Annotated in this window: 57 protein-coding genes (1 of these 57 running past the window's edge); 38 read left to right on the top strand and 19 right to left on the bottom strand. The window is 40.2% G+C overall.

All coding sequences use genetic code 11. From position 1 onward, the window contains the following. The coding region (locus MMU05_RS13500) for an IS1595 family transposase (protein ID WP_272493293.1) at nt 1-401 on the bottom strand (401 nt) is incomplete at its 3' end. An 85-nt stretch (nt 402-486) separates the two neighbouring features. On the opposite strand from MMU05_RS13500, the gene MMU05_RS13505 reads away from it, so the two are divergent. Both MMU05_RS13505 and MMU05_RS13510 read left to right on the top strand, forming a co-directional pair. Next, on the top strand, nt 487-633 hold the full coding sequence (locus MMU05_RS13505) for a hypothetical protein (protein WP_241142208.1): 147 nt from the start codon (nt 487-489) through the stop codon (nt 631-633). Then, on the top strand, nt 612-1,007 hold the full coding sequence (locus tag MMU05_RS13510) for a type II toxin-antitoxin system VapC family toxin (RefSeq protein WP_241142209.1): 396 nt from the start codon (nt 612-614) through the stop codon (nt 1,005-1,007). The genes MMU05_RS13505 and MMU05_RS13510 overlap by 22 nt, the downstream gene beginning before the upstream one ends. Nucleotides 1,008-1,087: 80 nt before the next feature. On the opposite strand, the gene MMU05_RS13515 is transcribed toward MMU05_RS13510, so the two are convergent. Further along, entirely contained in the window at nt 1,088-2,209 is a 1,122-nt protein-coding gene (locus tag MMU05_RS13515) for a Gfo/Idh/MocA family protein (RefSeq protein WP_241142210.1), read from the bottom strand. A gap of 462 nt (nt 2,210-2,671) precedes the next feature. Here MMU05_RS13515 and MMU05_RS23220 point away from each other — a divergent pair, with 462 nt between their 5' ends. The 8 genes from MMU05_RS23220 to MMU05_RS13550 all read left to right on the top strand — a co-directional run bounded on the left by MMU05_RS23220 (nt 2,672) and on the right by MMU05_RS13550 (nt 7,434). After that, a complete protein-coding gene (locus MMU05_RS23220) occupies nt 2,672-3,067 on the top strand; it encodes an efflux RND transporter permease subunit (protein ID WP_472843687.1) in 396 nt (131 codons plus the stop codon). Nucleotides 3,068-3,280: 213 nt separating this feature from the next. Next, nucleotides 3,281-3,538, top strand: a complete 258-nt coding sequence (locus tag MMU05_RS23225) for an efflux RND transporter permease subunit (RefSeq protein ID WP_472843688.1) — start codon at nt 3,281-3,283, stop codon at nt 3,536-3,538. Nucleotides 3,539-3,697: 159 nt separating this feature from the next. Then, nucleotides 3,698-3,931: an acyl carrier protein gene (locus MMU05_RS13525; RefSeq protein ID WP_113922561.1), complete on the top strand. Its 234-nt coding sequence runs from the start codon at nt 3,698-3,700 to the stop codon at nt 3,929-3,931. A gap of 114 nt (nt 3,932-4,045) precedes the next feature. Next, the gene (locus MMU05_RS13530) at nt 4,046-5,044 is read left to right on the top strand and encodes an MBL fold metallo-hydrolase (protein ID WP_241142211.1); all 999 of its coding nucleotides are present in this window, start codon (nt 4,046-4,048) and stop codon (nt 5,042-5,044) included. 107 nt (nt 5,045-5,151) lie between these two features. Continuing rightward, complete coding sequence (locus MMU05_RS13535; RefSeq protein WP_241142212.1) at nt 5,152-5,553, top strand: DUF6855 family protein; 402 nt, start codon at nt 5,152-5,154, stop codon at nt 5,551-5,553. A 131-nt stretch (nt 5,554-5,684) separates the two neighbouring features. Beyond that, the gene (locus tag MMU05_RS13540) at nt 5,685-6,161 is read left to right on the top strand and encodes a DUF4199 domain-containing protein (protein ID WP_241142213.1); all 477 of its coding nucleotides are present in this window, start codon (nt 5,685-5,687) and stop codon (nt 6,159-6,161) included. Nucleotides 6,162-6,177: 16 nt separating this feature from the next. Then, nucleotides 6,178-6,726 carry a DUF5655 domain-containing protein gene (locus MMU05_RS13545; protein WP_241142214.1) on the top strand — a complete coding sequence of 183 codons (549 nt, stop codon included), beginning with the start codon at nt 6,178-6,180 and terminating at the stop codon, nt 6,724-6,726. A gap of 24 nt (nt 6,727-6,750) precedes the next feature. Next, nucleotides 6,751-7,434, top strand: a complete 684-nt coding sequence (locus tag MMU05_RS13550) for a VOC family protein (protein ID WP_241142215.1) — start codon at nt 6,751-6,753, stop codon at nt 7,432-7,434. On the opposite strand, the gene MMU05_RS13555 is transcribed toward MMU05_RS13550, so the two are convergent. Next, a complete protein-coding gene (locus MMU05_RS13555; protein ID WP_241142216.1) occupies nt 7,431-9,323 on the bottom strand; it encodes an SLC13 family permease in 1,893 nt (630 codons plus the stop codon). The two genes, MMU05_RS13550 and MMU05_RS13555, sit on opposite strands and share 4 nt — an antisense overlap. 820 nt (nt 9,324-10,143) lie before the next feature. Here MMU05_RS13555 and MMU05_RS13560 point away from each other — a divergent pair. Further along, nucleotides 10,144-10,560 (top strand): response regulator, encoded by a 417-nt coding sequence (locus tag MMU05_RS13560; RefSeq protein ID WP_241142217.1) that lies wholly within the window; start codon nt 10,144-10,146, stop codon nt 10,558-10,560. Nucleotides 10,561-10,676: 116 nt separating this feature from the next. Here MMU05_RS13560 and MMU05_RS13565 read toward each other — a convergent pair whose 3' ends face one another. Both MMU05_RS13565 and MMU05_RS13570 read right to left on the bottom strand, forming a co-directional pair. After that, nucleotides 10,677-11,117 carry a nuclear transport factor 2 family protein gene (locus MMU05_RS13565; RefSeq protein WP_241142218.1) on the bottom strand — a complete coding sequence of 147 codons (441 nt, stop codon included), beginning with the start codon at nt 11,115-11,117 and terminating at the stop codon, nt 10,677-10,679. A 269-nt stretch (nt 11,118-11,386) separates the two neighbouring features. Then, nucleotides 11,387-13,138: an ABC transporter ATP-binding protein gene (locus tag MMU05_RS13570; RefSeq protein WP_241142219.1), complete on the bottom strand. Its 1,752-nt coding sequence runs from the start codon at nt 13,136-13,138 to the stop codon at nt 11,387-11,389. 96 nt (nt 13,139-13,234) lie between these two features. Between MMU05_RS13570 and MMU05_RS13575 the strand changes: the two genes are divergently transcribed. The 6 genes from MMU05_RS13575 to MMU05_RS13600 all read left to right on the top strand — a co-directional run bounded on the left by MMU05_RS13575 (nt 13,235) and on the right by MMU05_RS13600 (nt 18,628). Beyond that, the gene (locus tag MMU05_RS13575; RefSeq protein ID WP_241142220.1) at nt 13,235-13,438 is read left to right on the top strand and encodes a hypothetical protein; all 204 of its coding nucleotides are present in this window, start codon (nt 13,235-13,237) and stop codon (nt 13,436-13,438) included. Next, entirely contained in the window at nt 13,435-13,878 is a 444-nt protein-coding gene (locus tag MMU05_RS13580) for a PIN domain-containing protein (protein ID WP_241142221.1), read from the top strand. The genes MMU05_RS13575 and MMU05_RS13580 overlap by 4 nt, the downstream gene beginning before the upstream one ends. Then, nucleotides 13,879-15,150 (top strand): neutral/alkaline non-lysosomal ceramidase N-terminal domain-containing protein, encoded by a 1,272-nt coding sequence (locus MMU05_RS13585; protein WP_241142222.1) that lies wholly within the window; start codon nt 13,879-13,881, stop codon nt 15,148-15,150. Nucleotide 15,151: 1 nt separating this feature from the next. Further along, entirely contained in the window at nt 15,152-15,688 is a 537-nt protein-coding gene (locus tag MMU05_RS13590) for a DinB family protein (protein ID WP_241142223.1), read from the top strand. Between the two features lie 275 nt (nt 15,689-15,963). Further along, nucleotides 15,964-16,530 carry a sugar O-acetyltransferase gene (locus MMU05_RS13595; RefSeq protein WP_241142224.1) on the top strand — a complete coding sequence of 189 codons (567 nt, stop codon included), beginning with the start codon at nt 15,964-15,966 and terminating at the stop codon, nt 16,528-16,530. Between the two features lie 319 nt (nt 16,531-16,849). Beyond that, nucleotides 16,850-18,628, top strand: a complete 1,779-nt coding sequence (locus tag MMU05_RS13600) for an acyl-CoA dehydrogenase (RefSeq protein WP_241142225.1) — start codon at nt 16,850-16,852, stop codon at nt 18,626-18,628. Nucleotides 18,629-18,766: 138 nt separating this feature from the next. On the opposite strand, the gene MMU05_RS13605 is transcribed toward MMU05_RS13600, so the two are convergent. The 9 genes from MMU05_RS13605 to MMU05_RS13645 all read right to left on the bottom strand — a co-directional run bounded on the left by MMU05_RS13605 (nt 18,767) and on the right by MMU05_RS13645 (nt 29,126). Then, nucleotides 18,767-19,585, bottom strand: coding sequence for a KilA-N domain-containing protein (locus MMU05_RS13605; protein ID WP_241142226.1), 819 nt, complete (start codon nt 19,583-19,585; stop codon nt 18,767-18,769). 399 nt (nt 19,586-19,984) lie between these two features. Next, a complete protein-coding gene (locus MMU05_RS13610; protein ID WP_241142227.1) occupies nt 19,985-20,521 on the bottom strand; it encodes an outer membrane beta-barrel protein in 537 nt (178 codons plus the stop codon). Between the two features lie 225 nt (nt 20,522-20,746). Next, entirely contained in the window at nt 20,747-21,838 is a 1,092-nt protein-coding gene (locus MMU05_RS13615) for a glycerate kinase family protein (protein WP_241142228.1), read from the bottom strand. A gap of 344 nt (nt 21,839-22,182) precedes the next feature. Beyond that, on the bottom strand, nt 22,183-23,532 hold the full coding sequence (locus MMU05_RS13620; RefSeq protein WP_241142229.1) for an alanine/glycine:cation symporter family protein: 1,350 nt from the start codon (nt 23,530-23,532) through the stop codon (nt 22,183-22,185). A 336-nt stretch (nt 23,533-23,868) separates the two neighbouring features. Continuing rightward, on the bottom strand, nt 23,869-24,372 hold the full coding sequence (locus tag MMU05_RS13625; protein WP_241142230.1) for a nuclear transport factor 2-like protein: 504 nt from the start codon (nt 24,370-24,372) through the stop codon (nt 23,869-23,871). 14 nt (nt 24,373-24,386) lie between these two features. After that, a complete protein-coding gene (locus MMU05_RS13630) occupies nt 24,387-24,944 on the bottom strand; it encodes a glycine zipper family protein (RefSeq protein ID WP_241142231.1) in 558 nt (185 codons plus the stop codon). A gap of 92 nt (nt 24,945-25,036) precedes the next feature. Further along, on the bottom strand, nt 25,037-27,424 hold the full coding sequence (locus MMU05_RS13635; RefSeq protein ID WP_241142232.1) for an arylsulfatase: 2,388 nt from the start codon (nt 27,422-27,424) through the stop codon (nt 25,037-25,039). A 231-nt stretch (nt 27,425-27,655) separates the two neighbouring features. Next, nucleotides 27,656-28,222 carry a TetR/AcrR family transcriptional regulator gene (locus tag MMU05_RS13640; RefSeq protein WP_241142233.1) on the bottom strand — a complete coding sequence of 189 codons (567 nt, stop codon included), beginning with the start codon at nt 28,220-28,222 and terminating at the stop codon, nt 27,656-27,658. A 337-nt stretch (nt 28,223-28,559) separates the two neighbouring features. Beyond that, a complete protein-coding gene (locus MMU05_RS13645; RefSeq protein WP_241142234.1) occupies nt 28,560-29,126 on the bottom strand; it encodes a TetR/AcrR family transcriptional regulator in 567 nt (188 codons plus the stop codon). Nucleotides 29,127-29,648: 522 nt separating this feature from the next. Here MMU05_RS13645 and MMU05_RS13650 point away from each other — a divergent pair. The 3 genes from MMU05_RS13650 (at nt 29,649) to MMU05_RS13660 (ending at nt 33,523) form a co-directional block, all read left to right on the top strand. Beyond that, nucleotides 29,649-30,590 (top strand): transporter, encoded by a 942-nt coding sequence (locus MMU05_RS13650; protein ID WP_241142235.1) that lies wholly within the window; start codon nt 29,649-29,651, stop codon nt 30,588-30,590. 130 nt (nt 30,591-30,720) lie between these two features. Beyond that, entirely contained in the window at nt 30,721-32,520 is a 1,800-nt protein-coding gene (locus tag MMU05_RS13655) for an arylsulfatase (protein WP_241142236.1), read from the top strand. Between the two features lie 4 nt (nt 32,521-32,524). After that, nucleotides 32,525-33,523: a transporter gene (locus MMU05_RS13660; protein ID WP_241142237.1), complete on the top strand. Its 999-nt coding sequence runs from the start codon at nt 32,525-32,527 to the stop codon at nt 33,521-33,523. A gap of 194 nt (nt 33,524-33,717) precedes the next feature. Here the strand turns inward: MMU05_RS13660 and MMU05_RS13665 are convergent, their stop codons facing one another. From MMU05_RS13665 to MMU05_RS13680, 4 genes are all read right to left on the bottom strand, one after another. After that, nucleotides 33,718-35,877 (bottom strand): xanthine dehydrogenase family protein molybdopterin-binding subunit, encoded by a 2,160-nt coding sequence (locus MMU05_RS13665; RefSeq protein ID WP_241142238.1) that lies wholly within the window; start codon nt 35,875-35,877, stop codon nt 33,718-33,720. A 2-nt stretch (nt 35,878-35,879) separates the two neighbouring features. Next, entirely contained in the window at nt 35,880-36,335 is a 456-nt protein-coding gene (locus MMU05_RS13670; RefSeq protein WP_241142239.1) for a (2Fe-2S)-binding protein, read from the bottom strand. Between the two features lie 292 nt (nt 36,336-36,627). Then, entirely contained in the window at nt 36,628-37,221 is a 594-nt protein-coding gene (locus tag MMU05_RS13675; RefSeq protein ID WP_241142240.1) for a hypothetical protein, read from the bottom strand. Next, complete coding sequence (locus tag MMU05_RS13680) at nt 37,211-37,714, bottom strand: RNA polymerase sigma factor (protein ID WP_241142241.1); 504 nt, start codon at nt 37,712-37,714, stop codon at nt 37,211-37,213. Before MMU05_RS13680 ends, MMU05_RS13675 begins: the two co-directional genes overlap by 11 nt. Before the next feature lie 242 nt (nt 37,715-37,956). Here MMU05_RS13680 and MMU05_RS13685 point away from each other — a divergent pair, with 242 nt between their 5' ends. The 9 genes from MMU05_RS13685 (at nt 37,957) to MMU05_RS13725 (ending at nt 49,250) form a co-directional block, all read left to right on the top strand. Next, complete coding sequence (locus MMU05_RS13685) at nt 37,957-38,820, top strand: fumarylacetoacetate hydrolase family protein (protein ID WP_241142242.1); 864 nt, start codon at nt 37,957-37,959, stop codon at nt 38,818-38,820. Nucleotides 38,821-38,955: 135 nt separating this feature from the next. Beyond that, nucleotides 38,956-39,735 carry an L-fucose dehydrogenase gene (locus MMU05_RS13690; RefSeq protein ID WP_241142243.1) on the top strand — a complete coding sequence of 260 codons (780 nt, stop codon included), beginning with the start codon at nt 38,956-38,958 and terminating at the stop codon, nt 39,733-39,735. A gap of 279 nt (nt 39,736-40,014) precedes the next feature. After that, nucleotides 40,015-41,310: an L-fucose:H+ symporter permease gene (fucP, locus tag MMU05_RS13695; RefSeq protein ID WP_241142244.1), complete on the top strand. Its 1,296-nt coding sequence runs from the start codon at nt 40,015-40,017 to the stop codon at nt 41,308-41,310. Nucleotides 41,311-41,784: 474 nt separating this feature from the next. Further along, nucleotides 41,785-43,089, top strand: a complete 1,305-nt coding sequence (locus MMU05_RS13700; RefSeq protein ID WP_241142245.1) for a hypothetical protein — start codon at nt 41,785-41,787, stop codon at nt 43,087-43,089. A gap of 81 nt (nt 43,090-43,170) precedes the next feature. Further along, nucleotides 43,171-43,776, top strand: a complete 606-nt coding sequence (locus tag MMU05_RS13705) for an RNA polymerase sigma-70 factor (RefSeq protein WP_336246929.1) — start codon at nt 43,171-43,173, stop codon at nt 43,774-43,776. Beyond that, nucleotides 43,773-44,750, top strand: coding sequence for a FecR family protein (locus MMU05_RS13710; protein ID WP_241142246.1), 978 nt, complete (start codon nt 43,773-43,775; stop codon nt 44,748-44,750). The genes MMU05_RS13705 and MMU05_RS13710 overlap by 4 nt, the downstream gene beginning before the upstream one ends. Beyond that, nucleotides 44,737-46,443 (top strand): carboxypeptidase-like regulatory domain-containing protein, encoded by a 1,707-nt coding sequence (locus tag MMU05_RS13715; RefSeq protein ID WP_241142247.1) that lies wholly within the window; start codon nt 44,737-44,739, stop codon nt 46,441-46,443. Before MMU05_RS13710 ends, MMU05_RS13715 begins: the two co-directional genes overlap by 14 nt. A gap of 807 nt (nt 46,444-47,250) precedes the next feature. Next, on the top strand, nt 47,251-48,486 hold the full coding sequence (locus MMU05_RS13720) for a hypothetical protein (protein ID WP_241142248.1): 1,236 nt from the start codon (nt 47,251-47,253) through the stop codon (nt 48,484-48,486). 158 nt (nt 48,487-48,644) lie between these two features. Next, the gene (locus MMU05_RS13725; protein ID WP_241142249.1) at nt 48,645-49,250 is read left to right on the top strand and encodes a hypothetical protein; all 606 of its coding nucleotides are present in this window, start codon (nt 48,645-48,647) and stop codon (nt 49,248-49,250) included. A 520-nt stretch (nt 49,251-49,770) separates the two neighbouring features. On the opposite strand, the gene MMU05_RS13730 is transcribed toward MMU05_RS13725, so the two are convergent. Continuing rightward, nucleotides 49,771-50,076: a Fic family protein gene (locus tag MMU05_RS13730; RefSeq protein ID WP_241142250.1), complete on the bottom strand. Its 306-nt coding sequence runs from the start codon at nt 50,074-50,076 to the stop codon at nt 49,771-49,773. Between the two features lie 337 nt (nt 50,077-50,413). Here MMU05_RS13730 and MMU05_RS13735 point away from each other — a divergent pair, with 337 nt between their 5' ends. The 9 genes from MMU05_RS13735 to MMU05_RS13775 form a co-directional block, all read left to right on the top strand. After that, entirely contained in the window at nt 50,414-51,280 is an 867-nt protein-coding gene (locus MMU05_RS13735; protein ID WP_241142251.1) for a hypothetical protein, read from the top strand. 149 nt (nt 51,281-51,429) lie between these two features. Further along, nucleotides 51,430-51,639, top strand: a complete 210-nt coding sequence (locus MMU05_RS13740) for a helix-turn-helix domain-containing protein (RefSeq protein ID WP_241142252.1) — start codon at nt 51,430-51,432, stop codon at nt 51,637-51,639. A 4-nt stretch (nt 51,640-51,643) separates the two neighbouring features. Beyond that, nucleotides 51,644-51,973, top strand: a complete 330-nt coding sequence (locus tag MMU05_RS13745; protein WP_241142253.1) for a HipA N-terminal domain-containing protein — start codon at nt 51,644-51,646, stop codon at nt 51,971-51,973. Then, nucleotides 51,970-53,001: a HipA domain-containing protein gene (locus MMU05_RS13750; RefSeq protein ID WP_241142254.1), complete on the top strand. Its 1,032-nt coding sequence runs from the start codon at nt 51,970-51,972 to the stop codon at nt 52,999-53,001. Before MMU05_RS13745 ends, MMU05_RS13750 begins: the two co-directional genes overlap by 4 nt. A gap of 161 nt (nt 53,002-53,162) precedes the next feature. Then, the gene (locus MMU05_RS13755) at nt 53,163-53,477 is read left to right on the top strand and encodes a type II toxin-antitoxin system RelE/ParE family toxin (protein WP_241142255.1); all 315 of its coding nucleotides are present in this window, start codon (nt 53,163-53,165) and stop codon (nt 53,475-53,477) included. A gap of 3 nt (nt 53,478-53,480) precedes the next feature. Next, a complete protein-coding gene (locus MMU05_RS13760; protein ID WP_241142256.1) occupies nt 53,481-53,765 on the top strand; it encodes an addiction module antidote protein in 285 nt (94 codons plus the stop codon). A gap of 261 nt (nt 53,766-54,026) precedes the next feature. Then, on the top strand, nt 54,027-56,318 hold the full coding sequence (locus MMU05_RS13765; protein ID WP_241142257.1) for an AAA family ATPase: 2,292 nt from the start codon (nt 54,027-54,029) through the stop codon (nt 56,316-56,318). Between the two features lie 213 nt (nt 56,319-56,531). Then, nucleotides 56,532-57,209 (top strand): hypothetical protein, encoded by a 678-nt coding sequence (locus MMU05_RS13770; protein ID WP_241142258.1) that lies wholly within the window; start codon nt 56,532-56,534, stop codon nt 57,207-57,209. A gap of 119 nt (nt 57,210-57,328) precedes the next feature. After that, a protein-coding gene (locus tag MMU05_RS13775) for an ABC-F family ATP-binding cassette domain-containing protein (RefSeq protein WP_241142259.1) crosses the window boundary here: on the top strand, nt 57,329-57,671 show its 5' portion. Its footprint extends 1,271 nt past the window's final position; 343 of the gene's 1,614 nt are visible here — the first part of the coding sequence; it begins with the start codon at nt 57,329-57,331; its stop codon lies off the right edge, out of view.

Raw genomic sequence — 57,671 nt, forward strand, 5'->3', positions numbered from 1 at the left:
TCATACTCTACCATTCCTTTGAGGAGATACAAACCGTCTCTTTTCCCCATTACAGTTCTAATCTTATGCATAAGGTTGAATGCTGTTTCATATCTCTTCAAACCTAACTGACGCTGAAATTCAAGACAGGAAAAGCCCTTCTTGGTTGCAGACATCAAAAGAAACGCTGTAAACCAAGTATGTAGAGACAGGTTGCTTGATTCCATGACTGTACCGGCTTTGAGTGATGTCCTTCTCCTGCATTTACTACATTCAAAGAATTTCTTTCCTGAAAACCAGTAATGTTTTGATATTATCTGACAGGTCTTACAAAAGATACCGGTCCTTTCCCTGTGGAGTTTCAGATAATATTCACAGCTCTCTTCATTTGGAAAATGTGTGATAAACTCGAAGATGTTCATGGCTTTATGTATTTTTATCCAAGAAACATCATCGAATCCACTCACAAAAACCTTTGACACCAGTTGACAAACTATATTTGGTTACGTGGAGGATTCCGAAGAGTCAGATTCTTTTAATTCTATTTCCTATAAAGCAAATCTTTTAAAAGTTTCAACTTGGAGTGAAGAAGAAATCAAAGATTTGGAACAAAATTTAGAAAAATTTGGAAAATGGCAGATAGAAAACTGGTAATTGATACATCTATCTTTATTGAATTTTTGCGATCCAAAAAGAAGGAAGAAACTATTCTGTTTAATATTTCAAAAGATATAGATATCCTGACTTCTTCAATTACCCAATATGAACTTTTGATGGGAGCATCAAACCAAGTTAAAATCCAGGATGTAGAAATGCTGTTGAAAGGTTTAGAAATATTGCCCTTTAACGAAAAAGCAGCCATAAAATCAGCACAGATTTATCATGAATTGAAAAAACGAAATAAACTTATTGAGTTTCGAGATATTTTTATTGCATCAATTTGTATGATTAATAATTCAGAGATATTGAGTTTAAACAAAAAACATTTTCAGGGAATAGAAGGGTTAGAACTATTTCATCACCTGTAACCTTCTTTTAAATTATTTAAATTGAAAAAGCACCCCAATTTCAAATTTAGGGTGCTTTTTAAATTCAGTATGATTTTTTCTCAAAGTTTCAACGCTACTTTCTTTCCTGTTTTAGCTGCCTCAAAAATCGCATCAATGATCTTCATATCCTTGACTCCTTCCTCGCCATCTACAGGTATAATCGGTTTCTTTCCATCCAAAATAATCATTGCCATCTGATCCATTTGGGTAGTTTGGTGGGTGACATGCGGCAAATCAAGGCGTCCCTTATGAGTCCAACTTTTGATTGGACCATAACCGGTGGAAGGCTGCATTTCGGCAAATCCTTTTTCTCCGACCAGGAAAAACTTATCAAGATAGCTTACCGCATAAGTAGAAAGGCAGGAAGCAATTACCCCGCTTGGAAAACCCATTTGAAAAGTAATTGTCTCATCTACCCCTTCCTTAAATTTGACAGGATCTGTTTTCTCTTCTTGGGCGGTGACCCAGACAGGTTCCTCCCCTATCATATACCTTGAGCCATTGATGGCATAAATACCGATATCCATCATTGCACCGCCTCCTGCTAAAGCTTTGTTAAGCCTCCATTGTGTCGGGTCACCTATTTTGAATCCACTCAATCCCTGAAAAAATTTGATAGTACCAAACTCACCTTCACCCCGCAACTTGACAACTTCAAGCGTGTTGGCTTCAAAATGCATCCTATAACCAATCAGAAGTTTTACCCCTGCTTTCTTGCAGGCATCGACCATTTCCTGACCTTCTTTGGCATTGATGGCCATGGGTTTTTCACAGATAACATGCTTGCCTGCCGCTGCTACACGAAGGCACTGTCCATGATGTAGGCCATTTGGAGTAATGATGTAAACGGCATCAATGTCAGGGTTATTCTTGATCGCATCGAAGTTTTCGTAATTGTAACAATTCTTGTCAGGGATGTTGTACTTGGATTGCCATTCCTTTATTTTGGAAGGAGTCCCGCTGATGACTCCTGTGATTTTGGCGCGCTTGCAGTCCTTCATCGCTTCGGCAACACGGTTGCCATAGCTTCCAAGTCCCATGATCGCTACTTTGAGCACAGGACCATCTTGGACATCGTCAAAGAAATACTGAGGCTCTAGTTTGGGAGTAAAACTGAAAGCGAGAGGCAACATCCCAGCACCAACTGTCAATTTTTGTAAAAAGTCTCTTCTTGATTTCATGGTTATTTAAGTTATTTTGGTTTGTGAGTTTGATTAAAGTAATCGATATTGAATTAATAGGGAAGGAAAAGTAGTTTTAGAAAATCTAATTAAAGTTGGTTTTCCTACCAATTTCAATTTAGAGTAAAAAACAGTAAATTGAAAATCACGGGGTGTTTTTAATGGAAAAGGTCAAATCCATCAAATTTGGGCAAACATGGTATTACCCTTTCCTATAATTCGAAGGATCAAATAATGATAGCCTGCTAAGATTTTATTTTACAGAAAATTTTTTGGAAAGCAATGTATAAATCACCAAAATGGCTTGTTGTAAAGATCTCAAAAAAAATTGCCTTGATGTCCTCCCACGTGCACTTTTAAATGCCTTCTTGACACAAATGTAATGATCAAAGCTTTGCCCATGATTAATTGTTTTTCATACGAATCCAATTGAACTGTTTTTGATATTCTAAATTCTTGGGATTGGATAGAACCGTCAGACTTGCTGTTGCAGGTTTGAAAATGGGTTCTTATTCGGATGACAACGGAGACCAAAAAGAGATCGTCGTCACTAATCCCAAAGAGGAAAGAGCCTCATTAATAAGTTTTAACAAACTTTTTGTAGACAACAATCATGGCGCAGCCGTTCCCATTGAGCAGATTGCGGATTTGGAATTGGAAAGTTCGCCCTTATATATAGACCACTTCAACAAAACGCGAACAGTATCCGTCACGGCTTTTGTGCAGGAGGGATTTTTGGCAGACAGGATCATCAATGAAGTTGGCACCAAAGTTGAATATCTCCAATTACCGGAGGGATATGATTTCAAGATGGCGGGTGAGGCGGAAACAAGAGAAGAATCCTTTGGTGGATTTTAGACAGTCATAATCGTAACCGTTTTCCTCTTTATCGCTGTTTTAATTTTGTTATTTAAAACCTTTAAGAGTACAATCATCGTATTATCCGTGATTCCATTGGGAATGGTAGGTGCCTTGACAGCTTTATGGATTACAGGGAATTCGTTGTCCTTCGTAGCTATTATTGGATTGATCGCTTTGGCCTGAATCGAAGTGAAAAATCCAATCTTGCTCGTGGACTTCACAAACCAACTCAGGGCTGAAGGAAAGCCACTCGACGCAGCCATAAGGGAAGCTGGAGAAATCAGATTCTTACCCATTGTATTGACTACGCTGACAGCCATCGGAGGCCTGATGCCAATCGCTTGGTCAACAAACCCATTGATATCACCCCTTGCGATTGTATTGATCGGAGGTTTGATCAGCTCGACCATACTGTCAAGAATCGTCACTCCGGTCGTTTATAAGTTATTGCCGCCTAGGGTTGAGTAGACAGCGGGAAGTAAAAACTAGGCGAAGGGCATTGAAAAGGGTTCAGAATTCGTTAAAACAAAAATTTGTAGGAATTCAGAAGCTTATAAAGTTCAAAAGGCTTTCAATTGATTAAAATATAAGAATTAAACCAATTATTATTTAAACCCACTACTTGTTATGAACAGAATTACAAATATGAAAAAAGCAATCGGCGTATTCCGTAGCTATGGCATTCCATTATCAGGAAAGCAAAAATCCGCCAATTTTTACAAAGAACTCCACATGGACAAAGTGTATGTGGATGGTCTGATTTTTGAACTTGAACTTGAACTCAACAAAATACTCGAAGAAGAAAAAATCGCTTTACTGGAAACCCCTTCAGAACTTCTTCAGGAATTACTGGCTGCATAAACTTTCTTTCTGAATGGTGGTTAGGATTAGGTTAAAATGAAAAAGAAACCCTATTTCCTTGTTTTGTTAATACCCCTTCTTTTCATTTTATTCCAAAATGAAAAGGTTGATCCCATGAAATCAAAGTTCACTTCCAATCCACAACTTACTACCATCCTTCCCAATGAAAATTGGAAAGGCAACCCTGTGGATGAAAAAGGCAGATTCGTCAACTTGTACCATCCTTTCGAGTCAAGTTTTGGGGATTTGATCAAATGGCAAACCAGCAAAAACCCACAGGCAGAAGAAAAGAAATCTGAAACAAGGTATCTCACTGTTGATTTCGATTCTACGGTTTTCCATGGACAGGATGATTACCTGATATGGCTCGGGCATGCCACTTATCTCATGAGGATCCAAGGAACAGTATTCTTGACTGATCCGCTGCTGATAGACAATACATTTCTGAAAAGAGAAAGTCCATTGCCTTTTCCTCTGGAAAAAATGCCCAAACTGGACTTCCTACTTTTGTCCCATAATCATCGGGATCATTGCGATGAGAATTCGCTGAAATACCTATCCAAAGCCCATCCCAATATGAAAATCCTAACCGGATTGGGATTGGAAAGTGTCATCAAGAAGTGGACAAATGGACAAACCATCCAAGAAGCAGGTTGGTATCAGCAATATTCGCTTTTGGATAGTGGAATTGCCATCACCTATGTTCCAAGCAGACATTGGTCAAAACGGTGGCTAAGTGATGATAATAAAAGCCTCTGGGGTGGTTTTTTCATTCAAAATGGTGATCAATCCATCTATTTTATGGGAGACAGCGGAAAGGGTGAACATTTCGCAGACATCAAAAACACACTCGGAACACCGGATTATTGCCTGATGGGAGTTGGCGCCTACAAACCTGAGTGGTTTATGCACCAAGCCCACATTAGTCCCAAGGATGCCATAGCTGCGTTCAATACTTTGGAAGGAAAATATTTTATCCCAATGCATTTCGGAACTTTTAACCTCTCGGACGAACCACGGATGGAACCTTGGGATGTGTTGGTTGAAAACAAAGGAACCATAATGGGGAATTTGGTAAAACCGGTGATAGGAAAGAATCTCCTGATTTTTTAACAAGAAGGATTCCAAATAGCATTTTAAAAAAAGCAATCAAAACCGTGGAATTCCTATGGTTAATCCTTTAAATTAAAGGATTGAATTTTTCATTTAGCCAAAATACCATGAAAGAAGGAACAAAAGAGAATCCTTGGAAATTGAAAACTCCGCCGCTAACCTCAGACTACGAGATGTACAGGGATACCAAAGAGGGCAAAGAAGTAATTGTTTGTGTCGTCGGTAAAACAACCCTGCTTTATGATTACCGATGTTTAAATGACCTTCATCAAATGTTGAAAAACCATAGCGACTGGATGGAACTGGGAAGTGCGGATGAGCAAAAACCTGCAAAAGAGGGAACTGTTGAAGCCTGGGGCCGATCTGAATCCAATCCGATTGGCGGTTGGTATGGATTAAAAAAAGGAATCAGGGGAAGGTTTGGGATGTATGTTCCACCATTGATGGAAGAACTAGGCTTGGCCGAAGTTACCCACGAACCAAAAGGAAATAAAATGAAGGCCAAATAATTTTAAAGAGTTCTGCATTTTTTAGCAAAATAATCTACCTTATATTTTTTATTGCAAAATTAAATATTGTAAATTTTTGAAGGAAGTGTTTTAAAACCGAACATTGATCCAATACTCTGCCTCAAAAAATTATGAAAAACATCAAATTTGAGACCAAATGGGCAATAATATTTGCCTTTATGACATTGCTTTGGATGGTACTTGAAAGATCCGTCGGGCTACATGATACCCATATTGACAAACACGCAATATATACCAATTTCATTGCGATACCGGCCATTTCCGTCTACGTTTTTGCATTATTGGACAAAAGAAAAAACTTTTATCATGGCAAAATGACCTACTCACAAGGATTTATTTGTGGTTTGATAATCACCTTATTCGTGACCGTTCTGAGCCCTTTGACACAGTATATCACCTCCACATTCATTACTCCCTATTATTTTGAAAACGCCATTGCCTATGGCGTTTCCACTGGAAAAATTACGCCGGAGGCTGCTGAAGATTATTTCAATCTGGAAAATTATATCATTCAGGGTTTGATCGGCGCACCATTCATGGGTCTGATTACGACAGCTTTGGTAGCAATTTTCATCAGGAAAAAATGAACAAAAACCCTAAACCATGGATAAAGCAGAACAGACGATGCAGGACAACCTGTTGAAAAACACAGGAAAAAGTCTGTCGGAATGGACTGAAGCAGTGAAGGCCTTGAAATTTGAAAAACACGGTCAGATCATGAAATTCCTAAAGGAAGAAAAAGGGCTTACACATGGCTTCGCCAATTTCATTGCACTGAAAACCCTTGCTACTGATGCGGGTTCTTTTGAAAATAAGGATGACCTGATCGACAGCCAATACAAAGGGAAAGAGCACTTTAGACCTATTTATGACCAATTGATTGCCGATATCTCAAAATTCGGAAATGACATCGAAATTGCACCAAAAATGGCCAACGTCAGCTTGAGAAGAAAAAAACAGTTCGCATTGCTTTCCCCGGTCACAAAAACCCGTTTTGAAATCGGCATCAACCTCAAAGGACAAGAACCAAGCGGAAAGTTGCTACCAAGCGGCAATGCCATGTGTACACACAAAATCAATTTGACGGCCATCGGGGATATCGATCAGGAAGTCATGGATTGGATTCATAAAGCATATCAAAACGCAGGTTGAATTTTTAAAAAAATCAGTATTTAAATGCAAGCATTGATCCAAACTCCTACCCCGTATTTAGAGGCAAGTATTGATTTTTATTCCAAACTTGGATTCAAACAGATTTCAGAAACCCCCCTCATTTTCTCAGATGGAAAAGCCAGCCTTGAAATCAACCCAAATAGGTATGCAAGGGCAGGATTGAGATTCTTTAAGGACTCTTGGTCTCTTGAAATCTCCAAATTGAAACCAATAGCGGAAATCCATCCCACAAAAGATGGCCACCTACTAGCAGACCCAAGCGGAGTATGGATTTTTTTGGTGGATGGAAAACCTGGTTTTGATCTACATGAAGAAGAACTTTCTTTCAGTACTTTGGGCAATTATATGGGAATCAGCCTAGAATCCACCGATGCAAAAAAGTCCTTTGAAATCTACCAAATCCTCGGATTTCAACTTGCTTTCGGTTCAGTTGACAGTGGCTATTTCTCAATGACTGCCAATGGCTTTTCAATTTCCATCATGAAGCCCAATTCATGTCCGCATTTATTTTTCAACCCCTCCCTTACCTATTTCAATGGCAAAAACAACATGAACATCATTGCCAAAATTCGATCTTTAGAAATCCCAATAACAGAAGAAATCACCTATTTTAACAAAGAAGGTATCGTTGACAATATCATCATCAAAGACCCAGGTGGATTGGGTTTCTTTATTTTTAACGACTAAAAAGGTAAGATTAAAGGGATAAGAAAAACAGCAATGATCATCACGATGATAGAGAATGGGACGCCGATTTTGACAAAATCCCCAAACTTATAATTCCCCGGACCTACTACCAAAGTATTGACCGGAGAGGATACGGGCGTCATAAAAGCAGAAGAAGCAGCCAAGATCACCGCCATCGCAAACGGATAAGGGGAAAGTCCCAAATCATAGGCCATAGCAATCGCAATAGGTGCCATAAGGACAGCGGTAGCAGTATTGGATATAAATAAACCCAACACAGCTGTGATAAAAAACAGGGAAGCGATAGCTACCCATGGAGCACTCTCTCCAACCAAATTAATCAGGCCATCAGCGGCCAATTCAACACCTCCGGTACGTTGAAGCGCAATCGAAAATGGCATCATCCCCACGATCAAAACAAGGCTTTTCCAAGAAATAGAATTATAGGCGCTGTTCATATCAATAATCCTGAAAAATCCCATGGCAAGGCAACCCAGTATTACAGCGTGAACATTGGGCAAAACCCCTGTAACCATCGTCAACACGACCAAACCTAAAATCACCATTGCGTGTCTTGCTTTGTCAGCAGCAGGCAAGACTTCCTCGAATTCTATTGGAAGGTTCAATAGGACCAATTCATCGGTAACCTGACCCATTCTTTTGATATCTTCCCAAAATCCTGCAATCAAAATTGTATCGCCCACTTTGAATTCTTTTTCTAAAAATTCATCCAAAACCACTTTGTTTCCTCTCCAAAGCCCGATTACGGTAAGCCCGGATTCAGACCTCAGCCTGGCGTCTTTTACTGATTTCCCAACCAAACCTGATTCAGCAGGAATGATGGCCTCTACCATTCCCAATTCTTGGGAAAGTGAGGTAAGGTAGCCTTTGCCACCTGAAAGACTGATTTTTTCAATCCCGTATTTTTCAGCTAGGCTTTTGAGATCAATTTCATGTTCGCGGACATCCAAAAACAAAATATCATCCACCTGAAAATCCATGATTTTGGAGGGCCTGATAAAAACCTTTTTGTTACCGTCTTTCCTTTCTACAGCCAGCAATTTCAAGCCATCATATTTGAGATCTAATTCGTTGATCTTCAGCCCGAGGAGACTGGATTCAGGCAAGATTTTCACCCTGTATTCCCTATCAATCAGCTCATACTTCTTAATCCAATCCTTAAAAGTCGGTTTCCTTTTCTTCCTCACCGACTTGTCTGAATTATTGGGAAGCCATTTTCTGGCAAAAAGCATGTAAACCACACCCAAAGCCAAAATGGCCAGACCAAATGGTGTAATAGTAAAAAACCCAAGTCCTTTTTCCCCTTGTCGGATAAGTTCAGAATTCACCACCAGGTTTGGCGCGGTAGATATCAATGTAAGCATCCCGCTAATCAATGCCGCAAAACTCATCGGCATCATCAGATGACTGGGAGGTATGCCGGTATTGCTGCAGATCCTAAAAACCACCGGAATAAATATGGCAACAATGGCGGTAGAACTCATCACTGAACCCAATCCTGCCACCGATAGCATCAACAAAACAAGTAGCTTGGTTTCATTTCCCCCCGCCTTTTCATTAATCCAATCTCCTACATTTCTCGCCACCCCTGTCCGCACCAATCCTTCTCCCATCACAAAAAGTACCGCAATGAGTACAATATTTGGGTCACTGAATCCTATCAAGGTTTCTTCGACAGAGATGATACCTGTAAGTGGTAAGGCCGCAATCATCACCACTCCCACCGCATCCATTCTGGGCTTGTTCTTCACAAACATCACAATAGCTGCGGCCAACAATCCCAATACCCACAACAACTTGAAATTAAAACCAGAATCTGAAATATCACTGCTCAATACGGTTAACTCCACTTGGCTGAGGAGGAACATATAAATTCCAAATTGCAAATGAAAAAATAAAATCCAGGCTGCTAAAATCATCCGTTATGATACTTGGTAAGTAAGATTTTCAATAGCCAAATGTAAGTCCATATTTAAAAAAAATAAATCCTATTCTCATTCCCATACTATTTTAAAAAATTCAATTGATGAAAAATATTCGAATATTTATATTTTTGAATTCTTCGCTTGTTGCTTTCATATAAAAAAATGGCTTATACCTAATATCGAAAAAATAAATTCCATAATTTGCAGATAGAGAACAGAGATCTAAAATTGACCTAGAATTAAAGAAAAATTAAAACTAAAGCAATTTACAATTTAACTCAAAGTGACTGAAATAGAATTACTTAAACCCTCGGTATCACACATTCATCTCTTTGCTTGTAAGTTATATTTTTAACTTTGTAAATTCATTTCCCAAGAAAATTGATTGGAAATCAGAAAAAAGGAGAAAGAAAGTTTTACAAAGACAAATATCATCTTTAGATAATTCTCCCTTTTTCTAAAACTCTTATTTTAACTTGAAAATTTTCAATTTTTCTTGGAATAATAGAAGACAGGTGGTACAAAAAGTGAAATTGAAAATCCGAGATACGTTTTTATTGCCATAAAACGCAAAATAAAATATCGATGCGGGTTTAAATCCATTATTTTATTTTATTAAAAATCAGCCACTTATAAAAAAATTGTACTTTTATCATATAAATGTCAAAACAAAATTTCATTTTTTAAAAAGTATTTTATTAGATTTAAAAATCAAATTAATAAATGCAAACAGATCACCCGCATTTCAATAGTTCACCCTACTATGAATTACACAAACAAATGGAACAAAATCATTTTGGTCGATGATGATGTTGTCACAAATCATGTTCACAAAAAACTTATTAACCATTTAGGTTTTGAAGGTGAAATTGTATCCTTGCCCGACGGAGGTCAGGCTATGAACTATATCAGTTCTAGTATTGAAAAACCTCAGCCAAGGAAACGGGGAGAAAAGGAGCTTGTGCTTCTTGATCTTCATATGCCAAAAACCAATGGATGGAACTTCCTGCAGCAATTCATGAAGTTTGATAAGAGAACCAAAAACAAATTTAGGATCGTCATGATCAGCAGCTCCATCCACCCTGATGACATCGATCCGATTACGAAAATACCTGAAATTCAAGAATACATCATCAAACCGATCTCAGTGGATCACATGAAAAAACTGATTTACGGATAAAACACCAAACCAATCTTACCATTTTTTCAATAAATAGCCTCCAAAAATAAAATCCTTGATCTGTGCCAACATGGTTTCGATCAAGGATTTTTGCTTTATACGCAAATTGCACTTCCCTACAATTTATAAGCTTGCCTTGCCAATAACTTCCATCCCGATTTTTCCTTTTCCCATACCATCATGTTGCCTATTCTAAGATTTACCGGATCTCCCGCGGGATTTTTGCCCTTGATTACCAATATATGGCTCACTGTGGCTGTTTTTTTGGATAATTTGATCACTTCCTTTTCTCTTTCGATTGATTGGTAGACGAGTGGTGCTTTGCTGACTACTTCATTGACAAAACCTGATTTATCCTGGATAAGCCCACTTGAATGTCCGTATTGAAGGGCATCAGAAAGCTGAGCGTTAAGCATGTCTTTGTCAGCAGCAATCATTGCCACAACCAATCCATCAATAGCTTTGGAAACATTCTTTTCCTCAGAAGATTGAGCGGATACTTCCATCCTTGAACCAAGGAGAAGTAGAAAGAAATAAAGTATTATCTGTTTTTTCATAATCCTAAAGTAAATGATTATCCGTTCGGAATCAATCTCGGCGCATGTCTCATTTTGAAGGAATTATTTAATCGGTTATTTATAAATTTGGTGAATACAAAAAGATTTTTCTCAGGGTCTTAGGACCATTGACACCTAAAAGATATTCTTCAATTAGGTAAAAAGAATCAATGTGGGATTTTAATACCAAGACCTAGGACAAATCAAAAAAAGCATTTGAAAGTTGGTTTTTCAACCATCTCCCAAATGCCCTAAAAACATTTAAATGATTATATTCTAGCCTGATAGGTATATAGCTGGTAATACCTGCCTTGCTTTGCAATCAACTCCTCGTGCTGACCCCTTTCTGCGATTTTGCCATGCTCAATCACTAAAATCTGATCTGCCTGCCGGATGGTGCTCAGCCTATGTGCAATGACAAAAGTCGTCCTGCCATGCATCAATTCCTTCAAACTCGCCTGAATCAGTGATTCACTTTCGGTATCCAGATTGGAAGTAGCCTCATCCAAAATCAATACCCGTGGATCCGCCAAAATTGCTCTAGCGATAGCGATTCTCTGCCTTTGTCCGCCAGAAAGTTTGACACCCCGCTCTCCTATCAAAGTGTCCAAACCATCTTCAAACCTATCAGTAAACTCGTGCACATGGGCGGCTTTGACTGCCTGCATTAATTTTTCTACTGTTGCATCTGGTCTTGGGAAAAGAATATTTTCCTTGATGGTTCCTTCAAAAAGGAAATCATCCTGTAGAACAACACCTAACTGAGACCTGAAGCTCTCCAGGGTGATCTTTTGCATATCGACGCCATCCACAGTAATCAACCCAGATTCCGGATTGAGAAATGAGGCTGCCAAGCCTGCTATGGTGGTTTTTCCAGAACCTGAAGTTCCCACCAGAGCTGTTACTGAGCCGGCAGGTGCATTGAATGAAACTCCTTTCAAAACCTCTTTACCCTCATCGTAAGCAAATGAAACATCCTCAAATCTGATATCTCCCTTGATATGTGGAATCGCAACGATTCTTTGGCCGCCGGCACTTTCCAAAGGCCTGTTCATGATTTCTTCTGTTCTATCCAACCCAGCAAAAGCCTCTGTAAACTGACTGCCAATATTGCTCATCTGCACAATCGGGGCTATCATAAAACCCAAATACAGTGTGAAAGCCAAGAAATCACCAAAGGTCATCTGTCCATCCATGATCATATAACCTCCTATCCCCATTATACCTGCAGAGGCCAAACCCAGCAAAAAAGTAGCTGCAGAAGTTACAAAACTCGTTGCTGTCAAACTCGCCTTCACATTCAAAAACAAGCGCTCGACTCCTGCTTCAAAACTTTTAATTTCTTGGGCTTCTGCATTGAAACCCTTGATTACCCGGATTCCTCCCAAGGTTTCGGTCAATCTACCTGTGACTTCAGCATTGATCTTTCCCCGTTCTCTGAAAATCGGCCTGATTTTACTGAAGGCTTTCAGTGAAATAAACCCGAAAATAATCACCGGCACCAATACATAAAGCGTCATCAGTGGGCTGATGTAAATCAACAATCCCAAAGAAATCGCAGCGGTCAAAACCCCTCCGATCATTTGTGCAAACCCTGTTCCCACAAGATTTCGGACACCCTCTACATCAGTCATGATCCTCGATACCAACTCTCCTGTTTTTGTATTGTCAAAAAAGCGGATGGGCAGTTGGATGATGTGTTTTTGGACCTTGGATCTCAGTTGTGAAATCAAATGCTGCGCCTCCACGCTCAGAATTTGGGTGAGGGCATAAGAAGTTACTGCCTGCACCGTGATGGCTGCAACTACTATGATCACCAGCCATTTGAGCATATCAAGGTTATTGGACGGGATGACATCATCAATCAGGTATTTGCTCGCGCCGGGCAAAATCAAACCCGAAAGCCTGCTGATAATGATCAGAAAAAGCCCTAGGAAAAGTTGATTCTTGCGGGGCCAAATGATGGTTTTGAATACATGGGCCATGGTGACCCTGTTCTCTTTTGGTTTGGTTTTCGTCATGATTATGGGTTAAAAATCAGGTTACAACAACAATGAAGGGTCGATAAGTTCTTTGGGGAGTTGAATCATTTTATCCAATTTTAAGTATATTTGATTATGATAGTTGAAAGATCTGAAAATGAAATAGTATTAAGGATTTCCAGTGATTTGGAAATCTCTGAGCTTCAAAGGCTTTTTAGTTTCCTGAAATATAGAGAAGCCACTAATGATTCAAAGGCCACTGATGATATTGCAAATGAATTGGCTAACGAGTCGAAGAAAAATTGGTGGGCAGAAAACAAACACCGGTTTGTTAAATGAAGGTTGTTGTTGACACCAATATAATTTTTAGCGCACTAATGCGCACTAATTCCAAAATGGGTGAAATATTTTTTAACCAAAATCGTAAAGTTGAATTTTTCGCACCTGAGCTTTTGAAAATTGAAATCGACAGGTATTTTGTTAAGCTGTGTAATTCTTCGAAACTTTCACCTAGTCAGATTCAAGAATCAAGGAACCGTATTTTTGAACAGATCACATTTATTTCTGAAGAATTGATAAAATCCGCAAGTTGGTTGCAAGCGATTGATTTGGTCTTGGATATTGATGAGGATGACGCGCCCTTTGTGGCGCTTACCTTAGAATTAAATGCCTTCCTATGGACAGGAGATAAAAAGCTTATAGATGGATTGGCTTCTAAAAATACATTTTTCGCAAAAAGTACTGCCGAAATTGAAAATCTAATTTTACCATCACTGTAAATGAAAAATCTGGGAATCATATTGTTCTTCATTTCACTTAGCCTTGGGTGTTCAAATAAAATCTCAAACACCCCTCTCCAACTCCAAGTCGGTGTTTCCAAGGCAGTCATCAACCCTCCTATTGGTTCTTTCATCGCCGGAGACAAACAAAACAGAACCTTTACCGGCGTTTTGGATAGCCTTTATGCCAAAGCTGTTGTGCTTCATGACGGTGAAAAATCAATGGCATTGGTCACCTTGGATTGCATCGGATTGCTGTATCAGGACTTACAAAAAATCAGAGAACGAACTGCCTTAATGGAATTCGACATTCCTTTTTCTCCTGAAAATATTGTCATCAGTTCCACACATACCCATTCAGGGCCTGATGTCGTCGGGCTTTGGGGAAAAGATTTCTCAGAAAGCGGTGTAAACAAGCAATACATGGACTTTTTGGTACAGACAGTTGCGGAACAGATTCAAAAAGCTTCCAAAAACCTACAGGAAAGCACCATCAGGTACGGCCAAAATGAATCAGGAGAAGATTGGGTTGCCAATATCTGTCAGGAGGAAATCGACAGGTCCGTCACGGTGTTACAGTTTCTGAACAAGAACCAAAAAAACATAGTCACCCTGACCAATTTTGCCTGTCACCCAACTTATATGGACGCTGTTCATTCCGAGGTTTCGGCTGATTACTTAGCAGGATTTTACAAAGAAATGGAAAAAGAATGGGGCGGAGAACATCTTTTTCTCCAAGGTGCGATCGGAGGATGGATACAGCCTACTGACAAAGATGGTGGTTATCAAAAAGCCTTGCAAAGAGGGCAAGAATTGGCATTATCAGCGACTGCTTCCCTATTGGAACCAAAAACTTTATCCAAATCCAAACTCAATTTCCAAAGAAAAACCGTGTTTTTTCCTGTTATGAATGAAGCTTGGCAGCAACTTTCTGCAGCAGGAATCATCGTTGATAGAAAAGTCACTGATGTGATCGAATCCGAAGTTGTTTGGTTTTCTATTGGAGAGGCCACTTTTGCAAGCCATCCGGGAGAAACCGCTCCGATCTATGGGATGAAAACAAAAGAACTTATGCCTAAGGGCCCAAAATTTATCCTTGGATTAAGTCAGGATGCTTTGGGATATATTATTAAACCAAGGTATTTTGAAAATCCAAACCTTCCGCATGCCCCCTATTTGACAAGAATGTCTTTGGGAAAGGAAACAAGTAATGTATTGATGGAAGAACTTACCAAGCTTTCTAAGCAAAATAACACCCAACTACCCAATTGATATGACAGCGCAGATTGAAAAATGGATTGATTCTATAGATAACATAACCCGTGAAACTATCGATGTCTTCATTACACTTTCGGTAGAGAAAATGCACCTCAAACCCAATGCAGAAACCTGGAGCATAGCCGAAAACTTTGAACACCTCATTACCATTAATCGAACCTATTTTCCAATTTTTGAAAAACTTAAACACGGGAGTTTTCAAGGCGCTTTCATTTCAAAATTTCCCTATTTTTCTAATCTCTTTGGCAACTTGATTTTTAAATCAGTTTCTGACGGAGGAAAGAAAAAAGCCAAAACTTTCCCGCTTTGGGAACCAAAAGTGACAAAGGGCGATGCGACCTTATTGGAAAGGTTTCAAAACCACCAAGAAGAACTCAAAAAATGGATAATTGAATTAGAACCGTTTTTTGAAAAAAAGACCATCATCCATTCTCCTGCCAACAAACTGATAGTCTATTCCCTTGAAAAAGCGATTGACATCATCGTGGCCCATGAACAAAGACATCTCGATCAGGCAAAAAAATTATTATAGGGACGGATTTATGGGGGATATAGGCTTGGCGAAATATGGTTTAAGCTTATTAAAAAAGATGGATATAAAGTTGATATATGCTTTGCGAAATACGCTTTCAGCGAAATATTTATTTATGATATAAGCGCACAATTCGAAATCCTACTCGAATCCAATATCCATTAATATCAAATATCAATAAATATCCTTTTCTACCCTATTTCCTCCGTATTTCAATTAATTTCTACCATATTTCAATCTGTTTCCACTCTATTTCATCTCATTTCTCATATCTCATGTCTTCTTTAAAATCCGAAAAAGAAAAAATGCTTGCCGGCGAATTGTATTTTGCTTCAGATCCGGAATTGGTTGCGGAAAGACTACATGCAAGGCAACTGACCAAGCAACTCAACGATTCGAATCCTGACGAAACGGAATTGCGGGAAAGTATCCTTGCCAAACTGATCGGGAAGAAAGGCAAGAATTTTTGGATTGAACCTCCCTTCTTTTGTGACTACGGCTATAATATCACGGCAGGCGATGACGTGTTTTTCAATTTCAACTGTGTGGTTTTGGATGTGACGCCGGTAACTCTTGGAAGCAGGGTGCTTATCGCTCCAAATGTCCAATTTTATGCTGCTACCCATCCTACGGATTATAAGGTCAGGGGAAGTCTGGCAGAATTTGGCAAACCCATCACGATCGGAGATGATGTCTGGATCGGGGGTTCTACCATAATCTGTCCGGGAGTCAAAATCGGTTCGAGGTCAATCATTGGCGCAGGATCTGTAGTCACCAAAGATATCCCAGATGATGTTATCGCCGCAGGAAATCCATGTAAAGTGATTCGGAGTTTGGTTTAAAAAGTTATCTACTTCGTGTTGTCAAGTTATCCGAAAAAGCTGTTGTCAGGCCAGTGAAAAGGTTGTCGAGTTTCTATGTCCGCTAAAGCTGTTGTCGGGTTTGGAAAAATAGTTGTAATTGTTGTAACCTGCGTGTTGTAATTGTTGGGAGGAAATAGGGTTATACGCTGAAGCTGTTGCCCGCAAGCTGTTGTCGAGATGTAAAGGGATCAACAAGACCTTGAAAACTTGAAAACCCGACAACCCCGACAACAATGACAACCCAACATCAATTACAACCACTAAAACAATTACAACCATTATAACCATTAAAAAGACCATGCCCTTCTACTCCAAACGTGACCTTCAATTCCAGCTTTTCGAAAACCTACAAGTACTTGACCTGACCCGGTTCAAATACTTCGAAGACCATAGTCAGGAAACCTTCCAAATGGTTTTGGAGGCAGCCGATCAGATTGCTGTGACTTCCCTTTTTCCTTTACTTACTGACATGGACAGGAATGAACCTCAGCTTATCGGAGGGAAAATCCAAGTGCATGAAGGCATGAAAAAGATTGTCCGGCAGTTTGGGCAGGATGGTTGGATCAATGCCACTTTTAGCTATGAAGAAGGCGGACAACAATTGCCGAATACCATCCATCTTGCGGCAGGGTTTATTTTTCAGGCAGCGAACTATTCCAGTTCCGTTTATCCTTTTTTGACTACAGGTGCTGCCAACCTGATCAGGACTTTTGGCAGTCAGCAATTGATCGACACCTTCACCCCAAACATGTACAATGGTAAATGGCAGGGAACCATGGCACTTACCGAACCAGATGCCGGCTCTTCCTTAACTGACCTGAGTACAATGGCCATTCCAACTGAGAAGGAAGGGGTATTTAAATTCCAAGGCCAAAAAATATACATTTCCTGTGGAGACCATGATGCCTGTGAAAACGTCATCCACCTCATGCTCGCCCGTATCAAAGGCTCCCCGGCAGGAGTGAAAGGAATTTCTTTGTTTGTTGTTCCCCAAAAACGAGTTCCGGACAATGAACCCAATGATGTGCTTACCGAAGGAATTTACCACAAGATGGGCTACAAAGGAGCACCGATAGCCCACCTGATGATCGGATCAAATGACGGTACCGAAGGCTACCTTGTCGGGGAGGCCAATAAGGGATTGTCTTACATGTTTCAGATGATGAATGAGGCTCGGGTCGGAGTTGGGATGAATGCTGCTGCCATTGGCACGGCTGCTTTCCAAAGTTCCCTCGCCTATGCCAAAGAGAGACCCCAAGGACGTAAAATCACCGAGAAAGATCCATCAAAACCCCAAATTCCGATCATCGGACATGCAGATGTGAAACGCATGCTACTGTTCCAAAAATCAGTGACGGAAGGTGCACTTTCTCTTTTATTTTTTTGTGCCAAGTTGGGAGACCTGGCCCATGTTGCTGATGGAAAAGAAAAAGAAGAAGCATCACTCTTACTTGACTTGTTAACACCTATTGCAAAGTCCTACCCTTCTGAAATGTGCTGTTTGACGACATCTGCCGCGGTACAGATTTTAGGAGGAGCTGGTTATACGACTGACTTTCCGGTAGAGCAATATTACCGTGAGGCACGCATCCACCCCATTCACGAAGGGACGACGGGGATTCATGGATTGGACCTTTTGGGAAGAAAAGTACTGATGCAGGAGGGAAAGGCACTTCAGCTATTTGCAGCAGAAATCATGAAGACCATAGGCTCAGCCAAAGAAATAAATAACCTCATTCCATTTGCTGAGAAATTAGAGAAATACCTCCAAAGAGCCCAACAGACATGCTTCCATTTATTTGGAATAGCTTCCAAAAATCAGGAAGAATTCTTGGCAGATGCCACGCTGTACTTGGAATACATCGGCATCCTGACCATTTCTTGGCAATGGCTAAAGCAGGGAATCACTGTGCAGCATGCATTGGATGGAGGAAGTGCTGAAACTGATTTCTACCAAGGAAAACTGATGGCCATGCGCTATTTCTTCGAATACGAACTTGTCAAAATGGATGGTCTTGGCAAAAGACTGGTTTCGGATGACATGCTGACCGTCGAGATGAAAGGGGAATGGTTTTAGGGTTTCATATTGGAATAACCAAATTTCAAAGCAATAATGATCATTTTGATCAATCAATTTTTAGCCCGTTCAAGCCAAAAGTATATCTGCTGGAATTTCAATATACATGTGAAAGTTTATGTTTGAGGTCTTAATCTTTCATTTCAATTTCTTTACAGATAGCCTATGTCCCAAAAGGGATTTCATTTGGGTAATCGCCATTTGGTTCAGGTGTACAAGTCTCACCGGTTGTGCCATTCCCTGATGGATCAAAAGTGCGTTGGTACTTTCCATATTAGATAAAACCACCAGTTGTTCAATAGTTGCAAAATCCCGGATATTTCCTTTTTCTTCAGGATTTTCATCGCGCCACTGCTTAGCGGTTTTCCCAAAAAGAGCCATATTCAACACATCCGCTTCAGTGGCATAGATGAATGATGCTTGTTGTTTACTGATTTCAGTAGGAATCAGATTTTCTTTGATAGCATCTGTATGGATGTGATAATTGATCTTGGATAGGGTGCGCTGGAAATTCCATTCAAGTTTAAGCAGGTTGTTTTCTTCTTGCTTAAGTCTTTTATATTCCTGGATAAGATATACTTTGAATTCAGCACTAATCCACATTCCAAATTCAAAGGCAATATCAATATGTGCGTAAGTACCTCCATATCTACCAGATGTAGCTTTTAAACCAATGGCATTTGTTTTTTCATTCCACTCTTTGACGCTAATTTTATAATTATTTAAACCTGCTTCACTTCTAATTGTGGCGAATTCGCCATAATTAAAATTTGGGTTATTTACAGACTCCCAAATACCAAGGAACTCAACAGTATTTCTATTCCTTAGCCAGTCAGAAATAAAAAAATCTCCGTCTTTGGCTTTCAGCATATCAGTAAGAGAAATATATTCTCCTTCCTTTTCAAGAGAAATAGTTACATCAGTACCTTTAATATTTAGTGTCTTTTTCTTTACCATATCAATCGCTAAAACTTTCAGTGATTATGATTTCGGGATTCAGGGATTTTACCCTGACGATTTTCTTTTTAAATCCTTGGTCTTTCTCTCCTTCAGGAGCCGGGGTTTATTGAAATTAATTTGTTAATATATTAGTAAACATACTGCCTTCAAATTAATAATCCAATTTGATTTCAGTACTATTTGAGATCATTAGTTTTAAAAAATCTGTCACTTGAAAAAAGCTTTTTACACGGACCTTTTTTTATTTAGATGTTGACAAAAGGTTTTCTTTTACAGTTAAAAAATGCTGCCAAAACACAAAAAAGCCATGAGGACTTTTTTCTCTCATGGCTGGTATTTTCCGGTTTTAAAACAAGGCATTTGCTTATAACCAACACTTATCAGTTTAGACTTTTTTTAGAAATTAAATCCTACACCTAGGGAAATGGAGTTCATCAAGCCATCCCTATAAAAGCTATTGGCAAGGTATGCAAACTCATAATCAAAGTTCAGAAATGCCTTTTCACTCATGGGATATTTGATTCCGGCTCCGAGACCTGCGATGATTCCGGAATCCTTTGCTGTGATGGTAGTAGATTGACCTGCTCTTTCAATGTCGGAAAACTGAACACCGATAACACCTTTGAGATAGGGCCTTAAATTTCCCTCTCCAAAATAGAATTTTGGAACAAATGCAATAGGCAAAGTATTTACAGTATAATCTGTATTTGTACTCGAGCCTGTCACACTGACATATCCAAAATGAAGACCGTAGGACACGGCACTTCCTACAGGCTGATAATCATACAGGAGGTTTATCCTATACCCGGATGCACTGGCATCTGTTCCCTCAATGTTGGTAAATACATATCCACCGCCTACAGATAGACTACTTACCTGTGCATACAATGCAAAAGGCAGTAAAAACAACAAACTAAGAATTAACTTTTTCATGACAGCCGAGGTTTAAATTTTGGTTAAAATCATATACTAATATACCCATAACTGCTTCTTGATTATTGCACGTAACCGTCTAAAAAAGCTCCTTTTTGAAGCAAAATGAAAAATAAAATATAATAAGTGACATGTACCTATCGGGATTCTCGCTTACCTCAAGTACATCATTTGAAACACAAAAAATCAAGTCCAGATTTTATTCACAGTCCCTAATATATAAGCTCAAAAATTGCTAAATACAGCTTTTTCTAGATTTTTTCGGGCTTCGATTACAAATCCACTTTCTCCAAAATCCAGTTCCGGCAATTGGATCACCTGATCAAACCCTGATTCTTCCCCACCTTCTCCCGAGGTGATCAGGACTGTTTTTTTTCTGTGTTTTTTTGCCAATTGTAACAGTTCATAACTTCCTTTTCCTGAAGCGGATTGGGAGTCATACCTGCCTTCTCCTGTGATGATGATATCCGCTGATTTGATCTTGAATTCGATACCGACTTTTTCAAAAAACCATTTTGCGCCCATCTCTATCTTCACCGGAAAAAAGAATGAAAGCCCAAAGGCAATTCCTCCCGCAGCACCAAAACTTTCTTTGTCTGCCAATTGCTTTCCTGATTTTTTGGCCATCAATTCCAATGCCTTGGAACAATCCTTTTCAAACTTTTCCAGATCCTCTAATTTCAATCCCTTTTGGGGACCAAAAACCGGAATAGCACCTGAGGGTCCGAAAAAATGGTTGTTCACATCACAGAGGCAGGTAAATTTTAAGTTTGGTTTTGGTATCGGGCTTTGTATAAATCGGATTTTGGAAATAAAACCTTCTGAAAAAACCGGGATTTCCCTTCCTTTTTCATCCAAAAACAAAAAACCCAAACCTCTCAGAATCCCGATCCCCATATCAACTGTCGCACTTCCTCCCAATCCCAAAATGATATGTTCGGCACCGGAGTCTGCAGCCTTTTTGATCAGTCCCCCAGTTCCGAATGTGCTTGTAATCCAAGGATTTCGCTCGTGAGGTTTTAATGATTTGATTCCGGAAACGGTGGAAACATCCAGGTAAGCTGTCTTTTGCCCAGGATCAAAAAAGTAAAATCCCTGCATCGGCCTTCCTAAAGGATCTAAGGCAATTTCGAAAACCTGCTTCAGGTTCAAGGCCTTTCCCAATAAAAAACAAGTTCCATCCCCACCATCCGCTATTGGGCAAAGCACCACCTCCGCGTCCGGAATCTTGCTCAAAATCGCACTCCCGATAATCTCCGCCGCTTCGTCAGCTTCAATCGTTCCTTTGAAAGCATTTGGGGCGATGAGGAGGTTCATTGTTCGGGGAAGTAGGGGTTGTAATTGTTATTATGGTTGTATTTGTTGTAGTAGTTGTAATGGTTGTAGTGGTTGTAATGGTTGTCTGCTCCGCGTTATCAAGTTGTCAGGCTGTCAAGTTCTCTTTGGCCTTTCCCAACCCGACAACAGCTTTTGCGGAAAACTTGATAACATCTTGCGGACAACCTGACAACCCTATTTCCTCCCAACAATTACAACACGAAGGTTACAACAATTACAACTATTTTTCTTAACCTGACAACAGCTTTTGCGGACAACCTGACAACATTTTCATCCCCAACTAGACAACAGCTTTTGCGGACAACCGGACAACCCTTTCAGGACTACTTCCCTTTCATCCTTGCAAAATAATCCTTAGTAGCTGCTTTGACTTTTGGTGCAAGGTAAATCGTCGAAATCATCGTCGGAATGGCCATGATGGCATACATTCCATCAATAAAACTCACAACCACTTCAAGTGATACTACTGCTCCGGCGACAATGGTCACCAGATAAAAGTAATTGTAGTAATTTGCTTTTTCTGCTCCAAAAAGGTAATTGAAGCATTTGTGACCATAATAGGAATAGGTGAACATGGTAGAAAGCGCAAAGACCAAAACCGCCAACATCAGCAGGTACTTTCCAACTCCCGGAAGTCCCATTTCAAATGCCTGCAGCGTCAATTGTACGCCATTATTTTCACTTGTTTCCCATACACCTGTCAGCAAAATCACAAAGGCAGTCAACGTACAGACCACTACAGTGTCAATAAATGGACCCAACATCGCAATCAAACCTTCACGTACGGGTTCGTTGTTTTTGGAAGCGCCATGAACCATTGGAGCTGTTCCAATTCCCGCTTCATTAGAAAACGCAGCCCTTCTTGCTCCAATCACCATCACCGCACCGACGGCACCACCCATGACTGCATTTCCGGTAAATGCATCTTCTACAATCAACCAAAGCATTTCAGGAACTTGTCCAAAGTATTTGAAAACTATCAACATGACAGTTCCAAAATAAAGTATAACCATGAATGGAACCAACTTAGATGCCACTGCAGCGATTCTTTGAATTCCTCCCAAAATCACAATAGCAACAAGGATCATCATAACGATTCCAATTATCCATTTGGTCGGCTCACCGCTATCCAAACCGTAGGGTTCCAACATCACTGACCGGAACACTGCCGTCAATTGGTTCGCCTGAAAAATGGAAAGCAATCCCAATATTCCAGCCACGCAAAAAAGTACTGCAAGTGGCTTCCATTTTTTGCCCATACCATGTTCTATCACGTACATCGGGCCACCCTGGACCACTCCCGCTGTATCTTTTCCCCTGTACATAATGGCGAGACTACATGTAAAATATTTGGTAGCCATACCCACAAAAGCTGACATCCACATCCAAAAAATAGCACCCGGACCGCCCATATTGATGGCGATGGCTACACCACTGATATTTCCCATACCAACTGTAGCGGCAATTGCAGCAGAAAGGGCTTGTTGGGAAGAAATCTGACCGGGCATATTCTGATTGTCATACTTCCCACGGACAACTTTGAGCGCATGACCAAAATACCTGAAAGGCACAAAACCTGAATAAATAAACAAAATCAAGCCTCCGCCCATCAGCAAAGCGAGCATCGGTATGTCCCAGATCCAGTTGCTGAAGTTAATTATAAAATCTCCCATGTGTTGTGGTATAAATGAATGGGCATATTAAAAGCATTTTTTGGGAAATACAAATGGATATGGTCTCAATGGAGTTTCCACCGATTCTGTTACCATCTGTGATTCCCAAAGACAAGAATAAACTACATTTAAAAATGGCAGGCTATTATAAACAAAAATATGAGCTACCCAATCAAAGCTTTTTTAAGTAGGCCTCTTTCAGGTAGCTCAGTTTTAAATAGATATTTGGATAAGGCTAAAAATCCAAAATTAGAAAATTGCGATTTTTGACAATATCCAAGTGAAGCTTAATAAGATTTTACACATGAGATAGGTAAATTGATAGTCAGAAGATCCTTACTCCAGCCATTCCTCAGGGACCACTGCATATCCCAATTGCCGCAAGACATCTGCTTCATTGTAAAAGGTAAGGCTTCTTTTAATTTTACCGTTTTCTATCAAATAGTTTGTATTGGCCCAGATGGTAGCTGTTCCGATGCTGTCTTTGTAATGTATTTCCAGTTCCGCCCAATTAGCTACCCAATCTCCCTTGCTGTCACCGTCCGGGATGGATACAGAGGCAAATCTAGAACGGTTATATTTTATTTTTTCATACAGGTTTTCAACATTCCATTGCCAGTTTGCAATGGCTTCCATTTTACCGATAGAATCTCCAAAAGAAGGCCCCAATCCAAGATAGTTCGTATCCAGATAGTTTCCCATGGATTCAAAATCCAGGGATTCAACTGCGTGAATGTAATTTTTCACCAGTTCAATATTTTCTTGATGCTGTTTTTCATTGTTGGGTGAACAGGAAAACAAACCAATTGTCAATGCCGTGAGTATGATCAGATTTTTCATTTTTCTCGTTTTAATTATTTGACGGTGTATCCTTTACCTTCTATGCAGACAGAGAAAGCTTTCTTGAATTTATCTTTTGCGGCCTGTTCTGTTGCCGTAGCATTTGCTTGTGCCTGTTGGTTCTGTTGGGCCTGCATCTGCCTTCCTTGCCTTATTCCCCGCATAGCTCCTGCGGTGGCTCCTATGGCAGCACCTTTACCTGCATCACCTGCGATTGCGCCAATGGCAGCACCTGCCGCTGCACCTTTTGCTGCACCCACTACCGCTCCGCCTGTGGGACCTGTTGATTGCTGAACTTCTACCTTTGGAAGGTTCAATGGATCTACACCCGATTGCTCCATCGCCCATTGGTAGCATTCATATTCATCTTGCTTTTGCTTATTCTGACTTTGTCCTTTGGATGGGTAAATAAACAGACCCAAGCCCTGCGAAATCTGATTATAGGTCATCTTGGTCGTATCGGGAACCGATTGAGTCATGGGAACCTGCGCATAAAGGTTTTGACCAAACGAAAGCAAAACCATCAGGAATACAGTCCCGACAAATACATTTAGCTTATTTCTCTTTTTCATTTTGATATTATTTTTCAATTAAAATAATTTAGGAAATTTGATCAGATTAAGAATTTTAGAAATGGCCGAGTTAAGAATACTCGGGCCATTTGTTATTTTACTTCTACTACCAATTTTGGTATCCTTCCATTGAATTTTGATTTGGCTTCTGCCCCAATTCTTTCAACTACAGGTGTAGCCAAGTCAATACCCACATCCGCAGTTTCATCAGCTGAGAAAATACCCGGTTGGGTACGTTCAATTCTACCTTCACCGACTTTGTTGCCATCAATATATAAGGTGCCCAAACCTCCTTTTGCTGGCCCTCCTCCATCGTAGGCAAAATCAAACTTGATGGTATGTTTGCCTGATGTCAGTTTTTGATTTGCATTCACAGTATATCGCTGCATTCCAAGAAAATTGTAGTCATAAGCTACTACTCCGTCTTTTACATAGAGCGCCCAACCACCAAATCGTCCGCCTTGTGCGATTAGAATACCGTTGGCAGTAGTACCTTCCGGAATTTCGACATCAGCGGTAATTGTAATTGGTCTGTTTTTGATATTTAAGAAAACGTTTTCGGACATTCCCACCATACCTTCTGCAAGAGTCAGTGTTTTGCGGTCACCCATAATATCCGGACGACCAACATTGGCTGCTATCATACGCTCGAATAACCTGTCATCTATCGGTAATGCATGATTCTTTTCAGCTTCTTTCATAAATAAATCCTTCAATTCATTCAGTTTTTCAGGATTTTCAGAAGCTAGGTCGTTTATCAAACTAAAGTCATTGGCAACATCATAAAGTTCCCATATATCTTCTGCCAAAGGTCTCCTTGGTTCACGTTCCCAGGGTGCTCTGTGAATGGTTCGAGCATACCAGCCTTCATGGTAAATGGCACGATTACCAGCAATTTCGAAATATTGGGTGGTATGTTTTTCTTTGGCATTGGCATCTTTGAAGGCATACACCAAACTGACTCCATCCATGGGACGCTGTTCTACCCCGTTTACCATTTTTGGTTCGGGAAGACCTGCAGCTTCCAGAATTGTAGGTGCTATATCAATCACGTGGCTAAACTGTGGGCGTAACCCACTATTGGCTTTGATACCCTTTGGCCAACGGATAGCCATGCCTACCTTCGTGCCACCATGATCAGAACCCATTTGCTTGGTCCATTGGAATGGTGTATCAAACATGACCGCCCAGCCGGCAGCCATATGGGGATAAGTTTCAGGACCTCCCCATTTGTCAATTTTCTTGAGCATATCCTCTACAGATTCCTGCACCCCATTGAAATAAGTCATTTCGCTAAACATACCATTTGTTCCCCCTTCAGCACTCGTTCCGTTATCTCCATATACAAAAATGATCATGGTATTTTCTGCCTGCCCGGTTTCGTCTACAGCATCCAGCAAACGGCCAATTTCATGGTCGGTCATATCCAAAAATCCCGCAAATACTTCAGCCTGACGGATAAACAATTTTTTCTGATCTGCAGTCAGGCTTTCCCATTGTTGAATAGCTTCCGGTTTTGGAGCCAATTTAGTTCCTTTAGGTACAATACCCATTTCAATCTGTCGGGCAAGAATCTGTTCTCGCATCACATCCCAACCGCCATCAAATTTACCTTTCCATTTTTTGATATAGCTCTCCGGTACATGGTGAGGGGCATGCGTGGCACCTGGAGCAAAGTACATAAAGTAAGGCTTGTCGGGTGTCAGGGCCTTCTGATACTTTAGCCAGGAAACTGCCTGATTGGTCATGTCATTCATGAAATGGTAATCCGGATCCTCAGGAAGTTCTACAGGATGGGTTCCGTCATATACAAATGGAGCCCACTGATTGGTTTCGCCACCGAAAAAACCATAAAATTTGTCGAATCCCTGACGGTGAGGCCAACGATCAAAAGGACCGGAAACACTTGTTTCCCAAGTAGCTGTTTCGTGCCATTTGCCAAAAGCGCCGGTGCTATAGCCGTTCAGCCGAAGCATCTCAGCCAGTGGAGCAACATTTCCGGGAATTTCACCTGTCCCACCCGGCATACCGGTAGCCATTTCGGTAATGAATGCCATGTTGTTTACATGGTGATTTCGACCGCTTTTGATCGCCGCACGGGTCGGTGAACACACTGCAGTAGTATGGAAATTGTTAAAATAAACACCCTCTTTGGCTACCCTGTCAAAATTCGGGGTACTTACAGGACCTCCGAAATGGCTTGTACCTGCAAAACCGAGGTCATCAACCAATACCAAAATTACATTTGGTGCCCCTTCGGGTGCTTTTACTTCGAAACGCTCCGGTGCGGTTGCATTGCGGATGTCTAGTTCTTTTGAATACGGACGAGATGGTACCTTGATGGGAAGGACGGTACGGTCTATTTCACCTGATTCTGCAACTGTAGAAATGTCGGTAGAAGTTTCTTGATTATCGGTTTTACAGGACATAAAAACCATAAATCCAAGGAGGACAAAAACTTTGATTAAATTTTTCTTCATAGAAAAGGGGGGCTTGTTTGGAAGAATAAATGTGGATAATATTTGTTGGTAAAAACATGATTAATATCATGCTGAACAACAAAATGCGTTATATGACAATCAAATTAATGGGAAATCGGCTTATTATATAGACTTTACCGTCTAAAACAGAATATAGAAAAATTGCAAGGTACCGTCCTATACTTCAACCAAGGAAAGAGTGAAGGTCAATGAGGAAATAAAAATCAAAAATCACATCTTTTTTCTTTCTGAACCCAATTCAAGGGCGCGTTGAATCACATCCCGGGCCTCATACATAAAATCACGTAAAAAAAGATAGTTCATCCGTTTGAGTGTGATCTGACTGTAAAAAGTATCTCGGACCTGTTGAAAATATCTAAAAGAAAATGCATTGTTATCTTTTAACCCTATAAAATTCCCAAATAATTTTGAGGCAATTGGGTCAATGATGTCATTTACCAAATTGTAACATTTTTCAAGTATTTTCTCCTCTCGATTTCTGACCAATTGATTATGGAACATCAATTTCGGAGTATGCTTGATGAGCACCTCCATAAACTCGGGATCAAATTCTTTTATTTGTCTTAAGTCTTCAGCAAAAATTGAAGCTAAAGTTTGGTGGTTTTCCATTAATTTTTCGAGGAAGGTTTCCTTATCTCCAAAATAATGGTAATATCCAGATTTATTTAAACCGGTTATTCTGGAAAGGCGCTCCACCTGTAATCCTTCGAGTCCTTCGGCACCAAATTGGGAATACCCTGCATCGATCCAGGTATGTTCTGAATTTATCTTACTCATGGGGACATTTGACCTTAAAATCTTTGTTTTTATCAAAATCGCTAGACTGAAGCGTCTTCTAAGTAAATATATAAAGTAATTTGAAAATGGCAAATGTCAATTCGATTATCAACATTTCGCAATCATAAATACCCGGTTAATTAAAAAAAAGGTCCTGAAAAATAATCCCAAATTCAATAGATGAATTTTATTAAGGATTTGGTTTACTTCTGAGTAACCTTGATATTAACCATATTTTTGACCAAATGGCAGAAAGGCTGATGATCAATTATGGCCAACATCCAATCCTCTTTCTTCAGATTCATGGAATAAAAAATCAGAATGACAAAAATGGGATTTAAACCGCTTTTTGTTTGGATCCCAATTCAACAGCACGTCGGGCTAAATCCCTGGCTTCATACATAAAATCCCTCAAAAACGGATAATTCATTCGATCGAAGGTAATGCGGGAATGAAACATATACCGAACTTGATTAAAATATTTGGTGGAAAACTCCATGTAATCTTTGAATCCAATAAAATCAGCAAACAGTTTGGATAAAACCGGATCTACCATTTTAGCGATCTTTCTGTAGGTATTTTCCATCAATTTGTCGTGGCGGTTTCTAACCAATTGGGTGGAAAAAATCAAGGAATTAGCATACTTGATAAGCAATTCCATGTATTCCGGATCGAAATTTTGAATCTGTTTAAGCTCTTCGGTGTAAATGGTGACTAGCTCAAGGTGGTATTCCATTAATTTTTCAACGAATGTTTCCCTATCACCAAAATAATGGTAATAGCCGGATTTGTTTAATCCGGTGATTCTTGCTAACCGCTCCACCTGTAATCCTTCTAAGCCTTCGGCAGCAAATTGGTTGTAACCCGCTTCTATCCAGATATGTTCTGAGTTTATTTTCCTCATCAGAGATATTTTCTTAGTAAATCCTTGTTTTTCTCAAAATCACTAGACTTAGGTGTCTATTTGAGTAAATATATCAAGTAAATGGAGAATCACAAATACCAATTCGATTATCAATATATAGCAAAGAATAATAAATTGAAATTCAAAAAGACGTGGTGATTAATAATAGCATTTCCATTCTCCATGGCGGAAATTTTTATAAACGCTTACGTTTAGAAATCTGGTTCAAAAGAATTTAAGTTTGATGAGACAGTCATATGATGCCGGCTCTATTAAAAGTGTAATCAATGGAAATTTGTTTTTGATTTTGTGGTATCAAAAGATGCTTCAGAATTACAAATGGATAGAATTAAATTTTCAAAATAAATATTGGCTTCCCGATTGTTGCCAAGAAAACTTGACTTAAACCTGATTGTAAACCCGGTGATTACAGGAATACTAACATTGATCCAACATGCTTATTTCAATTCTGAAATCCTCCTTTATTGAATCAAATAGATACTTTAGCTAAAATTCAAAACCATGCAATTGAATCGGAATTGCCGCAAGTTGGGATTGATTGGTTTGTTCCAATTGATTATTTTTTTTCCAATAGTAGCGCAGGATTTGGATCCCCGTGCTTACCTCTGGCTTCCTATTAAAACATCTACAGTAGTGACGGGCTATGCTTTTTCTACAGGTGCCATCCTGACTGATCCAACCATACCCCTTGAGGATTTAGATGCCACGGTTCAGTCTGTTTCCTTTGGATATGTAAATACATTCAACCTATTTGGCCTCACCTCACAGGCTATGGTGGCTTTACCCTATTCCTGGGCAACAGCTTCCGCAAAAGTGGCCGGTCAGGCACAAAGCATCTACAGACAAGGAATGGGAGATTCCCGGATGCGGCTTACCGTGTTGGTACATGGTGCACCTGCTTCGGGAATCGCTGAAATAATGAAAGCACCGAGAAGGACGCTGATTGGTGTCAGTATCAATGTTACGGCACCAACAGGCCAATTTTTTTCTGATAAACTGATCAACATAGGGACCAACCGTTGGTCGCTCAAACCAGAGGTTGCGATCTCTCAACCATTGGGTAAACGATGGCTTGTCGATTTCTATGCAGGTTCTTGGTTCTTCTCCTCAAACTATTCATTCTATCCAGGAAGTTCTAAACGCACCCAAGAGCCAATGGGAGCATTTCAGGCACATATCAGCTATAACATCACGCCACGGTTTTGGATAGCCTACAATGCGACCTACTATGTCGGTGGGAAATCTTCTATTGATGGTACTTTCAATGATGACCGGCAGAATAATACACGGATTGGCTTGACGGCGGTGATGCCCGTCGGGAAAAGCAATTCTATCAAGCTGGCGGCAAGTACAGGAGCGATAGTTCGAATTGGCCAGGACTTTACAACATTTTCTTTTGGTTGGCAACACTCCTGGATTGGGAAGTCGGCTAAGTTTCCCTGAGCGGAATGAAATTGTTAGTGAGATGGATATTTAACTGGATTTATTGATATACAAAAATAGAAATAGGACTAAACGGTTTCGTTTACTGCAAGAGTTAAAATCAATTTAGCTTACTGACTTATTTATTGATATGAAAAAAAACCTTCTCATTACGGTAGTCATGTTGTCTTTTGTACAAGTTTTGTACGGACAATCATCCTCATCCCAATCGGAAAAAAAGCGGCCCAATATTGTAATCATCCTTGCCGATGATATGGGTTACTCGGACATGGGTATGTTTGGGAGTGAAATAAAAACCCCAAATATGGATGCGCTTGCAGCCAATGGAGTCCGGTTCACCAATTTTTACACCCACGCAAGCTGTTCGCCATCGCGGTCCATGATGCTTTCAGGAGTCGATACGCATCTCAACGGATTGGGTAACATGGATGAGTGGACGGCACCCAATCAGGTTGGCTTGGATGGGTATGAAGGCCACCTGAATACCAAGGTTACCACTATCCCTTTATTATTGAAAGATGCCGGTTACCATACTTATATGGTGGGAAAATGGCACTTGGGAAAATCGCCGGAACTCATACCCGCAGCCCGTGGCTTCGAACGTGATTTTACCTTACTTGACGGCATGGGAAGTTATTGGGATATGACCAATATGACTGCTTTGGTTCCTAAATCATTATATACAGAAGATGGCAAGTATCTAACTGAACTTCCAAAAAATTTTTATGCCACTGAAACCTACACTGACAAATTGATAAATTTTATAGATGAGGGCAAGGGAGATGGCAAACCTTTCTTCGCTTATGTATCCCATCAAGCTCCCCATGATCCCTATCATCTTCCAACAGAATGGCGTGACCGTCATGTTGGGGAATATGATTTCGGATGGGATATGCAACGTCTGCAGCGCCTAAAGAAGCAAAAAGAATTAGGCATCTTGCCCGAATCGGCAAATTTGGCGGAGCGTATGTGGTTTGTTCCCGAATATTCTGTCCTCGCTCCCGCCGCAAGAGCGGTTGTCGGTAGAAAAATGGAACTCTATGCTGGCCTCATGGAAAACCTAGATTTCCATATCGGGCGTTTAGTTGACCACCTCAAAAAAATCGGAGAATATGAAAACACGATCTTCATTTTATTTGGTGATAATGGAGCAGAAGGAAATGACCTTGGTGAAATGATCGCAGGTCAGCCGGGATCCCTTAATTCCTTGTTTTTTGCTTCTAAATGGTCCAACAACCATATAAACGCTTGGGGGGAACCTGGTTCATATGTTGGTTATGGACCTGGTTGGGCTCAGGTATCCATGACACCTTTTAGCCAATACAAAGGTTGGCTAGGTGAAGGCGGCATCAGGAATGCACTCATCGTAAGCGGTCCAATCAACAAACGCGAAAAAGGCAGCATCAACCATGGCCTGATGTCCATTGCGGATATCATGCCCACCTTACTTGAAGTTGCCGGAACTTCCTATCCAAAGTCTTATAACGGAAATGCATTGCCTCCGATGATCGGAAAATCCTGGACAAAAGTTCTCGCAGGTGAGGCTGAATCCCCGCGGACAACGCAGGATTATATTGCTTGGGAACTCTTCGGAAACCGTGCGCTCCGTCAAGGCGAATGGAAGTTGCGATGGGAATTTACTCCACTTGGAATTTCCGATTGGGAACTCTTTAATGTGGCGGCTGATCCCGCAGAGCGAAAAGACCTTGCAGATGCCAATCCTGAAAAGCTAAAAGAAATGTTGGGGCTGTGGGATGATTATGTTAAGAAAAACAATGTCGTTCTTCCAAGTCGCTCCCCGTTTGAGGGACTTTATGATCAGCTTCCGGCCAGATTTCCGGTGGATTATGGTTATCCTCCCCTGATTAACAAGCGGCAATACACTCCGCCTACCGAATTAATGAACACACCTAAGGAGAAAAAGAATTAATTTTATGAAGAGATATATACCTAAGGCCGGTTTTTCTTATTTCAGGAATTTCGCATTCCTTGCTATTGTATTGACTTATTGTCTTCCGGAGGCCACTTTTGCTCAAGGAGACGGAGCAAGGTTTTACTGGAAAGGTCTGATGGGAACCAATGCCATTCCCGTAATTTACAACTCGATGGGCGGGAATGCCAATCCCTTTGATCCTTCTCAAAAGGTAATCCCTGGGTCTAATTTTAGCGCAAGTATGAGTATGGCAGGTTATGCCAAGATGTTGCCTATTTTCAAGCGTTCAGCAATGATTTCGGTGCTTGTGCCCATGGGCAGGATCAATGGCGAAGCCTCCCTTAATGGCTTGGATTTCAGTTCTACTTCACGGGGATTTGGAGATCCTATGGTCCAATTCACCATTAATTTGATTGGACCAAAGCCTATTATGAACATTCCGGATATGATCCGATACAAGCCTGGATTTTCTGTGGACCTCATTGGTAGTCTAGCTGTTCCACTCGGAACATATGACAATACTAGCCCCATCAACATTGGACAAAACCGTTGGTATGGAAGAGTAGGTTTGCCGGTAGTCTGGCAGATCGGTTCATGGGTTCCCGGCAAGCGCACCACTTTTGAGTTTGTTCCTGCTGTTTGGCTCCTTTCGGATAATACAGATTTTGTTGGCAAGACCATGAGTACAGAGCCGATGTATCAAATTGAGGGACACCTTACCAGGGATTTTATGGAAAGAGTATGGGGATCTTTTGATGTGATATCTTATTCAGGAGGAAAAGCAACCATCGATGGTCAGGAAGGTACTGCCTTGAACAACCTTGGAATGGGCGGCACCCTTGGATATCATATGAATGATAACATGCAGCTCACGCTTTCTTATTTGGCTACTATTAATGATAGCAAACCAGAAGATTTAAAAATGGATGGCTTCCGTGTTACGTTGCTATTCGGTTGGCATCCATTGGTGGAAGGGATGAAAAGATTGAAGGGAGAATAAAGGAAGGATAAGCAAAACCCTCACTTATTGGAGAGGGTCTTTTTCCGGTAATAAACTTGTCCCTTAGAGCTTGTGTATCCTCAAAGGTGAGTTTATAGAATGATGTTTAGGAATGCCTATTTCAATTATATTTCTACAGAATCATATTTCAATAATATCTCTACCTTATATCTACTTTATTTCCCTTAATTTCTTCAACTTGAAAGTATTTCCAAAACCTTCTCCGGCGTAAATGGCATATGCCGCAATCGCTTCCCAGTCAAGGCCGCAAAAGCATTGGAAATAATTGCTCCCATAAAAGGCAGTCCGGCCTCTCCGATTCCTGTTGGTTTTTCGGTTGAAGGAATAATTTCCAAAATGATTTCTTCAGGAGCATCCTCCATTCTGAGGATAGGATAATCGTAGAAATTGGATTGTTCCACCTGCCCCTCTTTGAAAGTAATGCTTTCAAACAACACACTGCTCAATCCCATCACCAATGAACCTTCCATTTGGTATTTGGCATTTGCAGGATGCACAACTACTCCGCCGTCCAATGAACCCCAAATTTTGTGAACTTTGATTTTTCCGGTGGATCTGTCCAGGGAGATTTCGCAAACTCCGGCAGCCAATGAACCGCTTCTTTCTGCAAAAGCAATTCCCCTAGCCCGACCTTCCTGTACCGGAGAATCCCATTTTGCCATGTCAGCCACTTTGTCCAAAACCGCAAGCTCGCGGGGATGATTTTTCATCAGTTCCCTCCGCAGTTGGTATGGGTCTTTCTTCTGTTCCAAAGCTATTTCATCCACAAAAGTCTCGATCGCAAACTTGTTCGGACCATGTCCCACCGCCCTCCAATGCTTGGTCCGGACCCCGTGGTCAATGTTCCTGACTTCGATCAATTTGTTAGGAATGTCGTAAAAAGGTATGTCCGCACCCGAACCCAATAATCCGCCACCTGTCCCGATAACCACATGTTTCCATGAATTGATGTTTCCGTTTTGGTCGATGCCTGCCTCAAGCTTTTGCAATGAAATCGGTCTAAAAGCGCCGTATTGGAGGTCATCTTCCCGAGTCCATTGCAGTTTGACGGGTAAGTTTACAGCCTTGGAAATATCAACCGCCTCTATCACAAAATCTGTCATGGACCTTCGCCCAAATCCTCCCCCCAAATAGCAGGTGTGCAGGTTGACCGCTTTGAAATCCAACCCCAAATGGTTGGCAACATCATTTCTGGTACCATCGGATGCCTGCGTACCGACCCAAACTTCTGCCGAATCGGCTTTCACATGGGCGACTGCATTAAGTGGTTCCATCTGGGCATGGTAGATATAATCGTTTTTGTAATCTGCCCGAATGGTCTTTTGTGCCTTCGGAAGTTCTCTGTTCAAATCACCCGATTGGGTTACAATGCTTCCTGTTTTGGATGATTTGGAAAGTGCCTCATACTCTTCATAAGCGTCTTGGCTGTTATGGGATTTGGCTTTTGGGTCGCCTTTCCAGGTGATTTCCATCATGGCTTTGGCTTTCAAGGCGGTTTCCATATTGCTGGCAACTACCCCAATGCCATGATTCAAACTGACCAAATCCAATACGCCTTTAATATTTTTGATCGCGGTTTCATTTTTGAGTTCAGGCTGAGTTCCGTTCACCGGCGATCGGACGATGGCTGCGTACACCATATTCGGTACATGGATATCACCCGAGTAAATGGCAGAACCGTCCACTTTGAATGGAATATCATACCGCTGGTAGTCTTTGCCGATCAATTTGAAATCCTTCGGGTTTTTCAGTTCGGAATCCGGAATTTCAGGAACTGATTCAGGGATTTTGACGAACTCAACTATTTCTCCATAGGTGATTTTTTTGTTGCTTTTTGGATGAAATACCAAACCTGAGTCGGTTTTCAATTCCTTTCTGTCCACTCCCCATTTTTCTGCAACCGCAGAGAGCAGGACATATCTTGCCTGTGCCCCGGATTGTCGGAGGTTATTGTAGTGGCCACTTACCGAGCGGCTTCCCACCGTCAACATGCTCCCACCTCTTTCTCCACCCCAACCGATTCCGTAGATCTCAGGCTCCACCGGGGCGTCTTCTATTTTCACTTTGGACCAATCCGCATCCATTTCCTCTGCGAAAATTGCTGCCAAAGCAGTCATCGTCCCTTGACCCATTTCTGAAGCAGGATTATAAATAGTAACTGTTCCATCCGAAGCCAAATGAACCCAAGCGGAAATCTGCTTGCTCTCACCTATTTCTCCCTTCTTAAAAACCAATGCCGGCAATCCGACAGCGGTCACCAAAAAGGTAATGCCTCCTCCCACTTTTAGGAATTTTCTCCTACTCAATCCCTGTGATTCAATTTGCTTTTCCATGGTTAGACTTTTTGGGCGGTTTTTTCGATTGCTTTCAGAATTCTCAAGTAAGTACCACAGCGGCAAAGCACACCGTTCATGTGCTTGATGATTTCTTCCCTGTTTGGATTGGGGTTTTCTGCAAGTAAAGCTGCCGCCTGCATGATCTGTCCAGACTGGCAATACCCACATTGGGGAACCTGTTCTTCTATCCAAGCGACTTGCAGCGGATGGCTCTTGTCGTCCGAAAGCCCTTCGATGGTCGTGACTTTTTTACCCACAGCTTGGGAAAGCGGGGTGATGCAGGATTTGACAGGTTTGCCATCTATATGAACTATGCAGGATCCGCAGAGGGAAACCCCACAACCGAACTTGGTTCCGGTCAGTTTCAACCTTTCCCTTAAAGTCCAAAGCAGGTTGGCATCCTCCTCTGCAGTGACTTGGACAGGTTTTCCGTTGAGTATAAAAGCGTATTGCATATTTTAGGTTGGTTATTGGTTTTAGGTCCCTGAGCTTGTCGAAGGGTTGGTTATTTGGCTATTGGTTAATGGTGAGAGGTAAAAGGTAAGAGGTTATATGAAAATTCGTGTTATAAAATTTACTTTTGCCCCATTCCTCCTCTAAACCGATTGGAAATCATTAAGTTAAAAAAATAAATGAGAAAAATAAATGGAATTTGGAGGGATGGTGGGATTAAATGGAAATTCAAATTGATCTACCCTTTTTATGAATTGATTATTTTGCCATAAAATCATTTTCCCCCTAAGAGTTCTATTCATTAACCTCAGCAAGCATCTTTTCAGTGGCTTTCAAGGCTTTGTTATAATACTTCAGAGTCCAATAAGAAAAGCCCAAAAAGAACATTACTCCTAATGGGAAATAAAGCATCCAGAAAAGTGGAGTCGGGTCCAAACTAATTCCCTTTATGGCCAATAGAACCGGAACGCCAATGACCATAAGAAACAATCCCAATGATATATTCAGCTTCTGAAGCTTTTGGAATCTGATTTTTTGTTTGCCGAAAATCTGAATGGTTTCCAGATAAGTATGTGATGATAGATTGACTTTCTTCATCGCTCTGATTGATTGAAGGGAGATAATGGGAAGGACAAGCAGCAAGGCTATCGAAATCACCCCAAAAAGCTGAATCAACGGCTCTTCCAATTTTGGGACATTAACTGACAGATAAGCCGCACCCAAATAGCAGATGATGGTTCCGATATATTCCGGAAGGGCGATCTTCTTCAGATTGTTTTGGTATTGGTTTTTTGTCATTTTTTCTATGATTTGTTGGTTTAGAATTTCTTGTTTTTCTACTCTTTTGCTCATGTCATTCCATGCGAGCTTCATTTCTTCAAGTTCCATAATCGGTGTGTTTTTTGATTTGAGATTTAAGTTTTTCTTTGATTCTAGAGATTTTTGTCCCCACATTACTTATTGAAATTCCCATAATTTCCGATATCTCCTCGTGGGATTTGCCTTCTAGGAAAAGCAGGATGATACCTTTTTCAAGCAGATTCAATTGTTGGATCTGTTCGTAAAGAAGCTTGATTCTTTCATCCTCCGCCTTGTCGCTTTCGTCTGTCAGCCTGTCCATTTCCAATTCAAAGGGAATTGTGTCAGGCCTTTTTTTGGATTGCTTGAGATGAAAGATGGCCGTATTGAGCGCTACCCTGTACATCCAAGTACTCAGTTTTGATTTTTCATGAAAGCTGCCAAAGGATTTCCAAAGCTGGTAGACGATCTCCTGATACAGGTCTTTTTGGTCTTGTTTGCCATCGGTATACAGCGTCGTGATTTTATAAATCAGACCTTCATTGGCTTTAATGACTTTGGTAAAATGCTCTTTTATATCCATCAAAAATCAATCTTCACTGCATTAGTATATCAAGTTTCAAAAAAATCACAGATGAGTAGAAATAATCTTTTTTAAATTGAAATTAACAATCATAATTTTCCCAGCAGTCAACAAATGATCGGTAATGGTCATTTATAGCCTTCTTTGCTATTTTCCAATCTTTTATTTTTGGTTGTAGGAAAAACCCAAAACCTGCTAACTTTAAAACTTTGTAACCTTATCAACCTAATAACCTCAAATACATGAAACTTATTCGCTTCGGAGAAACAGGAAAAGAAAAACCAGGAATCGTCTCACCTGACGGAAAATGGCTGGATTGCAGCGGTTTTGGTGAAGACTGGTCAGAAGATTTTTTGGAAAATGATGGTCTAAAAAGACTGCAATCATGGCTTGATTCAAACATACATAACATTCAGGAAATCAGTAATAAAACTAGACTTGGTTCACCCATCAAAAGACCATCAAAAATCCTCTGTGTGGGATTGAATTATTCCCTGCATGCCAAAGAAAGTGGTATGCCTGTTCCGGAGGTACCCATACTTTTTATGAAAGCGACCTCGTCACTTTGCGGTCCTTTTGATCCGATTTTGATTCCAAGGAATTCCACCAAAACAGATTGGGAAGTGGAGTTGGCAGTGGTAATCGGCAAGAAAGCAACCTATGTCAACAAAGAAGAGGCGATGGATTATGTGGCCGGTTATGTACTTCACAACGACGTCAGCGAAAGGGATTTTCAATTGCATCACGGTGGTCAGTGGGTCAAAGGTAAAAGTGCAGACCACTTTGCTCCTCTTGGGCCTTATTTGGTTACCAAAGACGAGATCTCCGATCCACACAACCTGAGACTTTGGCTCAAAGTCAATGGCGAAATCATGCAGGACAGCAATACCTCAGACTTGGTTTTCGATATTCCAACTTTGGTTTCTTACATCAGCCAATACATGACATTGTTACCCGGGGACGTGATTTCGACAGGAACACCCTCAGGCGTAGGTTTGGGATTGAAACCGCCACGCTACCTCAATCCGGGAGATGTTGTCGAATTGGGAATTGATGGATTGGGAACGGCGAGACAGATGGCAGTCTCAGTTGACAGTGTTCAGTAGGTAGAATTGGTTTATTCTGAGAACATACTTAATTCTTTGTTTTATTATTAGCCGACGGTCAAGAGTTTGGATTGAAATTCCGTCTTCTGTCTTCTGTCTTCTGTCTTTTTTATCAAAAAGTATTCTATTTAAATCATGAACCTAAACATCAACCAAAAAGTATATCTCGTTTCCGGTGGCGCAAAAGGAATTGGCGGTGCCATCAGCAGGGTTTTGGCTGAAGAAGGCGCCTATCCTGTGATCATTGACCCTTCGATCACCGAAGGCCAAAACCTTGTTTTTGAATTCGAGTCAAACGGAGGCAAAGCTTTACATATTCCAAGAAGACTGACGGATTCCAACGTGGTCAAAGAAGCTGTGGAAATGGCTTTTCAGAAGTTTGGGAGAATTGACGGGGTGGTTAACAACGCCGGAGTCAATGATGGAATAGGATTGGAAAATGGTTCTCCTGAAGCCTTCAGGGCATCTGTCGAAAAAAACCTCGGCCATTATTACGATTTGGTGCACTATGCACTTCCCCACCTCAAAGCGTCAAAAGGAAGTATTGTCAATATCAGCAGCAAAACGGCTGTTACGGGGCAGGGAAATACAAGTGGCTACACTGCGGCAAAAGGTGGCCAATTGTCATTAACAAGAGAATGGGCCGTAGAACTCCTCAAATACGGCATCCGCGTCAATGCGGTGATTCCTGCAGAAGTCATGACACCATTATATGAAAGTTGGCTGAAGACATTTGACAATCCTGAGGATAAATTGAACGAGATTCAAAATAGAATTCCTCTTGAAAAAAGGATGACCACACCACGAGAAATCGCAGATATGGTGGTTTTCTTACTATCAGAGCGCTCTTCCCATACCACAGGCCAACTGATCTATGTGGATGGAGGATATACGCATTTGGACAGGGCTTTGTGAGTTGGAAGTGAGAAGTGGGAAGTATGAAGTACGAAGTACGAAGTATCAAGTACTAAGTATTAAGTGCCAAGTACCAAGGATAAAGTATGAAGTATCGAGTTATAAAGTAACAATGATCAAGATTTCATATCAAGAAAAAGGCCTAAATTCCTATCCAAGCTATGTATTGAAAATCAGTTAACCAATTAACCTTTAACCAATTAATCAATAACCAACCCTTCGAAAAGCTCAGGGACCTAAAACCAAATAACCTCTAACCAATTAACCATTAACCGCAAAATGCCCAAAACCACCCTACTTCCAAAAGCCCTCCTCCTACCCTTTATCCTCATTACTTCTTTGTTTGCCCTTTGGGGTTTTGCCAATGACATCACCAATCCCATGGTAGCTGCATTCAAGCGGGTTTTGGAGTTGAACAACGTTCAAGCGTCCTTGGTGCAGATGGCATTTTATGGAGGATACTTTACCATGGCACTTCCTGCGGCCATATTTATCAAGAAATACAGCTACAAGACAGGTGTTTTGATCGGGATGGGTTTGTATGCTTTTGGGGCTTTGCTTTTCTATCCGGCTGCTGCTTGGGAAAGTTACATCTTCTTTCTCCTTGCTCTTTATATCCTGACGTTTGGATTGGCTTTTTTGGAAACCACTGCCAATCCCTATGTTCTCTCAATGGGTTCGGAGGAAACAGCAACCCAAAGACTGAACCTTGCCCAAGCATTCAATCCGATGGGCGCTTTGGCCGGTCTTTTTGTGGCAAAAGAATTTATCCTCAATGCACTCGAGTCCAACAATACAGAGGCTTCAGGAAACATCATTTATGACACTTTGGATGAATCAGCCAAAGCCATTATCCGCACAAATGACCTGATGGTAATCAGAGATCCTTATGTGATGCTAGGATTGGTTGTGATTATCCTTGGATTGGTCATTGCCTTTGCCAAAATGCCTGAAAGCAAAACCAACAACGGAAAATTAGACTTTTGGCCTTCTATGAAACGGCTAGCTCGGCAACCGCAATTTGTGGAAGGTGTTGTCGCACAGATGTTTTATGTCGGTGCACAGATTATGGTTTGGACATATATCTACCAATATGCTGAGGCCATGGGTATTGACAATGCCTCTGCGGTGAATTATGCATATGCGGCTTTGATTCTATTTTTGGTTGGAAGATGGATCTGTACATTTTTGTTCAGGTTCTTCCCACCTGCCAAATTGCTGTTTTATTTCGCTGTTTTGGCGGGAGCTTTCACACTTGGTGCCATGTTCATTGAGGGGATTTATGGGCTATACTCCTTGGTGGGAATTTCTTTTGCCATGTCGCTGATGTTTCCGACTATCTATGGCATTGCGTTGGAAGGATTGGGAGAAGATGGGAAATATGGCGCGGCATTTTTGGTGATGGCGATTGTGGGCGGGGCCATCATGCCCACTCTTCAGGGCGTGATCCTCGATTTTGGAGGTCCTGCCTATGATGACATCCTGATCATGGGGGTAACGGAAGTCAATTTCTCTTTTGTATTGCCTTTGATTTGTTTTATGGTGGTTGGGGTTTTTGGATTTAGGAGGAAGTAAAAGTAAAGTCTCACGCGAAGAGGCAAAGTAACTAAAAGGAAAAGCCCACAAAGACACGAAAGCACAAAGAAAAAAAATATTTCACGCAAAGGCGCAAAAACGCTAAGAAAGAAATAAAGGATTATCCCACTGAGCCAATAAAGCACAATGGAGTATTTCTGCAAATTTGGCACTGAAAGACCACGAAGTGGTCAAATATTAATAACCCCGGGTAAGGAATGTAACACAGGGAAAAAAGAGACTAACAATCTTTGGTTTTTGGCCGAAACAAAGTCGACTGAGAAAGATGCTTTTCTCCAAAAACAGGGAAGTATGAGAGGCGTAGCGAACTATTTCCTATACTTGCTTATTCGGACAAAATAACCCTCTACTACGGAATAAAAGAGAAAGCTGTGACTTGACTACAGGTGTCAAAGATTATGGTTTTCCTTTTTCTCATTTTTTTCAATATTTTGAGCAATTAATTTCATGCTCATGCAAGAAACCGCCACAACTTGGTCCCTCTTTGGAAGAATATCCTTCCGTTTCGCTTTCATTTATTACCTGATCTATTTCAATCCACTCGGATTAACAAGTGGAATTCCGGGAATGTATTATTTGACCGAAGCGATCAATTACCCATTCGATATTTTTATCCATTGGTTTAATGACAATTTCCTCCATATCAGAAAAGAATTGGTTCCAATGGGTGGAAGCGGTGATACTAGCTATGGTTGGGCGCAACTTTACTCATTCCTATTCATAGCATGTATCGGCGCTTTGATTTGGTCAATTCTGGATTCTAAAAAAACAGCCTACCCCAAGCTCCACTATTGGCTATGTATATTGCTTCGTTACAGTCTTGCGGGAATTGCATTTACTTATGGGATTTTGAAAGTTTTTGCCATGCAGATGTATTTTCCAAATTTGAGTCAATTGGCAACACCATTAGGAGATTATCTGCCAATGCGTTTTTCGTGGATGTTTATTGGTTACAGTACGCCTTATCAGATGTTTTCAGGCTTCGCTGAAGTAATGGTTGCATTGCTTTTGGTGTGGAGAAGGACAGCGCTTTTGGGGGCTTTGTTGGCTATTGGAGTATTTGCCAATGTAGCCATGCTAAACCTAGCCTATGACATTCCTGTCAAAATTTATTCCCTGAATCTTTTGGTAGCTTCCATGTTTTTGGCTTGGCAAGAAAGGTCAAGGCTGTTTGCTTTCTTCCTTCAAAATCAGACTGTCCAACCTTCGGAATTATATGAAAAATACTTTTCAAAGAAATGGCAACGAATCGGTAGGATCGTCCTGAAGGTAGTTTTTATCATGATGAGTTTTGGGTTTGGCACCTACAACTATTACCAATATTACCTCGAATTTCACAGCAACAATTCCAAAATCCTTGAACCTATTCAGCCCGGTATGTACCATGTTGAGTTGTTTGTAAAAAACGGCGATACCATTCCCGAAAGTCTCGCTGATTCACTGAGATGGCGGGATATTATCTTTGATTACAATGGTTCAGGCAGTCTTTCTGCTCAGGATTCCAGTCTGAGGATGAGATATGGAAGGGCTTATTTCAGCTATTTGCCGGACAGTTTAGGAACTCAATTGGAATGGAGGTTGTCAAGTTGGGACAGTTTGCCAGTTGCAAGTTTTAAAATGGATTTACCTTCTGAGGGCAAAATGATTTTGACCGGTGCAAAGAAAGACGATTCACTTTATGTGGTTTTACAAAAACTCAATCGCCATTTTCCATTGACCGAGAGGCAATTCCATTGGATCAGTGAAGCAAACAGATAATCACTCGGTATATATTTTTATTCTGCATAGGGGTAAACAGGTTTTCAGGTTTCTTTTTATATAAAGACCCAATATCTTAACTTGCACGAAAGCATTGGATTTTTCATGCAGGCGACAGACCAACAGGTTTTTTCAAACATTCAATCCGGAGATACTGCCTCATTTGAGATGCTGTTCAAAACCCATTATAATCCCCTTTGCCGCTTTGCTTTGTCCTTTCTCAAGGATCCGGATGATGCTGAAGAAACAGTGCAGGCTGTTTTTATTGGCTTTTGGGAAAAGAAAAAAACCATTCAGGTAGACACTTCGCTGAAATCTTACTTATACAGAAGTGTCCGAAATGCCTGTCTCAATGAGATCAAAAGGCAGAAAGTCCGAAAGTTGCATGCTGATTCCCTTCAAGCTGAAGGTGAACCGCAAAGTCAGCCTTCTGACCATTTGGCAATCCGAAAAGAGTTGGAGACCAAAATCCAGGAGGCTTTGGAAACCCTACCCGAGCAATGCAGGTTGATCTTCAAGATGAGCAGGTTTGAAGAACTCAAATACCATGAAATCGCCGCCCAATTGCAATTGTCAGTCAAAACAGTTGAAAACCAAATGGGCAAAGCATTGAAGCTTATGCGCGTCCAGTTGAAAGATTATATTCCATTGATCACCATCTTGATAGGAAGGCTGTTGGAACCATGAACGAGAATATAGAACATATCGAAGACCTGATCGGCAAATTCATTGTCGGTGAAGCTTCTGAGGCTGAAATCCAGGAGTTGGGGGAATGGTGTGCTCTTTCGGCTGAAAACCAAAAATACCTGGATGATGCCAAGCTGATTTATGAAAAAGCGCAGTTGCCGGGCAAGGAGGAATTTGATGCAGATACTGCTTGGGAAAAGGTGCAAAATCAGATTTATGGGAAAGATAAGAAACCATGGTTCATTTTTCCGACATGGGGAATTGCCGCCGGGTTGATTCTGATTTTTGCTTTGACTTTCATTTTTTATTCCATCCGACAATCTTCCCAAACTCAGGAATTCCAATTCACTGCTGACTTAACGGTGGTTTCTCAAAAGATGCCTGACCTTACCGAAATTTCGCTGAACAAAAACTCGGATGTCAGGGTCGATTACAACGAAAGAAAAAAAACCGGAACCATCCATTTGTCCGGTGAAGCTCTGATCAATATCCCGGATTCCAAAAAAGTCAATTGGACTGTTCAGGCAGGTGAACTGCATATTGAGGATATCGGTACTGTATTTCATGTCAAAGCTTTTCCTGACAGTGCCATTGTGGAAGTTACTGTTCAGGAGGGAATGGTCCGATTTTACAAGGATGATGTAGGAGGAATTACGCTCTCAGCCGGGGAAAAAGGAATCTATGACAAAAACCTGAATACTTTTTCCATGTTGGAGGCAGATCCGAATGTAGCAGCATTTGTCACCAGATCTTTTGATTTTCAGGAAGAAGAACTTGCACAGGTTTTGGCCAGTCTTTCTCAAGTATATGGAAGGAAAATTGTAATGGAGGGCGATATTTCCGGTTGTAGGTTGACAGTTAATTTTGAAAATGAAGACCTGAATACCATTCTTGAAATAATTTCAGAGACGCTCGGTCTTGAAGTCATCGATGAAGGTTCCCAAATCAAAATCTCCGGGGATGGTTGCTTTTAAATTTTCTCTTTTCACCAAAGAAAAGGACTTCCGTTTCGTACTTTTCTTGCTGTTCCTTCTATTCATTTCCTCCACATCTTTTGGACAGCAGATTCCTATTTTAGAAAAAAAGGTTTCCATTTCGGCCAAAAACGAACCGCTGGAAACTTTCCTCCGTCGCTTATCCCATGAGTCAGGAACGGTCTTTTCCTACAGTTCTTCTGCAATCAATGTTAATAGAAATGTGACTGCTGATTTTTCAAACAAACCCCTGAGGGAAGTTTTGGAAACAGTGTTGGAAGGGAAAGTGGATATTAAACAAAAAGGTGTTTATGTCATATTAACTCCAAAACCAGATTCCCCAAAGGACTTGGTCATCAGTGGCTATGTGGTCGATGAAGGCACCGGAAAGCCAGTCCGTGATGCGACTGTATATGACCCGATCACGCTGAAATCTTCCTTGACGGACGAATTCGGGTATTTTCAGCTTTCGGTAAAAAACCCCGCCGAGGATCTCAAATTGGTAATCAATAGTCAGTCCTACACCGACACACTTTTGATAGACGAAAAACAATCCACTTTCCAAAAGATTCTCCTCAAATCAAAGGAAATTGACTTTGAAGAAGTGGGCAAAAGCATCGCAGAACCGATGAAGGACTTTTGGATTTGGACCAAAAAATCTGTGGCTTTTACCAATATGGACAACATGAGCGATACCCTGCACCGGGGATTTCAGCTTTCCTTGGTACCTTTTGTCAGCACCAACAGGAAGTTGGCGGGAAGTGTGGTCAATGACTTTTCCTTCAATATTTTGGGGGGGTTTTCGGGAGGAACAAACAAGGTAGAATTTGGGGGTTTGTTTAACCTCAACCGTGGAAATGTCAAGTCAGTACAGGTTGCGGGGCTATTGAATCAGGTCAGTGGAACCGTCAAAGGCGTCCAATTGGCAGGATTAGCAAATGCGGTTTTGGATTCAGTGAATGCTGCACAAATTTCGGGATTGGTCAATTTCAGCACAGGAAATGTCAAGGGCTTTCAGTTGGCAGGACTGATGAACGTGGGGACATCAAACTTTCAGGGATTTCAATTGGCCGGGCTAGCCAATTATGCCAACAGAGATGTTGATGGTGTGCAGATGGCTGGTTTGCTGAATATTGGACGCAATGTCAAAGGAACACAGATCGGGCTATTCAATTATGCTGATAGCCTCAAAGGAGCGCAAATCGGCCTGATCAGTTTTGTAAGAAAAGGATACCATCAGGTTGAGATCGGGGCGGATGAAATGCTTCCCTTGAATATGTCTCTCCGATCAGGAACAAGGGCATTTTACAACATGCTTTTTGCAGGAATTAGAACTGACAATGCGGACTCTACGACATGGACCTTTGGCTATGGGATAGGCACCTCCCCTGCTTTGGGCAAGAAAACCCATCTGAATATCGAACTGAGTGCCCAACAAATGAACAAAGGATATGTCTCGGCTTTGAACCTGGTCAACAGACTTTACATCGGGATGGAAATTCGCCTGGCAAATAAAATCCACTTCTTTGCCGGACCAAGTCTGAATCTACGGGTGTACGACAATACTTATGCTGACCATCCTCCACTTTTTACTTACACCAATCCAAGAATCATTTCCGAAAGCACCTATCCATCCGAAAACCTTGCCACCCAACTTTGGTTTGGCGGAAGAGCGGGATTCAGGTTTTTTTGATGGAGTTGGAATTTGGAGCATTGAAATGCCTTGATGCCCTTGGCAGTGTCTTCACTACCAATTAATCCACGAAATAATAGCCCTGAAAGGGCGAGATAACAAAGGGAAGGGTGAAGCCCATCCATATTTCATTTGATAATTCGCGGAAGCCCTGAAAGGGCGGGATTATTTTTATAATTCATTTTATTTCGCCCTTTCAGGACTTAGGACAACCAATTCTCAAAATTACGATGGGCTGCACCCATCGCTATCATATTCCGCACCTTCAGTGCTTATATTTCAAAATGGTTTTTATTGAATCGAAATTCACGCCATTGGAAGTGTCTCCACTTCCAATTTATTCATGAGAGAAAAGCCCTGAAAGGGCGGGATAACAAAGGGATGGGTGAAGCCCATCCATAATTCATTTAATATCTCCCCAAGCCCTGAAAGGGCGGAATCATTTTTTTAATTCAATTTATTTCGCCCTTTCAGGGCTTGTGCCAAAGATTCCGATAATTGTGATGGACCCATCGCTAGGATATTTCGCCCTTTCAGGGCTACAATTTCTAAAGGGTTTTTATTGTATTGAAATTCACGCCATTGGCTTGTCTCCACTGCCAATTAAATTTCCAAAAAAATAAAGAATTTATGGTGACACTGACATCGGCACATTCAGAATTTCCTAAATTCATATATCCCAGAAAGTCAGTGAAGACACTGACTTGGGCTGATCTTTCTTCAAAAATCTTTTTTTAAAAATTTTTTCATTTCCCATAGGGGTGTCTTTGGTTTCGCTTGTCATAGGATAGAAACTAATCCAAACAAATGAATACCATAAGCAAAATCTTAGCAACAGCGGCTTTCTTCTCTCTTTCTCCCGTAGAAACCAAAGCCCTTTCCGGCCATGAAGAAAACCCGACCGATAGCCTCGAAAAGGTGGATTCGAAGTTTTCATTTCACCGCTTCGGTGAAAAAATCGGCACAATAAAATTCCAGCCTTTTAGCGTAAATCCTGAGGATACCACCATCGTATCTGTACAGTTTGCATTTGTTCCTTTTGTCGGAACGAATGGCACCCAATCCGGAAACATGATCAACAATGTTTCCTTCAATCTGCTCGGAGGATATTCTGCGGGAACCTGTGCTTTTGAAATGGCAGGACTTTTCAATATCAACCGTGGCGACATGACAGGCGTGCAGTTGGCAGGCCTATTCAATCAGGTAGGTGGAAAAGTCGACGGGGTACAGTTGGCCGGTCTGTTCAACTCCAATCTTCAATCTGTCAAAGGTGTTCAATTGGCAGGATTGACCAATTTTACCACAGGTGAAGTAGAAGGCGTGCAGCTCGCCGGCTTGGCAAACTTTACCCCCAAATCTGTCAAAGGTGTTCAAATCGCAGGCCTAACCAACTTCTCAGGAAAAAACACCGAAGGCTCCCAAATTGCCGGTTTGGCCAATTTCACTCCCCATGAAGTCAAAGGCTCGCAGGTAGGAACATTTAATTATGGAGGTAAAGTCAATGGTTTTCAGCTTGGTGTGTTCAACTATGCCGACAGCATGAGTGGGGTTCCGGTGGGGTTGATCAGCTTCGTGCGCTCAGGATACCACACAGTTGAGTTCGGAGTCAATGAAGTCCTTCCCATCAATATCGCGTTGCGAACCGGAAAGAGGGAATTCTATAACATACTTTTTGCAGGTACCAGACCTGAAATCAGCGAAGATGTCACTTGGTCATTTGGCTACGGCGTAGGAACTTCTCCAAGATTGGGGAAAAAGACTTTTCTAAACGTTGAAGTCAGCTCTGAGCAATTGAACAAAGGCAGAGTCCAATCATTGAATCTGATCAACAAACTCTACATCGGCGGGGATTATCAGGTGGCGAAAAAGTTGGCCTTATTTGCCGGACCGACGATTAATTTCAGGGTATTTGACGATTCCTTTGACGGTCATCCTGAACTTTTTACCTATACCAAAACACAGGTCCGAAATGAAAGGGCCCATCCTGAAAACATCACCAGCCAATGGTGGTGGGGTTTTAGGGCGGGTTTTAGATTTTTTTAACTGAATTAATTTTCTTTCAAAAAACAAAAAATCAGATAGGGGTATAACCTCCCTGAATTGTCATTAAAACAGAAGCTAAGCCAACAGCAGATCCTGCCCGGCTCATTATGAGCTTGGGCAGGCCATCTGCCTCAAAGAACTTAAACACTTACCAAAAAATGAAAAAGCTATTCACAATGATCATCCTATTAATTACTGTTCACGCCTCATATTCCCAAGAAGCAGAAAGATTCAGATTTCAGATGGACCTCGGTGCAGCAGCTCCAAAAGGCGGTGGATTTGGCGCTTTGGTCAATTTGGAACCACAAATCCTCGTCAGAAGAAATCTTGCTTTGGGATTGAGAATGGGTGCGGCGGCACTCGCCAAAGATGTGGTCTACTATGAAATCCCGGATGATTACACCGGAGAATTAGGTGCAAATGCATCCATTTCCGGTACTGCAAATTATTATTTCAACTACGGAAAAGGAAAAGCGGCACCCTATATCGGTGGCGGTTTTGGATATTATACCATGAGCAATGTCAACATTGAGAGCACCGATATTGACTCGGATGATCTGGGAGACCTGAGGGCAAACTTTGCCTGGGCGCCAATGTTGAGAGCCGGGGTGGAACTGGGGAAATTCAGGATAGGCGCTGAATATAATTTTGTCCCTAAAAGCGATCTCCAAAACATCAACGGAGAAGTAATCGGTCAAGCCACCAATGAATACTTCGGGTTTACGATTGGCTACTTCGTCGGAGGTGGAAAATGGGGAAGGTAATCTGAATCAGTTCACCTGCTTCTCCGGAAGCAGGGAACAAAATAATCAGCAAGGTTATCCTGCTTCTGGAGAAGCAGGATAGCAGCCCCAGTTCACCTGCTTCTCCGGAAGCAGGGTTCTAGTTCTATGGCGCAGAATTCACTTTGGAGCAATTTAAACACAAGGGACTACATTTCTTGGTCTCCGGTTCTGTATTACTCCCTTTTGGCAGTTACTTTGAACCTATGGAAGGTGTTATCAAAACAGCCTATCAGACACCACTGATTCCGATATTGAGTTATAGGGTGGAGTTTTAGAGAAAAAATTTACTTGTTCCAAAATGAACGTGTATTTAGTATGTTTGAAAAAACACTACTCTAGAATTAGTATATTTAGGATATGAATAAAATTTCAAAGAAATCAGAGAAGACCAAAAAAGAATTGAGAAAGGAAATTCTCAATTCCATGGTCGCATCATTCAAAATCGAAGGAATTAATATTTCTCCAGACCTTGCGATTTCAACATTAAATAAGTTAGAAACTACTCTCGAAAAATAGACTTGATGAAATCAGTCATTTGTCCGTAATTTTTCTTGGCTGAATTTTGAACTGCTGATACATAAAGATCAAATTCTTTATTCCCAATCTGGTCAAATTTCAATGGCCCAAAACCTTGTTTACGACACATAAGGTTGGCCAAAACCCTTGCAGTCCGACCATTTCCTTCTCTAAACGGATGAATGAATAACAACTCGCCGTGTACTTTTGCGATATCGGAAATTAGGTCATCTACTTTCCCGTATTTATTGGGCAGAAAAGACAAAATCTCATTTTCAAAAGTTTCCATGGTTTGGGGTAAAATTTGGCAGCTGCAAATGGAAAACCTCCTTTGGACAAATTGACATCACGATATTTTCCTGCAAATGAATATAAATGCTCCAAAGCCAACTTATGAATTTTTAGAATATATGCAGCATTAAAATTTGTCCGGCTAGTCAATTTTTCTGTTAGGATGATCTCAGCTTTCAAAAACCCTTCAAATTCTGACAAGCCAATTTCCTCGGAAGTTTTAAGGCCAAGCAAATTTGGTAGAACAATATTTTGGTTATCAGGTGTTTCGTATTTCATCTTTGCAGCATAAATAATCCATGAACTTCATATCATTTGAATGACTCAATCTAGTTATGTCCAATAACAAAAACAAACCCGCTGAACCCACGATTATATTGTTTTTCCCAATCCTGCCGGCACTTCTTTTCGGAACCTACATCATGGCTTTTTCTGAGGTTCCGAAAACTCTTTGGATGATGCATCTTGGTTTCGGAATGATGGGTATCGCTTTGCAATGGGTAGTTTTCAGGTTTAGGCCGGTTTTCAAAAAGGTAAACCCCTACCCAATTATCCTGATATCGATGCTATTATTGTTATTGACTTTTTGGGATGATGGCTTTCAGGATGTCAACCGATGGGTCAGCATTGGGGCATTCAGTCTGAATATTGGTCTGATGGTAAGTCCATTGATTTTGATCCAAATCCATAAAATCCAAAATCAAACCTTTGCAACCCTACTCTCCCTACTAGCAGTTTTGATTTTCCTTTTTCAGTCAGATGCTTCATTGGTTACGGCATTTTCGGTATCCGCTTCCATAAAACTTCTCAGGAAAAATAGCTCCAAGACAACCAAAGGCTTGATTTTGATTGCTGCTATTGGCGCTTCCGCCATGGCTTGGTACAATTTGGACAGTTTACCTGCTGTCAGTTACGTGGAGGATATCCTATCCCTAGCCTGGAAAATCAGTGGTTTCTTAGGCATTTTTTCAGTGCTTTCTTTAGTGTTGTTACCCCTTCCGTTTTTTGTATTGGCTAGCAAAGAAAACAGGACAATGGCTTACAGTTTAGGCTTGTATTTCTTCCTGATTTTGTTGGTTACCCTTTTTGGAAACTTCCCAGTGATGGTGATGGGTTATGGGATTTCACCAATTATCGGGTACTTTATCGGATTGATTTGGTTGGGGGAAGAAATATCAAGATCAAAGGAAGAAAATCCATAAAAAAACAACCCTCAAAATCACATTATATTGTGATATTGACAGTATTCATCTTTCTCTTTTTTACTTTCTCACCAAAAATCACATTATACTGCTATTTATCTTGATTTTTTGAATTCAACCAACTATTTTGCATAAAAAATCACATTATAATGTTATCTGTACAGTTAGGGGAAACCATCAAATCAAGAAGAAAAGAGTTGGGTATCACCCAACCACATTTGGCTGAACTTGCTGGAATCAGCCTCAACACCCTTTATAAACTTGAACGTGGGCAAAGTAATCCCTCATTGGAAGTGCTGAATAAGCTTGCTGAAGTAATGGGAATGGAAATTAAATTAGAGGTAATCAAAAAATATTGATTGAATGAGAACAGCAGCGGTATATCGCAACGGAATATTGGCGGGAATTCTCAGGGAAGAGAACCGTCAACATTTTATGTTTCGGTATGAGGACGGATATTTCACCGACAGCTCCAAACCTTCCATCAGCATGACTTTACCAAAAACCCAACAGGAATACCACAGCGAATTCCTCTTTCCCTTCTTTAGCAATATGTTGGCTGAAGGAACCAATCTCGCCATCCAACAACGTTATTTGAAAATTGATGAAAGAGATGTCCTCCAGCTTTTGGGAGCAACGGCTGCAAGCGACACTATCGGTGCCGTGACGGTCCAATTGATAGAGAAGGAATGAACCTCCAAGACCTAAAATATTGTCCCTGTACCTTGGCAGAAGGATTTGATACCTACAGCCCGGCAGGATTGCGTTTGCTTTTCAACCGGAAAAAGGTTAGCCATATATTGGAATTCAATGCCCCAAGATTGGATGAAGAAGTAGCCGAGAAAATGCGGCAAAACAGCAAATCCATCTCCATCAGCGGCGCACAATTCAAACAATCCCTTGTCCTCGACCACCTTAAACTCAGGCTTACCGAACCCGGAGAACGCGGCCAATTCATCCTAAAACCCATTCCAATCAGACCACCTTTTGCAAAAGAAGATGAACTACCTGCAAATGAACACCTGACTATGCAGATTGCCAAACAGGTATTTGGGATCCGAACAGCGGAATGCGCACTCGTGTTTTTCCAAAACGGAGAACCCGCTTACATCACCAAAAGATTTGACTACCACAAGGATGGCTCAAAAATAGCTCAGGAAGATTTCGCTTCCATTTCAGGCCGTTCAAAGGAAAAAGACGGTGAAAGTTACCGCAACTCCGGAAGCTATGAAACTATCGCCAAGTCTATGAAAAAATATGTAGCGGCTTATGCGGTGGAAATTGAAAAATATTTTGAACAGGTTATTTTCAACTACCTGTTTTGCAACGGAGATGCCCACCTGAAAAACTTTTCCCTCCAACAGACTCCAAGCGGGGATTATGTTTTGAGTCCGGCTTATGACCTGATCAACACCAGCCTGCATATTTCTTTCGATAGTTTTTTTGCCATGGAAGACGGATTGTTTGATGATAACTATGAAACCGAAAGCTTCAAAGCATTGGGATTCTATGCCTATGATGACTTTTATGAGTTTGGGTTAAAGATTGGTATGCGCGCAAACCGGGTCAAAACAGCCCTTGACAAATACAGGAAGCCAAATGACCAAATCTTCACCTTTCTCCAAAATTCATTTCTCACCCAACCTGCAAAAGACCAATACTTCAGCCTTTATTCCGATCGGTTGAGAATGTTGAATAATTCTTATTCAGTAATGGTTTAAAAAAATTAAGCCATTATTTTCGAAATGGATTTTCATTTTTTATAGTATTAAAAAGACTTTAAAAAGGGTTTCCAACGCTTAGAGATTTTTGGGAAACCAACCGTAAAAAATTTGGAACACAACCGCAAAAGTTCAAAAATATCGATTAAATTTGTATCCATTTGGATACAATAATTATGTTCTTTGTTGAAAAAACCTCTGAATTTGATAAATGGCTTCGGAAGCTAAAAGACCTTAAGGCAAAGGCTAAAATTCTATTTAGAATTCAGAAAATAGAAAATGACGGTCATTTTGGGGATTGCAAACCTGTGGGCGATGGAATTAGAGAATTGAGGATAGATTTTGCCAAAGGGTATAGAATTTATTTTAAAGAAATAGACGGAAGAATAATTATTCTGCTTTTGGGTGGTGAAAAGTCAACCCAACAACAGGATATAAATAAAGCAAAAGAAATCTTAAAAAAATTAAACCAATAAAATATGGAAACTTCAAAATTTGACATAGCAGACTACTTGGACAGCAAAGAAATGATCGCTGAGTATCTTAATACTGTATTGGAAGAAGGGGATAACAATGATATAATCATTGCAATCGGGCATATTGCTAAGGCGATAGGAATGACCAAAATTTCTGAGGAAACAGGATTAAGCAGACCAAGTTTGTACAAAGCCTTGTCAGAGGGATCAAAACCTCAATTTGCTACCATCATGAAAGTATTAAAGGCAATTGGAGGTCAAATTCAGGTAAACCCGATATCTGGCTAAAGTCGAAAACTTGCCAAAAATGCAAGATTTGAAACTATTCAAAAGGTTTTTAAAGCCTTAGGAGTAAGTCTGAATTTTAATGTGGAATTGGAAAAAATAGACAATTGCTTATTGAATTGAATAAACCCCTAATTGGAAAATAATTAATGTTTTAATGCTTTATTGGTAAAAATACCCTGAATAGGGTATTTTTTGTTTTTAAGGATTTGGGTAGGTTTAATAGAAATTCCTTTATCAGGATTATACAATGAATTCAATACCATGATTAAGAAAATACAGACCATTAAAAATTTTGGAGTTTTTAAAAGCTTCACATCTGGAGCTCAACTACCCGACTTTAAAGAGAAAAATATCATCTATGGGTGGAACTATACAGGGAAGACAACTTTGTCAAGAATATTTTCATCTCTAAAAAACAAACAAATTCACCCAAATTTTGCAGAAGCTGAATTTAAACTTCAACTCTCTGACAATTCAGAAATTAAACAAACTGACTTGGCAGCGTGTACATTAAATGTCGAAGTTTTTAACTCTGAATACATAAGAGAAAATCTAAAGTGGGATACTGACGAAAATGTAAATGGAATATCCTTCGATGTTGGAGAAAATGTTTCAATTCGAGAAGAAATCGAAGAAAATTTAAAACGTATTGAAAATGTAAATGGCAATGAAACTGTTCGTGGAAAAAAAGAACGATTCCAAACAATCATCAACGAATTCAATCAATTTGACTCATCTAAATTTACAGTGGAATCGAGACGTATTAAAAATGACATTTTCAATAGTCTTATTGAATTCGACAAAAGGCATTTTGGAACAATAAAAAATTCAGTAATAAGTAATCTTACATCTCATGTTATTACAGACGAAACTGAATTATCGAAAGTAAAAAAGACTTCACTTGCAACGAATGACAGGCAGCCTATAATACCAAGTGAATTTGAATCACATTTAGAAGAATTATATGATTATGTTAAAGGAATTTTAGCAACTGAGCCAACAAAAACCGATGTAATAACAGTTTTAGATAACAATTCAGACTTGTACCATTGGACTAAAGCAGGTATTCCATTGCATGAATCTAAATCAACATGTTCCTTTTGTGACAACGAAATTAGTCCAACAAGAATCAAAGAATTAAATAGCTATTTTTCTAATGCTTCAGCAAAAGTCAGAGAAAGCATTTCAGAATGTCGAAAATTAATTTACAGTGAAAAAGAAAGATTAGAATCGTTAATCTTCCCATCAAGTAAAAATGATTTTTTTGATAATATCCAAGATGATTATCAAACCCAATTAGATAGCTACCAAAATATCCGAAATCAATATCTTGACTATTTAAAACATCTTTTGGCGGAACTTGAGAGAAAAGAAAAGGACAATATTTTCAATTCTCTCGATACAGTTTGCTTTGACAAAACCGTAATTGACCAATTAAACAAATGGATTACTGACACTAATTTGATAATCAAATCACACAATAACTTTCTTGACAACTTTGGAACAGAGCAAGAAGCAGCAAGGACAAAATTAAAAAAGCATCAAGTTGCTCAATTTCTCATTCAGGAAGATTATCTAAAAAAAGAACAGAATAAAAACTTTTCGGAACGCTGCATAAGAAGATATAATTGTTATGTTCAAAAGATAGTTTCAAAAAATAAAACTTTTGAAGCACAACTAAAAAGTGTTATAGCAGGACAGCAAGAGTTAAACGACTTTATAAAAAAAATTCTAAATCGTGATGACATTGCCATAGAAGTAACAACAGACGACAAATTCATTTTAAAACGTGGCGAAAAAATAGCAGAGAATTTAAGCGAAGGCGAAAAAACAGCAATATCATTTTCTTATTTCTTAGTATCACTTGAAAGTTTGCACCGTGACAAGAAACTGAAAGACATTATCATTTTTATTGACGACCCAATTTCAAGTTTAGATGGAAACCATATAGCGCAAATTTATTCTATTATAAACTCATTTTTTTTCAGACAAAATGAAGACCCAGAAGATCCTAATAAATTTGTAAACTGTTTTAAACAATTATTTATTTCTACTCACAATTTTGAATTCTTTTCATTCCTAAAAGACTCAAATAGAATTAATAAGAAAAACACAAGGGAGTATTATTTTGTAAAGCGACTATCAAAAGATGAATCTGAGATACAAGGTTTGCCAAAATCTTTAAGAGATTATAAGTCTGAATACATTTACCTATTTGAGATAATTTATAAATTTTATGAAGGGGGCTGCCAAGAATCCGACGACAAACTCATCCTATTGCCAAACGCAGTAAGAAGATTCTTAGAAATTTATACACTATTAAAATTACCTGATTCAAGCGACGAGATAGATGCAAGACTTAAAATATTAATGCCAGAACCTCACCAGCTTAAAACGCTTCATCACTTTTCACATTTTACAACGTTTGAAAAAGTGACCAAACATGACGAGTTATTAATGAATTTACCTGAAGCTGTTCAAGAGCTTATGATATTATTGGGTCAAGATACTTTGCATTTTGGATCATTAAAAAAAGCAATCTCAACTACTTAAATAAAAACATTTGAGGAAATTGAAACATGAAGAAACCCACTTCTCAATTTGAGATTAATCTAATTAATTAAATCCGTAAAAAACTAAATAGAAATTCTTATTGAAATTTAAATAGACTTTATGAATCTCATTTTGATTGAACTAAATCTCCAAAATATTGAAGTAAGCTTGTTGTAAAAGATTTACAGCATTTTTAGGATTAACAATATAATTATGACCGAATTCGATACAAATAAAAGATCACTTGATGCAAACTGGCTACTTGCCCAGATTGACATATTGATTCTTTCAGCTAAAAAATTCTCAAACTCTAGTTTCGTAATATATGCCGCTTTAGAAACAAGAAACTTATTTGAACGTATTGAATTCGATCTACTTGCAATTGCAGCTAAAGGAACAGACACTGAAATTTTTTTAAGAGGAATCAGAGGTAAAACAGGAATTAAGAAAACAAATGATGAATATAAAGTTCTCAAGTTTAGATACCAGTCTTTTTCAAGTGCCGTTACCAAAGCTATTTTCGAAGGAGGAAGTCTAAATAAGTTTGATTATAAAAAATCTGAAGAATTCTGTAGCAAATTATCTCAATACATACATACATATTCTAGATTACCGGAGGATATTATTTTTGAAAGTGAATTTATTAGTTCTGGGATAAGCTTAATTGAAGAATGTATTAACTATTTAATGGAAGAATTTTTTGAAATAATTAATGGGTATATAACCTATGGAGTATTCGATTTTAAAACCTTGACTCCCTCTGTAAAAATGGAATTCGATAAATGGTTGATAGGAGTCGATGAAAATGAAGAAGATTTGATTAAACGGTTAATTGAAATAAATAATCGAGAGAATGGTGGCAAAAAAACGTGTATTTCACCTTCAAAATAAACCCCAAAGCCCAAACCGTATCTCTTCCCCACTTTTTAATTTCCCACCAATTCTCCCCTCTCCTTTAGTCCCTTTGTAGGAAATACCTATCTTTGCACCTCGAAATAATTTAGCCAAAAATGATTACTGTAGATAACCTCTCCCTCAAGTTCGGCAAGAGAACCTTATTTGATGAAGTAAGCCTTAAATTCACACCCGGCAACTGCTATGGTGTCATCGGTGCCAACGGTGCCGGAAAATCCACTTTTTTGAAAATCCTCTCCGGAGATCAGGACAGCACATCCGGTTCGGTACATATCACCCCGGGTCAAAGGATGGCTGTTTTGAAGCAAAACCACTTTGAATTTGATGAGGTAGAAGTGCTGAAAGCCGTCATCATGGGCCACAAAAAACTCTATGCCATCATGGCCGAAAAGGACGCCATCTATATGAAGGAGGATTTTACCGAGGCGGATGGGATCA

Source organism: Cognataquiflexum rubidum (assembly GCF_022538115.1).
Taxonomy (GTDB): domain Bacteria; phylum Bacteroidota; class Bacteroidia; order Cytophagales; family Cyclobacteriaceae; genus Cognataquiflexum; species Cognataquiflexum rubidum.

Excerpts from the sequence above, each read along its gene's own strand:
- MMU05_RS13510 (WP_241142209.1), top strand. The coding sequence starts at position 612 with ATGGCAGATAGAAAACTGGTAATTGATACATCTATCTTTATTGAATTT.
- MMU05_RS13515 (WP_241142210.1), bottom strand. The coding sequence starts at position 2,209 with ATGAAATCAAGAAGAGACTTTTTACAAAAATTGACAGTTGGTGCTGGG.
- MMU05_RS13525 (WP_113922561.1), top strand. The coding sequence starts at position 3,698 with ATGAACAGAATTACAAATATGAAAAAAGCAATCGGCGTATTCCGTAGC.
- MMU05_RS13530 (WP_241142211.1), top strand. The coding sequence starts at position 4,046 with ATGAAATCAAAGTTCACTTCCAATCCACAACTTACTACCATCCTTCCC.
- MMU05_RS13535 (WP_241142212.1), top strand. The coding sequence starts at position 5,152 with ATGAAAGAAGGAACAAAAGAGAATCCTTGGAAATTGAAAACTCCGCCG.
- MMU05_RS13540 (WP_241142213.1), top strand. The coding sequence starts at position 5,685 with ATGAAAAACATCAAATTTGAGACCAAATGGGCAATAATATTTGCCTTT.
- MMU05_RS13545 (WP_241142214.1), top strand. The coding sequence starts at position 6,178 with ATGGATAAAGCAGAACAGACGATGCAGGACAACCTGTTGAAAAACACA.
- MMU05_RS13550 (WP_241142215.1), top strand. The coding sequence starts at position 6,751 with ATGCAAGCATTGATCCAAACTCCTACCCCGTATTTAGAGGCAAGTATT.
- MMU05_RS13555 (WP_241142216.1), bottom strand. The coding sequence starts at position 9,323 with ATGTTCCTCCTCAGCCAAGTGGAGTTAACCGTATTGAGCAGTGATATT.
- MMU05_RS13560 (WP_241142217.1), top strand. The coding sequence starts at position 10,144 with ATGAATTACACAAACAAATGGAACAAAATCATTTTGGTCGATGATGAT.
- MMU05_RS13565 (WP_241142218.1), bottom strand. The coding sequence starts at position 11,117 with ATGAAAAAACAGATAATACTTTATTTCTTTCTACTTCTCCTTGGTTCA.
- MMU05_RS13570 (WP_241142219.1), bottom strand. The coding sequence starts at position 13,138 with ATGACGAAAACCAAACCAAAAGAGAACAGGGTCACCATGGCCCATGTA.
- MMU05_RS13575 (WP_241142220.1), top strand. The coding sequence starts at position 13,235 with ATGATAGTTGAAAGATCTGAAAATGAAATAGTATTAAGGATTTCCAGT.
- MMU05_RS13580 (WP_241142221.1), top strand. The coding sequence starts at position 13,435 with ATGAAGGTTGTTGTTGACACCAATATAATTTTTAGCGCACTAATGCGC.
- MMU05_RS13585 (WP_241142222.1), top strand. The coding sequence starts at position 13,879 with ATGAAAAATCTGGGAATCATATTGTTCTTCATTTCACTTAGCCTTGGG.
- MMU05_RS13590 (WP_241142223.1), top strand. The coding sequence starts at position 15,152 with ATGACAGCGCAGATTGAAAAATGGATTGATTCTATAGATAACATAACC.
- MMU05_RS13595 (WP_241142224.1), top strand. The coding sequence starts at position 15,964 with ATGTCTTCTTTAAAATCCGAAAAAGAAAAAATGCTTGCCGGCGAATTG.
- MMU05_RS13600 (WP_241142225.1), top strand. The coding sequence starts at position 16,850 with ATGCCCTTCTACTCCAAACGTGACCTTCAATTCCAGCTTTTCGAAAAC.
- MMU05_RS13605 (WP_241142226.1), bottom strand. The coding sequence starts at position 19,585 with ATGGTAAAGAAAAAGACACTAAATATTAAAGGTACTGATGTAACTATT.
- MMU05_RS13610 (WP_241142227.1), bottom strand. The coding sequence starts at position 20,521 with ATGAAAAAGTTAATTCTTAGTTTGTTGTTTTTACTGCCTTTTGCATTG.
- MMU05_RS13615 (WP_241142228.1), bottom strand. The coding sequence starts at position 21,838 with ATGAACCTCCTCATCGCCCCAAATGCTTTCAAAGGAACGATTGAAGCT.
- MMU05_RS13620 (WP_241142229.1), bottom strand. The coding sequence starts at position 23,532 with ATGGGAGATTTTATAATTAACTTCAGCAACTGGATCTGGGACATACCG.
- MMU05_RS13625 (WP_241142230.1), bottom strand. The coding sequence starts at position 24,372 with ATGAAAAATCTGATCATACTCACGGCATTGACAATTGGTTTGTTTTCC.
- MMU05_RS13630 (WP_241142231.1), bottom strand. The coding sequence starts at position 24,944 with ATGAAAAAGAGAAATAAGCTAAATGTATTTGTCGGGACTGTATTCCTG.
- MMU05_RS13635 (WP_241142232.1), bottom strand. The coding sequence starts at position 27,424 with ATGAAGAAAAATTTAATCAAAGTTTTTGTCCTCCTTGGATTTATGGTT.
- MMU05_RS13640 (WP_241142233.1), bottom strand. The coding sequence starts at position 28,222 with ATGAGTAAGATAAATTCAGAACATACCTGGATCGATGCAGGGTATTCC.
- MMU05_RS13645 (WP_241142234.1), bottom strand. The coding sequence starts at position 29,126 with ATGAGGAAAATAAACTCAGAACATATCTGGATAGAAGCGGGTTACAAC.
- MMU05_RS13650 (WP_241142235.1), top strand. The coding sequence starts at position 29,649 with ATGCAATTGAATCGGAATTGCCGCAAGTTGGGATTGATTGGTTTGTTC.
- MMU05_RS13655 (WP_241142236.1), top strand. The coding sequence starts at position 30,721 with ATGAAAAAAAACCTTCTCATTACGGTAGTCATGTTGTCTTTTGTACAA.
- MMU05_RS13660 (WP_241142237.1), top strand. The coding sequence starts at position 32,525 with ATGAAGAGATATATACCTAAGGCCGGTTTTTCTTATTTCAGGAATTTC.
- MMU05_RS13665 (WP_241142238.1), bottom strand. The coding sequence starts at position 35,877 with ATGGAAAAGCAAATTGAATCACAGGGATTGAGTAGGAGAAAATTCCTA.
- MMU05_RS13670 (WP_241142239.1), bottom strand. The coding sequence starts at position 36,335 with ATGCAATACGCTTTTATACTCAACGGAAAACCTGTCCAAGTCACTGCA.
- MMU05_RS13675 (WP_241142240.1), bottom strand. The coding sequence starts at position 37,221 with ATGGAACTTGAAGAAATGAAGCTCGCATGGAATGACATGAGCAAAAGA.
- MMU05_RS13680 (WP_241142241.1), bottom strand. The coding sequence starts at position 37,714 with ATGGATATAAAAGAGCATTTTACCAAAGTCATTAAAGCCAATGAAGGT.
- MMU05_RS13685 (WP_241142242.1), top strand. The coding sequence starts at position 37,957 with ATGAAACTTATTCGCTTCGGAGAAACAGGAAAAGAAAAACCAGGAATC.
- MMU05_RS13690 (WP_241142243.1), top strand. The coding sequence starts at position 38,956 with ATGAACCTAAACATCAACCAAAAAGTATATCTCGTTTCCGGTGGCGCA.
- fucP (WP_241142244.1), top strand. The coding sequence starts at position 40,015 with ATGCCCAAAACCACCCTACTTCCAAAAGCCCTCCTCCTACCCTTTATC.
- MMU05_RS13700 (WP_241142245.1), top strand. The coding sequence starts at position 41,785 with ATGCAAGAAACCGCCACAACTTGGTCCCTCTTTGGAAGAATATCCTTC.
- MMU05_RS13710 (WP_241142246.1), top strand. The coding sequence starts at position 43,773 with ATGAACGAGAATATAGAACATATCGAAGACCTGATCGGCAAATTCATT.
- MMU05_RS13715 (WP_241142247.1), top strand. The coding sequence starts at position 44,737 with ATGGTTGCTTTTAAATTTTCTCTTTTCACCAAAGAAAAGGACTTCCGT.
- MMU05_RS13720 (WP_241142248.1), top strand. The coding sequence starts at position 47,251 with ATGAATACCATAAGCAAAATCTTAGCAACAGCGGCTTTCTTCTCTCTT.
- MMU05_RS13725 (WP_241142249.1), top strand. The coding sequence starts at position 48,645 with ATGAAAAAGCTATTCACAATGATCATCCTATTAATTACTGTTCACGCC.
- MMU05_RS13730 (WP_241142250.1), bottom strand. The coding sequence starts at position 50,076 with ATGGAAACTTTTGAAAATGAGATTTTGTCTTTTCTGCCCAATAAATAC.
- MMU05_RS13735 (WP_241142251.1), top strand. The coding sequence starts at position 50,414 with ATGTCCAATAACAAAAACAAACCCGCTGAACCCACGATTATATTGTTT.
- MMU05_RS13740 (WP_241142252.1), top strand. The coding sequence starts at position 51,430 with ATGTTATCTGTACAGTTAGGGGAAACCATCAAATCAAGAAGAAAAGAG.
- MMU05_RS13745 (WP_241142253.1), top strand. The coding sequence starts at position 51,644 with ATGAGAACAGCAGCGGTATATCGCAACGGAATATTGGCGGGAATTCTC.
- MMU05_RS13750 (WP_241142254.1), top strand. The coding sequence starts at position 51,970 with ATGAACCTCCAAGACCTAAAATATTGTCCCTGTACCTTGGCAGAAGGA.
- MMU05_RS13760 (WP_241142256.1), top strand. The coding sequence starts at position 53,481 with ATGGAAACTTCAAAATTTGACATAGCAGACTACTTGGACAGCAAAGAA.
- MMU05_RS13765 (WP_241142257.1), top strand. The coding sequence starts at position 54,027 with ATGATTAAGAAAATACAGACCATTAAAAATTTTGGAGTTTTTAAAAGC.
- MMU05_RS13770 (WP_241142258.1), top strand. The coding sequence starts at position 56,532 with ATGACCGAATTCGATACAAATAAAAGATCACTTGATGCAAACTGGCTA.